The organism is Streptomyces sp. NPDC001056 (genome assembly GCF_053598955.1).
Window position 1 is genome coordinate 171,625 of sequence record NZ_JBSFLI010000005.1, and the last position, 57,671, is coordinate 229,295.

Consider the following 57,671-nt stretch of genomic DNA (forward strand, 5'->3'; position numbering starts at 1 on the left):
CACTCACCGTGTCCGAGCGGGAGTCCGTGCTGAACGAACTGGCCGCACGGCCCGCACTCCTTCCGCTCCTGGACGTACTCAAGGTGCCCGTCCTGCTGGCGGCCGGAACGGAGCTGATGCTTGAGGGCGGTCCCCCACGGCGCGGCCTCAGGCGCCCGGACCCGCCGCTCGACCTGACACCCGCGCACGCCTGGCCCGCTCGCTCCACCGCCGACGCCGTGGTCATCGGCTCCGGCGCGGGCGGGGCGATGGCCGCGAGGACCCTGGCCCGGGCCGGGCTCGACGTCGTCGTCCTCGAAGAAGGCCACCACCACCCCACCGAGTCGTTCGGCCGGCGCCCGCCCCTGGACCGGTTCACCGAGCTCTACCGGGACGGCGGAGCGACCGTCGCCGTCGGCGGTCCGCCCCTCCTGCTGCCGACGGGGCGAGCCGTGGGCGGCACCACGGTCGTCAACTCCGGCACCTGCTACCGCACTCCGGACCATGTCCTGTCCCGCTGGAGCACGGACTTCGGATTCACCCCCGCCGACGGCTTCGACCAGTACCTGGACGAGGCGGAGCGCACCCTGCGGGTGGCCACCCAACCCCTCGACGTCCTCGGCGACAACGGCCGTATCGCCCTCGAAGGCGCGCGTGAGCTCGGCTGGCGGGCCGCGCCCCTGCGCCGCAACGCGCCCGGCTGCCAGGGTTCTTGTCAGTGCGTGGTGGGCTGTCCGACGGGCGCCAAGCAGAGCGTGCAGCTCTCGGTGCTGCCCGACGCCTGTGCCGCGGGTGCCCGCATCGTCACCGGAGCGCGGGTCGAGCGGATCCTCGTGGACACGGACGAGCCCGGATGGCCGCGCGTGTCAGGGGTGCGTGTCGGCCGGGGGAGCGGCGGGTTCGAGATCCTCGCACCCCTGGTCGTCGTCGCGGCGGGTGCGTTGCAGTCCCCGCCGCTCCTGCGTCGCTCCGGCCTCGGCCGGCATCCTCGCCTCGGCCGCAATCTCAGCGTCCACCCGGCCACGAGCGTCGCCGGACGCTTCGCCGAGCCGGTCACCGCCTGGCAGGGCGTGCTGCAGAGCGTCGGGGTGGAGGAGCACCACGCGCACGGCATCCTGATCGAGGCGACCGCCACCCCGCCCGGCATGGGTTCCTTCATCCTCCCGGGTGTGGGCGGCGAGCTGCGCCGCGAGCTGGAGAGCGCGGGCCACCTCGCCACGCTCGGCGCGATGATCGCCGACCGGCCCTCGGGCCGCGTCCTCGGCCGCGACCGCACGCTGCTCCGCTACGACCTGGACCACCGCGACGCGGGCCGGCTGATACGGGCCGTGCGCGCCATGGGCGAGCTGCTGTTCGCCGCGGGAGCCGAGGAAGTACTCACCGGCATCCCCACCACGCCCCGCGTACGCTGCCTCGCGGAACTCGACACGGTCCTCGCCGGCACGAGCGCGCGCCGCCTTCACCTGTCGGCCTACCATCCCACCGGCACGGTGGCCGCGGGCGCCGACCCGCAGCGCTTCCCGGCCGACCCATGGGGCCGGCTCCGCGGAGTGCACGGCGTGCTGGTCGCAGATGCCTCGGTGCTGCCCAGCTGCCCTCAGGTGAATCCCCAGCTGAGCATCATGGCGGCGGCGCTGGCGCTCGCGGAGGAGGCTGTCCGCGTATGAGGACCGGCAGGGCCGGGGGGACCCGACGGGCCGTTGCCGGTCGTCCCGCAGGTCGACAAGGGCGGGCTGCTTCGGTGGGCAGGCGCCATTACCTGGGCGGTAATCGCGTGGCCGGGCGGGGCGCGGCATGGTGAGGACATCGGGTTCCGGGCCGGCGCACTCTGGCCCGGAGCCCGCTCCGACCGACCTGGATGCCAGGCCACTTCACGGAACGGGAGTCCGACCATGTCGAACCACGCTGCTGCCGTCGCCCGCTACTTCGAGGCGTGGAACGCCACCGGCGCCGAGGCGCTCGCCAAGGCGGTCGCCGCGGCGTGGTCCGAGGACGGTACGTACACCGACCCGCTGGCCGACGCGCGCGGCCACGAGCAGATCGCCGCGGTCATCCGGGCCGTGCACGAGCAGTTCCCGGGCTTCGAGTTCAGGCCGACCGGTGACGTGGACGGCAACCATCACATCGCCCGCTTCGGCTGGGAGCTGGCGTCCACCGCCGACGGCTCCGCGCCGGTCGCCGGCTCGGACGTGATCACGCTGGCCGAGGACGGCCGGATCGTCTCCGTCCTCGGTTTCCTCGACCGGCTCCCCCAGGCATGATTCCGGCCCTCGGACTCGTCTTCCCCGGACCAGGGCGCCACCGTGGTGCGGCGGCGATCCCGAGTGGTCGGAAGAGCCGGGGCAGCGGCTGCGAGCCGGACCTGCCTGCCGTCAGTCGATCAGGACGCCCGGGTTGAGGATGCCGTGGGGGTCGAGGGCGTTCTTGGCGGCGCGCAGTGCGAGGGCGAAGGGCTCCGGGCGTTGGAGGTCGTAGCCGGGGCGGTGGTCGCGGCCTACGGCGTGGTGGTGGGTGATGGTCGCCCGGTGGCGGTGGAGGACGTCGTTCGCGGCCGCTTTGATGTCGTCCCAGATCCCGAGCTCGTCGCCGGGCCGGCCGGCCACGGCCACGGTGAAGTAGGGGGCGGCCCCGTCGGGGTAGACGTGGGTGAGGCGGCAGTTGACGGTGGCCGGGTGTCCTGTGGCCTTCAGCGCGGCGGCGCCGACCTCGCTGCGGACGGCCTCGACCAGGGCGGGAATCCTGTCCCAGGTGGCGGCGGTCTCGAAGGTCTCGACGACCGCGCCCATGCGGGCCAGACCGTCCCGCAGGTAGGGCATGCGCAGGAACGCCGAGCGCCAGGCGCTCACGGCCGCGTCGGGCGGGGCGTCGCGGTCCGGCGCCGGCGCCTTGCCGCGGCCGCCGTGGGCGCGGGCCAGGTCCAGGGCGTCGGAGAGGCGGTCGTCGACGCGGATGGTGGCGGACTCGAAGCCCAGGACCAGGACGGTGGAGCCGTCGTGCGAGGCGCCGGACAGGAGTGCCTCGCCGGGGTCGAGCAGGCGGCAGTTGGCCGGGGCGAGGCCGGACTGCGCGATGGCGCGGACCGCGTCCAGCGCCTGCCGGAAGTCGGCGAAGGCCACGGACGTCGAGGCCTTGTACCGCGGACGCTCCTGCAGACGCATCCATGCCTCGGTGATGACGCCGAGCGCGCCTTCGGAGCCGAGGAACAGCCGGTCGGGGGAGGGGCCTGCGCCCGATGCGGGCAGGCGCCAGGACGTGCCGGCGCCGGCGGGCGTGACCACGTGCAGGGACTGCGCGAAGTCGTCGATGTGGGTGTGGCCGGTGGCGTAGTGGCCCCCGGCCCGGGTGGCCAGCCAGCCGCCGAGGGTGGAGAACTCGAAGCTCTGGGGGACGTGGCGCAGGGTGAGGCCGTGCGGCCGCAACTGGTCTTCCAGCACGGGACCGAGCGCGCCGGCCTGGATGCGGGCCGAGCGGCTGGCGGTGTCCACTTCCAGGACCCGGTTCATCGAGGTCAGGTCGAGCGACAGCACGGCGCGGTGGGTGTCGCCGCGGTACTCCACGCCGCCGACGACCGAGGAGCCGCCCCCGAAGGGAATGACGGCCACGCCGTGCTCGCCGGCCCAGTCCAGCAGGTCGGCCACCTGCTGGTTGTCGGTCGGCCGGGCGACGAGGTCGGGGATCCGGCCGGGCCGGCCGCGCAGGGCCCGGATGACGTCGCGATAGGCCTTGCCCATGGCGTGGGCGGCGCGCGCCGCGGGCTCGGTGGTGACCAGGTGCGCCAGTGCGGGCGGGGGCGTCACGACGGGACGGGCGATGGACAGGTCGGTGACCCGGGGTATCGGCAGCGGGCGGCTCAGGGTGCCCGGCAGCAGGGCGCCCATGGCGGCGCATTCGGCGTCGTCGGGGTGGGCGTCGGTATAGCCCCAGCCCCACCAGGAGCGGGTGCGGGAAGCGCCGGGGTGGGACGGGACGGCAGGCATGAGTGTGCTCCCAGCGAGGTCCGGGGAATGTACCCGATGGAAAATTACCCTAGGGTAATATCGGGTTCATGACAACGCTCCCCTCCAGGGCCGGGACAAAGGGCGTGCCCAGGGCCGCGCGCGAACGACAGGTCCTGGCCGCGGCCACCGAGGAGTTCGGCCGCCGCGGGTACGAGGCCACCACCGTGGCCGCCATCGCCGCCCGCGTGGGCGTCACCAAACCACTCCTGCACCATTACTTCGGCAGCAAGCAGGACCTCTACCTCGCCTGCCTGAACCCGATCGGCGACCGACTGCTGGACGCCATCCGCACGGCGATGGCCGCACCCGCCACCGGCGCGCCGCCCACCCCCCTGCGCGTGCTCAACGCCCTGTTCACCGCCCTGGACGGCCGGCGCGAGGCGTGGTTCGTCCTCTACGACGCCACGCTGCCGCCCGACAGTGACGCCGCCCGACGCGCGGCCTGCTATCGCCGCGCCGTCGATGACCTCGCCGCGATCGGCGCCGCCGACCTCCTGCAGACGGCCGGATCCGGCGACCCGTTCGACACCGACGTCCTCAAGTACGCCTGGCGCGGCCTGTGTACCGCCCTGGTCCGCTGGTGGGTCAACCACCCCGACCAGTCGCCCGAAGCCATGACGCAACGCTGCGCACGGATCTTCGAGGCCGGCCGTACCATCCTCTCCGCCGGCGACGCGAACACGTGAGCCGAACCGACGAGGCCGGTCGGGCGCCGTTCAAGGCGATTCCGGGATGCTTTCGGCAGGCAGCGTGAAGAGACTGCCCGCGGCATGCCGCTGCCGCAGAAGCAGCACTGCGGGCCCGTCCCACCGACCGTCTCGACCATCTCGCGCTTCCAGGTCGGGCTTGCGCCGTGATGGGGACGGGCAACTCCTTGCGCCATGACGAGGACGGGCGGCTCCTCTTCGGTCCTGGTGGGGCGCGGAAGGAACTCCCACGCCTCATCGGCCGGCGGATTCCCCGGCTCCTGGCGGTGCCGGGAACGGCTGTCGCGGCGCTGACCGGTGCGTTGAACTGGTCCCTGCACGGTCCGGCGCCGATGCTCCCGCCTCGGCGACGCGGTCCGATCGGCTACGAGAACGCCTTCCATACACCGTCGACCGCTCTTGTCCGAGCCGCCGCCATGGCTGACGCCGGATCATGGTTCAATTCCGTGCGTGACAGCACCGATACCCTCTGGGGGAATCCGGCAGCCCGCCGCCGAGCCGCTGCGTGTCGGCGATCCCCGGTCAGTCGGTCAGTACCGGATCGAGGGACGTCTGGGCGCGGGCGGGATGGGCCAGGTCTTTCTCGGTACGTCGGCGGCCGGGCGCAAGGTGGCGGTGAAGCTGATCCGCCCTGAGTTGGCTGCCGCCGACCAGTTCCGGGCGCGTTTCGCGCGGGAGGTGGCGGCCGCGCGGCGGGTCGGCGGCTTCCACACGGCGCAGGTGGTGGACGCCGACCCGGAGGCGGAATCGCCTTGGCTGGTCACCGCGTTCGTGCCGGGGCCGACGCTTCAGCAGGTGGTGGCCGAACGCGGGCCGTTCGATGTGGGGGCGGTGCTGCGGCTCGGTGCCGGGATCGCCGAGGGGCTCGCCGCGATCCACCGGTGCGGGCTCGTTCACCGGGATCTCAAGCCGGGCAACGTGATCGTGGCCGAGGACGGGCCACGCATCATCGACTTCGGGATCGCGCACGCGCCGGGTGCGGACGCGATGACGCGGACCGGGTCGGTCATCGGCACGTACGCCTACATGTCGCCCGAGCAGATACGGGCCGAGGAAGTCTCGTCGGCAAGTGACGTGTTCGCGTTCGGCTCGGTGCTCGCGTTCGCCGCGACCGGCCGCAGTCCGTTCGACGCGACGACCGTGCCGGCCATCGTGCACCGGGTCGCCAGCGAACCGCCCCGGCTCGACGGCCTGTTCGGCCCGCTGCACGACCTGGTCGTGGCGTGCCTGGCCAAGGATCCGGCCCAACGTCCTTCCATGGACGAGGTGTTGGCGCGGCTCTCCGTCACCGGGCCCGTTGGGGCGCCCGGCGTCGCGTTCAGCGCTCTGCCGACGGCTCCCGCATTACCACCTGCCCGGCCCGGCACCCTCGATGCCGCTGCCGTCGCGGCCGCCAGGCCGTTTCCCCGTCGCGCCCTGCTCTTCGCCGGTTTGGGCGCCGCGGCGGCCGCGGTCGCCGTACCCGCCTACCTGTTACAGGACTCCAAGTCGCAGGCGGAGCAGGGCCGTCCCCGGCCTGTCGCCCGCCTCGGCGGGTACAGCCGGTCGGTGGAGTGTGTCGCCTTCGCGCCGGACAGCCGAACCCTGGCCGGCGCGGGCTCCGCCGCCAACGAGCTGTGGCTGTGGGACATCGTCACCGGCCGTACGATCGCGAAGCTCGGGGAAGAGACCCCGCAGGTCCACGCGCTGGCCTTCACCCCGGACGGCGGGACCCTGGTGGGCAGTTGCGAGGACCGGACGCTGCGGTGCTGGGACGTGCGGTCCCGCGAGCCGCTGCCCCCGCTGAGCGGGTTCGACGGCCGCTCCTCGATCGCATACTCCATCGCGATCAGCCCTGACGGCGCGGTCCTCGGGGCGGCCGCCGGGGGCACGCTCCAGCTTCTCGGCATGGCCGGCGGGCGCCACCTGCGGACCTTCGAGGTGGGCGACGTCGCCGTGACCGACGTGGTGTTCAGCCCTGACGGCAAGGCGGTGGCCGTGGCCGCCGGGAAGCAGGTGCTGCTCTGGGAGGTCGACGGCGGCGGCCAGGCCAGGACATTCACCGACGACACGGTCGACGACCCCTTCTACAAGGCGCTGATCAGCCCCGACGGGAAGACCATCGGCGGCGCGGGGCCCGGAGTCCGACTGTGGGACAGGGAGACCGGGCGGCCCACCGCGACCCTCAAGTCGCCGCACAGGAGGATCGAGGAGGCCGCGTACCAGCCGGGCCACGCGGTGATCGCGGGCGGCGGCTTCGGGCTCGGTCCCGACGACAACAGTGAGGACAAGGCCAGAGCGGCCACGGGCGGAACGATCAGCCTGTGGGACCTGCGGACCGGGCGCATCACCACGACCCTGACCGCCGACCTTGAGAAGGGTTTCAGCGCGCCCCTTCTCTCGACCCTGGCGTTCAGCCCGGACGGCAGGAACCTCGCCGCGGCCTTCGGCCCGTCCGACACCTCGATCCAGCTCTGGAAGCTCGCCTGAGGGCACTCCCTACTCAACGGACGGTATTCATGGATGCGTTGCTGCCCCACGATCCGCAGTGGGTCGGCCCCTACCGCCTGGACGGACGTCTGGGCGAGGGCGGCATGGGCCAGGTGTACCTGGGTACGTCGCCCGGCGGCCGCAAGGTGGCGGTGAAGCTGATCCGGCCGGAACTGGCGGCGACCGCGCAGTTCCGGGAACGGTTCGCACGGGAGGTGGACGCCGCGCGGCAGGTCGGCGGGTTCCACACGGCGCAGGTGGTGGATGCCGATCCCGGAGCGGAATCCCCCTGGCTGGTCACCGCGTTCATCCCCGGTCCCACCCTCCACCAGGTGGTGGCCGAGCGGGGACCGCTCGATGCGGTGGCGGCACTGCGGCTGGGGGCGGGGCTCGCCGAAGGGCTCGCCGCGATCCACGGCTGCGGTCTCGTCCACCGAGACCTCAAGCCCGGCAACGTGATCCTCGCGGAGGACGGGCCGCGCATCATCGACTTCGGCATCGCACGGGCCGTGGACGCGAGTTCGCTGACCGCGACCGGATCGGTCATCGGAACGTACGCCTATATGTCGCCGGAGCAGATCCGCGCGGACCGGGCCGGGCCCGCCAGCGACGTGTTCGCCCTCGGCTCGGTGCTCGCCTTCGCGGCGACCGGTCGCAGCCCGTTCGACGCCCCCAGCCTGCTGACCGTCGTCCAGCGGATCCTGGACGAGGCGCCGGCCCTCGACGGTCTCGACGGCGAGCTCCTGAACATCCTCACCCACTGCCTGGCCAAGGACCCCGGCGACCGTCCCGCCGTCCGCGACCTGCCCGCCCGGTTCGCGGGCGCCGCCGCCGGGGCACCGGCCCGTCCGCCGCGCCACGAACCGACGGTGGTGGCGGCTCCGTCCGGGCAGACCCCGCACCTGGTCTCCCCGGAGCCGGGGGCGCCGGGTGCGTCAGGGGCGCCGGGTGCGCACGGGCAGCTCCATGCCCCGCCGGGACCGGGCGGGCACCCCGCCCCGGCCGCGCCTTCCGGCGCCGTTCCGAATGCCTCCCTGCAGAACGCGCCGACGCAGACCTACGCGCCGGCCATGCCCGTGACTCCGGGCCCGGCTGCTCCCGCCGCCCCGGGCCCGGCTGCCCCCGTCCCGGGCCCGGCCCGCCGAGGACCCTCGCGCCGTGCTCTGCTCATCGGCGGCATCTCGGCCGCCGCGGCCGCCGCGGTCGGGGTCCCCGCCTACCTGCTGCTGCGGGGAAGCGACGCTCTCGACGGCCCCAGCAGTACGTACGATGTCGCCTTCAGCGAGGACGGGAAGACCCTGGCGGCCACCGGAGGGGACGGCACGATCTGGCGCTGGACCATGCCCGGCAGGAAGAGCACCACCACGCGGATCGGCGTTCCCAAGTACATCCAGCCGTTCGTCTTCAGCCGGGATCTCGGGGTCCTCTACCGGGCGGAGGAGCACAAGATCCTGAAGTGGGACGTCACCTCGGGCCGTACGGTCAAGACGTTCACCGGCGAGACCACGGGCACGCTCCAGGACGGGTACGTGAACGGCATGGGGCTCAGCCCGGACGGCAGGACGCTGGCCGCCAGCAGCAACCGGGGCCTGTATCTGTGGGACACCGCTTCCGGCTCCCGGATCGCCCTGCACACGGAGGTGAAGAACGGTCCGGCCGTGTACAGCGCGGACGGGACCATGCTGGTCAGCGGATCACCCCTTCAGCTGAGGAAGGGGTCGGCCGACTCGGTCCTGGCCACCATCCATGACAGCGCGGCCGCGAACGTGGCGGTCTTCAGCCCCGACGGGCAGCTCCTGGCCTTCGTCGCCGGCCAGGGCGAGGAGGTGCAACTGTGGAACACCGGCTCCCGGCAGGACGTCGCCACCCTCGAAGGACACGGATCCCCGGTCCAGGCGCTCGCCTTCCATCCGGACGGGCGCCATCTGGCCAGCGGTGACCAGGACGGCAAGGTCTGCGTGTGGTCCACGTCCTCCGGCAAGTCCACCAAGACCTTCGACGCGGGTGCCTCCGTCGAGTCGCTGGCGTACAGCCCGGACGGGAAGACCCTGGCCGCGGGATGCAGCGACGGCAGCAGTTCCGGCAGCAACGACACGGTATGGCTGTGGGAGGTGGGGTGAGAGAGGGCATCGCCCGCCCCCGATTCCGACGGATGGCACGTCAGGACAGCCGACCATGGGGCCGGCGCGGCGCGCGACGGCGGCCTGGCCCGCGCCGACCCTGAGCTGCGCGGGCGACTGCCACACGGGTTCCGTCGGCAGCCGGGTCGCCTGATCCGGTGTCCGGGAGCGTGGCCCGGACCGGCAGAGGAGTACGTCATACCGAAGCACCGGTCCACCGCCGAGCAGAGCGCCCGCCGGGCCGGCCGGAGCGGGGCCACGTACACCGAGGCCCTGTGCCGCGCGACGACAGGCGATGCGGAGCACGCACCACAGGTCCTGCGGTTCCTGGCCGAACGCGCGCGGCTACCGCACCGGGTGACGCAGTCGGGCGATCAGAGGTCGTGCGGTACGCGCAGAGGGGCGCGCCCGGCGTCCCGGAAGGCGGCGGGCGCCGTCCGGGGGAGTCCGGGCCCGGCCGGCGAGGCGACCAACGCCGGAACGGCCGAACGCAAGGGTGTCTTTAGCCAACTCGTGGACGCTTTCCGCGCCAGTGGGGTTCGCGAGGGGGCGATCGGATGTCCGTGCGGGTGTGCGTCATCGGGGCCGGGGTCTGCGGGCTCGCGGCCGCGCAGGTCCTCAGCGAGCGGGGCATCTCGTTCGACGTGTACGAGAAGGGCTCCGACATCGGGGGCCAGTGGCGTTTCCGCAACGACAGCGGCACCTCCGCCGTCTACGACTCCATCGAGCTGAACAGCTCGCGGGACATGAGCGGGTTCCCGAAGTTCCCGATGCCCGAGAACTATCCGCTGTTCCCCGGACATCCGCAGATGCTCGACTACCTGAAGCGCTACACCCAGCACTTCGGCCTGCGACCGTACATCCGCTTCCGGACCGCGGTGACCGGTGTGGTCAAGGACGGGACCGGATACATGGTCACGCTGGGCGACGGGCAGATGCGCCGTTACACCCACGTCCTGGTCGCCAACGGCTTCCACTGGGACCCGAAGTGGCCGGAGCCCGCGTACCAGGGCGAGTTCACCGGCACCCAACTGCACAGCAAGGACTACAAGAGCGCCGATGAGCTGCGCGGCCGGCGGGTGCTGGTCGTCGGATCCGGCAACACCGCCTGCGACCTCGCCACCGAACTGTCCGCCGTGGCCGACCGGGTGGTCTCCAGTGCCCGGCGCGGCTTCTGGATCACCCCGAAGCGCCTCTTCGGCAAGCCCGCCGACAAGGTCAACCTTCCGCTCGCCACGTTCGTGCCGCCCTTGGCGCAGAGCCTGTTGCTGACCGCGATGCTCTGGGTGGCGCAGGGCAGGATCAGCCGGTACGGCCTGGCGGCCCCGGGTCACCTCGCACTGCGCACCCACCCCGCCACCTGCGAGGGGTACCTGCCTGCGGTCAAGGCCGGGCGGATCGCGGTGCGGCCGGGCATCGAGCGCTTCGACGGCGGCAATCGGGTGCGGTTCACCGACGGCTCGGTCGAGGAGTTCGACGCGATCGTCTGGTGCACCGGTTTCAAGTTCAGCTTCCCCTTCCTGCCCAAGGAGCTGACCCCGGTGATGGTCGGCCCGATGCGGCTCTTCCGCCGGATCGTGATGCCGGATCACGAGGGGCTGTTCTTCCTCGGCTTCGCCAAGACGCTGAGCGCCATCACCCCCGTCGCCGAGGCGCAGGCCGAATGGACCGCCGATCTGATCGAGGGACGTACACGGCTACCCGGCCGGGAGGCGATGCTGGCCGAGATCGCCGCCGACGAGCGGAGGGTGCGCCGGCGCTACTCCGCGACACCCCAGCTCACCGTCGAACTGGACGTCTACCGCTACCTGCGCCAACTGCTGCGCGACCGCCGTCACCACCTCGCCGCCGGCGGTCCGCTCCCTGTCCACCGCGCCGGTGACACCACCGGCCTCACCCCCGACCCCGCCCGCAGGCCGGGCCCGGTCGGATCCCGTTGAACACCCAGGAGTCCTCATGACGATTGGCCCCGCCCCGGCCGAGGCGCACCGCATATGGGAGAAATGGATCGCCCTGTGGAACGGCGACCTCTCCATCGGCAAGGAGCTGCTCGCCGAGCGGCTCACCGTCCACTCGCCGAAGCTGTCGGACAGCATCGACCCGAGCCTGATCGACGACCGCGGCGGCGCCCTCGCCCTGATCGGCGCCGTCCAGGGCATCGCAGACCTGACCTACACCACCGAGGTGGGCCCGGTCGCCGAAGGAGCCTACGTCACCGGCGGCTGGCGGTTCGCCGGAACCTACCGCGGGGGGCTGCCCGGGGCCGCCGCCGAGCCCGGCACGCCGGTCACCAACCGGGGCATCGACATCCTGCGGATCCACCAGGGCCGGGTCGCCGAATGGTGGAGCGCCGCCGAGAACCTCGGACTGCTCGCCGTTCTGGGACTGCTCCGTGCGGACTGAGCGGAGAGGCGGCGCGCTCGCCGCGCGCCTGGCGGGCCGTCTGATGCGGCTGCCGCCGGCCGTCACCCGGGACGTCCGGGTCACCAGGGGCATACGGGTACCGATGCGGGACGGCGTCGACCTGCTCGCCGACCACTACGCGCCGGCCGGTGGCGGCCGCCCGCCGACCCTGTTGGTGCGCAACCTGTACGGCTGGGACCTGCCGATAGGCCTGCTCTACGGCCGGCTGTACGCCGAGCGCGGATACCAGGTGCTGGTGCAGCGCTGCCGGGGGACCTTCGGCTCGGGCGGAACGCTCGACCCGTGGTTCCAGGAGGCCGCCGACGGCCGGGACACCGCCGCCTGGATGAGCGGACAGGACTGGTTCTCGGGCGAGTTCGCCACCATCGGGGCCAGCTACCTGGGCTATGTGCAGTGGGCCCTGCTGGACGACCCGCCACCCGGGCTGCGCGGCTCGGTCGTCCAGATGGGGCCGCACGAGTACGCGCGGGTCGCTTGGCCGGGCGGCGCGTTCGCCCTGGACACGATGGCCGGCTGGGCGTCGATGCTCAGCCACCCGAAGCGCGGACCGGTCCGGGACACCGTGCGCCAGCTGCGGGAGAAGCGGAGACTGCAGCGGATCGCCTACCGGGAGCTGCCGCTCGGCCCGGCCGTCGCGCGGGCGCTGGGCCGCGACTACCCGCACCTCGACGCCTGGCTGGCGCACGAGGCCGAAGACGATCCGTACTGGTCCGCCTCGGACCACAGCGCCGGGCTCGTACGGGGCCCCGGCGTTCCCGTGCTGCTGCAGGGCAACTGGTACGACGCCTTCCTGCCGCAGACGCTCCAGCAGTACGCGCTGCTGCGGGCCGGCGGCGCGGCACCCCGGCTGACCATCGGACCGTGGACGCACACGGCGGTCGGCCGCTGGTGGCCGGCCTTCATGGCGGACTCCCTGGACTGGCTCGCCGGAGTCTTCCCCGCGCACCAGGCTGTCCCCGGCCACGAGGTCCTCCCCGGCCACGAGGTCCTCCCCGGCCACGAGGTCCTCCCGGGCCGAGAGCCCGTGCCCGACCGGGTCCCCGTATCCGGAGCCGGCCGCGGGGCCGCCGTCGGCGCCGAGCCGGATCCGGTGCGCCTGTTCCTGCTCGGCGCCGAGGAGTGGCGCGGCTTCGGCGCCTGGCCGCCGCCGCAGGCGCTCTCCCGAAGCTGGTACCTGCATCCGGGCGGCCGGCTCGACCCCGCCCCGCCGCCGCCGAGCGGCCCCGACCGCTACCGCTACGAGCCGGCGGACCCCACCCCGGCCGTCGGCGGCGCGTGGACGGGCGCGGGTGCCGGGCCGCGGGACAACCGCGCGCTGGAGGCCCGTCCGGACGTACTGACCTTCACCACCGACCCGTTGGGGGCAGACCTGGACGTCGTCGGCGAGGTCTCGGCCGAGCTGTACGTGCGTTCCAGCCTCGCGCACACCGACTTCTTCGCCCGGCTCTGCGACGTGCACCCGGACGGCCGGTCGGTGGACATCACCGACGGGCTGATCCGTGTGCGGCCCGGCTCCTCGGCCGCCGACCGGATCGATGGGGACGGAGTGCTCGCGCTCGCCCTCGACCTCGCACCGACCGCCTGCCGGTTCCGGGCCGGCCACCGCATCCGGCTCCAGGTCTCCAGCGGGGCCCACCCACGGTTCGCCCGCAACCCCGGCAGCGGCGAGCCGACGGCGAGCGCGGTCCGTCTGCTGGCGGCGGACCAGGAGATCCACCACGACCCGCGGCGGCCCTCCGCGATCCGGCTCAGCGTGCTTCCGCCCGGCAGCTGATCCCTCGGGCCGGCCCCGGCGGGACCATGGCCCCGCCGCCCGCCGCCCGCCGCCCGCCGCCCGCCGCCCGCCGCCCGCCGCCCGCCGCCCGCCGCCCCGCTCGCCCGGGGCGCGATGCCGATGGGCGCACCACGATGGGCGGTGCGGTGTGGCGCGCGGCGGCGGTGCGTGCCCATGCGCGCAGTGCGCACCATCGCCGTAGGTGAGGAACTGCGCGGCGAAGTCGACGACCGCGCGGGCGATGCCCCCCCCGCCGTGTCCGGCCCGGCCGCCGAGGCGGTGGCCGCCCTGGCGGACGGTGCCGCTTGATGTGTGCCTCATCCGTGCCGGGGAGTCATGGTCGACGGGGCCGCGCCATCGCGTGTGCACGATGACGCGGCCCCGTCGGTCCCTGGCGCCGGCTCCGGCTCAGTGGCTGGCGGTGAGTTCGCCGCTGAGTCTGCCGTGGAGGTGGGCGCTGGGCTCGTTCAGGCCGATGATTTCGACGGCCTTGCCGCGCTGGGCGTACTTGGTCGACGGACACGTTCGGGCGGGGATCTGGAACTGGTGCAGCTTCTGGCCGCCGCTGAGGTGGCACCGCCCGGGGAGTCCGTGCGGGCGGGGCCGCGGCTGGAGCGGGGACAGCGCTGCCGGGCTGTGGCTCAGGCGTCGATGATGACGGGGATGATGAGGGGCTTGCGGCGGTAGGTGCGGAACGCCCAGTTCGCCACGGCGCGGGCGAGGAGCTGTTCGAGTTGGCGCGCGTCCCCGACGCCCTCCTCGGCCGCGGTGGCCAGGGTCTTCTCGATGACGGGGATGACCGGCTCGAAGGTGGCGTCGTCGTGGACGAAGCCACGGGCCAGGAAGTCGGGGGCCTCGGCGAGGGCGCCGGTGTCTGCGTCGACGATCGCCACCACCGTGACCACGCCTTCGGCGGCGAGGGTGAGGCGGTCCTTGAGGGACGCTTCGGTGGCGCCGCCGACTTCCATGCCGTCCACGTAGACGTTGCCGGCGGGGACCTTGCCGGTGATGGAGGCGCGCCCGTCGACGAGGTCGACGACGACGCCGTCCTCGGCGATGACGACCCGTTCGGGGTCGAGACCGGTACGGATGGCGAGGTCGCCGTTGGCCCGCAGGTGGCGCCATTCGCCGTGGACGGGCATGACGTTGCGGGGTTTGACGATGTTGTAGCAGTAGACGAGTTCGCCGGCGCTGGCGTGCCCGGATACGTGCACCTTGGCGTTGCCCTTGTGGACCACGTGGGCGCCCCACCGGGTGAGTCCGTTGATCACCCGGTAGATGGCGTTCTCGTTGCCGGGGATGAGCGAGCTGGCGAGCAGGACGGTGTCGTCCTTGCCGATGCGGATCATGTGGTCGCGGTTGGCCATCCGTGACAGCGCGGCCATCGGTTCGCCCTGGGAGCCGGTGCACACCAGCGTGATCTTGTGGTCCGGGAGCTTTTCCAGCTCCTTCGTGCTCACGATCAGACCGGAGGGGACCTTCAGATAGCCCAGGTCACGGGCGATGCCCATGTTGCGGACCATCGACCGGCCGACGAAGGCGACCTTGCGGCCGTGCTGGTGGGCGGCGTCCAGGACCTGCTGGATGCGGTGCACGTGGCTGGCGAAGCTGGAGACGATGACCCGGCGCGGCGCGGTGCGCAGCACCTGCTCGATCGCCGGGTTCAGCTCTCGCTCGGAGGTGGTGAAGCCGGGTACTTCGGCGTTGGTGGAGTCGGTGAGGAACAGGTCCACGCCCTCCTCGCCGAGGCGGGCGAAGGCACGCAGATCGGTGATGCGGTCGTCGAGAGGGAACTGGTCCATCTTGAAGTCGCCGGTGTGCAGCACCATCCCGGCCCGGGTGCGGATCGCGACCGCGAGGCTGTCGGGGATGGAGTGGTTGACCGCCACGAACTCGCAGTCGAAGGGGCCGAAATGGCGCCGGTCGCCCTCCCGCACCCGCACCGTGCGCGGCCGGATCCCGTGTTCCTTCAGCTTGGCCTCAAGGAAAGCCAGCGTCAGTTTGGAGCCGACGACGGGAATGTCGGACCGCTCGCGCAGCAGGTATGGCACGCCGCCGATGTGGTCCTCGTGGCCATGGGTGAGGACCACGGCGACGATGTCGTCCAGCCGGTCCCGGATCGAGGTGAAGTCCGGCAGGATCACGTCCACACCGGGCTGGGTCTCCTCGGGGAACAGCACGCCGCAGTCGACGATGAGCAGCTTGCCGGCGTGCTCGAAGACGGTCATGTTGCGGCCGATCTCACCCAGGCCGCCCAGGGCGATGACCCGCAGCCCTCCTTCAGGCAGGGGAGGGGCGGCTTTCAGTTCAGGGTGCGGATGACTCATAGCCTGACGGTACCCGGAGATCGGGGCAGGGTGATCCATCGCCTGTGTGATCTCTTCTTCCCGACCGAGCGGGGCATCCGCAGTCGGTGCCCCGGGACGATCGTCAAGACGGTGGTCCACCCGCCCAGGGTCCTGATCCAGCGATTCCCGGACTGCAGGCAAGTGTGTGGGGCGGTCACCCCGGTGACGCATCGGCGGATCTCGGTGAGCTGGGGGCCCGGACCAGGTATGCCGGAAGGGCTGGCGGGCTGCGTCGGGTCGTCGACGCGGGAGGGGCGATCGATATCAGGACGCGATGTTATGCCCTGTGTTAGTCTCACGCGTTTGCGTGGTCGTCGCGGTGGGCGATTCTGCCTGTTGGTCCGCCCGTGTGCGGGCTGTTCAATCCTGCCGGGCCTTCCTCGGTACATTCCTCTGCGGAAGGCTGTTCATGAAGCATCCCGAAGACTCCGGCAGCGCTCACGGCGGTTCCGCCCAGCCTGGAGCCACCACCCCGGCGCTGCCCCCGGCCGTCTCCTTCGCCGGTCTGGAACTGCCGGCGGAGGTGCTGCGGACACTGAGCGGACTCGGGGTGCGCGAACTCTTTCCCATCCAGGCCGCCGCACTGCCCGATGCCCTTCAGGGGCGCGACGTCCTGGGACGAGGGCGCACGGGATCGGGCAAGACGCTCGCCTTCGGCCTGCCGCTGCTGACACGTACGGCCGGGCGGCGCGCCGAACCGAAGCAGCCTCTCGCTCTGATCCTTGTGCCCACCCGGGAGCTGGCCCAACAGGTCACCCAGGCGCTGGCGCCGTACGCCGAGGCACTGCGGCTCCGGATGGCCGCGGTCGTCGGCGGCATGTCGATCGGCCGGCAGGTCGCCGCGCTGCGCCAGGGAGCCGAGGTGGTCGTCGCCACCCCCGGACGGCTGCACGACCTTGTCGAGCGCAACGCCTGCCGCCTGGGACGGGTAAGGATCACCGTGCTGGACGAGGCCGACCAGATGTGCGACTTGGGATTCCAGCCGCAGGTGGTCGAACTGCTCGACCAGGTGCAGCCCGACGGTCAGCGGATGCTGTTCTCGGCCACTCTGGATCGCGACGTCGATCAGCTGGTCCGCCGATACCTCCACGACCCCGTCGTCCACTCGGTCGACGCGTCCGCAGGCACGGTCTCCACGATGGAGCACCACGTTCTGGTCGTCCACGGCCCCGACCGCTACGCCGTCACCACGGAGATCGCCGCCCGTGACGGCCGCGTCCTGCTGTTCCTCGACACCAAGCACGCCGTCGATCAGCTCACCCGGCATCTGCGGGCCAGCGGGGTGCACGCCGGGGCCCTGCACAGCGGCAAGTCCCAGCCACAGCGCACACGGACCCTGGCGCAGTTCAAGAACGGCCAGATCACCGCTCTGGTGGCGACCAATGTCGCGGCCCGTGGCCTGCATGTCGAGCACCTCGATCTCGTGGTCAACGTCGACTCGCCCACCGACCCCAAGGACTATGTGCACCGGGCGGGCCGCACTGCCCGCGCCGGCGAGTCCGGCAGTGTGGTCACGCTCGTGCTGGAGGGCCAGCGCCGCGAGACGAGCCGCATGATGGCCGAGGCCGGAATCGAGGCAACCGTCACGAAGGTGCGCTCGGGCGAGGCGGAGCTGAGCCGGATCACCGGCGCCAAGTCTCCCTCCGGAACCCCGCTCGACGGCGGGCCCGCCGTCGAGCGGCCCAAGAACACCAACGCTCCCTTCCGCGGCCTCGGTACCAGCAAGGACCCCTCCCGTGGCGCCGGCGGCAAGTCCCGAAAGGCCGGCGAGGCCCGCAAGCTCGCCGAGGCCCGCAAGGCCGCTCTCGTGCGGCGCAACGGTTGAGAGCCGTTGCCTCGGCGGCGAATCTCCTGGCCACGGGATCGGCAGCCCTCGGCCGGCCCGAAGCCGTATTGCGCCCGCCCGCGAAGCGAACACGCTCGACCGCGAGAGGGATTCCCTGCGAAACGGTGCAGGGTGACGTCGCCGGCGCCTCTCACCGCGCCCGGCATGACAAGCTGAGCCTGTCCACCCCCGAACCCAGGAGGTCACCATGACCGCAGAGCCCGTATCTACGGAAGGTTCGGAGCCCGCTTCCTCCGAGGCGTCCCCGCTGGGGCCGGACAGCGACGGCAACTACGACCTCAAGCGAAAATTCCGCGAAGCCCTGGCGCGCAAGCGCGGTGCGCAGGCGGACGCCGCCGATGCCGCCGTCAACTCGGATGTGTCAAAGGTGCGTGCGGCGCACAGCCCGGCTGCGAGCCAGCGGTCGTTCAGGCGCAAGAGCGGCGGGTGAGTCGATCACTCCGGCGACCTGGCCGCTCAACCAGCACTCTGAGCGCCACCCACTCGCGCGCCCCGTGCAGTGGCCGACTACGTGCGCGTACTCACCGGGAGCCGGCACCGGTAGCGCTTTTCAGACCGCGAGAGCACTCGCGGGCGTGGCGTGCCGGCGGCGGCGCCGGTCCGCGGCACCGAGAAGGTCACGGAAGGCCGCCGCACGGATCGTGGCCCCGCCGGAGACGGACTTCCGTAGATGCTCCTGCTGACGGCTTCGCGGCAGCTTGGTCTGCGCAGATCGCGCAGGTGAGAAGCCTGCTCGCCACGGCGCACGATGTTCTGGAAAGTCTTCGAGTGGAAGGCATGCCGATGTACAGTGAACGACGCCCCTGACCTGCAGAAAGCTGGCGGGGAGCCGTCTTCCAGGAGTCCAAAGTGCTGCGAACCATGTTCAAGTCCAAGATCCACCGTGCCACCGTCACCCAGGCCGACCTGCACTACGTGGGATCGGTGACGATCGACGCCGACCTGCTCGACGCGGCCGATCTGCTGCCGGGGGAGCTCGTGCACATCGTGGACATCACGAACGGCGCCCGGCTGGAGACGTACGTCATCGAGGGGGAGCGGGGCTCGGGGGTCATCGGGATCAACGGAGCGGCCGCTCATCTCGTGCACCCCGGTGACCTGGTGATCCTCATCAGCTATGCGCAGGTCAGCGATGCCGAGGCGCGTGAGCTGAAGCCGCGGGTCGTGCATGTCGACGCCGACAACCGGATCGTGGCGCTCGGCGCCGACGCGTCGGAGCCGGTGCCCGGTTCCGACCAGCTGCGCAGCCCGCAGTCCGTGTCGGCCTGAGCCGGTCGGCCCCTTCGCTGCCGCCCTCGGGTGAGTGGCCGGGCGGTGGTCGGGTAGGCGGGGGAGTAGTCCAGAGGCGACGTCCAGCGACATCGGCGACCGCGCGGAGGACACGATGACCGACCCGACCCCCGACCCCGCCCCACCGACCCCTACTCCCACCCCCACCCCCCCTGAGCCGACCCCGGCCCCGGGCCCTTACCCCAGCCCGGTACCACCCCCGGACCCCTACCCCAGCCCGGTACCACCCCCGGAGCCCGCGCCCGGCCCCCAGCCGACCCCGCCCCCACCCGGCCCTGGCCCCATCCCGCCCCCGCCCTCACCGGGCCCCCCGGAGCCACCGCCTTCCCCGATCCCCCCGGGCCCCGAACCCGTACCGAACCCCGAACCCGGCCCACCCCTGACCCGCTGACCGGCCGACCCGCTGACCCGAAACCAAGGCCGGCGAGAACGCGCCCCGAGGGGACGCGGGGAACCGCGCGACCAGCCACGGCGAGCCCGCAGCCGCCCGCCGACAGTTCCCCGCACCCCCCGAGGCGCGCACCACATCCCTACGCCTGGGCGTACCACATCCCTACGCCGAGACCTCCTCCCGACCTCCACCCCACAGCGTGTGGAACGCCCCCTCCCGATCCACCCTCCGGTACGTGTGCGCCCCGAAGAAGTCCCGCTGCCCCTGCGTCAGCGCCGCGGGCAACCGCGGGGCGCGCAAGCCGTCGTAGTACGACAGCGCCGCCGCGAACCCCGGCGTCGGCACCCCCTGCCGTACCGCCGTGGCCAGCACCTCGCGCCAGTCGTCCTGCGCCGCCGCGATCTCCCGCGCGAACGTCTCGTCGGACAGCAGGCTCGGCAGATCGGGCCGGGCGTCGTACGCGGCGCGGATCCGGTCGAGGAACGCCGCCCGGATGATGCACCCGGCGCGCCAGATGGCGGAGACGGCGCCGTGGTCGATGTCCCAGCCGTACTCCTCGCTGCCCGCCGAGATCTCGTGGAAGCCCTGGGTGTACGAGACGATCTTGGAGGCGTACAGCGCCTGCTCCACCCGGTCGGCGAAGGCCGCCGCCTCCGCCCCGCCCAGCGGCGCCGGCCGCGGCCCGGCGAGATGGCGGGAGGCCTTGCGCAGGTCGGCGTGCCCGGACAGCGAGCGGGCGAAGACCGCCTCCGCGATGCCCGAGACCGGGACGCCGAGGTCGAGCGCGATCTGGACGGTCCAGCGGCCGGTTCCCTTCTGCTCGGCCTGGTCCACCACCACGTCCACGAACGGCTGGCCGGTCGCCGCGTCCACATGGGACAGCACCTCGGCGGTGATCTCGATCAGGTAGGAGTCGAGACGGCCGGTGTTCCAGGTGCGGAAGACGTCGGCGATCTGCGCCGGCGAATAGCCCGCCACGTCCCGCAGCAGCTGGTACGCCTCGCCGATGAGCTGCATGTCGGCGTACTCGATGCCGTTGTGCACCATTTTCACGAAGTGCCCGGCGCCGTCCGGACCCACATGGGTCACACACGGCGAGCCGTCCTTCGCCTTCGCGGAGATCTTCTCCAGCATCGGGCCCAGGGAGGCGTACGACTCCTTCGACCCGCCCGGCATGATGCTCGGCCCGTGCAGCGCGCCCTCCTCGCCGCCGGAGATGCCGGTGCCGACGAAGTGGATGCCCCGCTCGCGCAGCTCCCGCTCCCGGCGCCGGGTGTCCGCGAAGTGCGCGTTGCCCCCGTCGATGATCATGTCGCCGGGCTCCAGGAGCGGCGCGAACTCCTTGATCACCGCGTCCGTGGGATCACCGGCCTTGACCATGATCATCAGGCGGCGCGGGCGCTCCAGGGCGGCCACGAACTCCTCCGCGGTCTCGGTCGCGACGAAGTCCCCCTCCTGCCCGAACTCCTTCACCAGATCCCGCGTCCGCGACACGGTGCGGTTGTGCACCGCGACCGTGTAGCCGTTGCGCGCGAAGTTCCGGGCGAGATTGCGGCCCATGACCGCGAGGCCGGTGACGCCGATCTGCGCTGAAGTGCTCATAACGCCTGCTCCCTGTTCGCCTCGTGACTGCGGCTCCGTCGGTACGGGGCCTCGCCCATCCTGACGTGCCCCCAGGACGAGCGCACATCAGACTCGCCACCCCCGCGACCGCGACGCCTGCCCGGTTCGGGCGGGCCCGGGGTGATTTCGGTCAACGACCGCCTGATACCGGCCGGTTGGCGCCCGGGGACGGCCGAATCACCGTCTTGTCATGGCATGTTCGCGGCGCATAGCTTTGCCCCTCCTGACGCATGAGGGGACATCGACATGGCCCTACGCGGCCGGCACCGCCGGTACCAGCCGAACAGGATCAACCGCGCCTCGCTCACGGTCACGGCGGGCGGCGCGGGCCTCGCCCTCCCGCTGATCGCCACGGGAGCGGCCGCCGGGGCGGCCACCGGAGCGGCGGCAGCGGCGGCCGGCGGGACCGGGGGCCACGTCGCCCCCGCGGACGCGCCCCGCGCCGACCCGGCGTCCGGCGACACGCGGACCGTCGTACCGGGAAAGGCCCTCGACGCCTCCGCCCACGACGTCCGGCCGCAGACCACCCCCCAGTCCCGTGCCGGTCGCACCGCGATGTACACGGTGGTCCGCGGCGACACCCTCTCCGGCATCGCCGAGGAGCACCACGTCCAGGGCGGCTGGCGAAGGCTCTACGCCGGCAACCGGGCCACCGTCGGCGCCGACCCCGACCTGATCCTGCCGGGCGAACGGCTCGGCCTGCACCCCTCGAACGCGCCCACCGGACCCGCCAAGTCTGCGAAGGACAAGGCGACTTCGCAGCCGGCCCGGCCGAAGGTCCACCACCGGACCAAGGGCCACCCGGCCAAGAGCCGTCAGTCCCGGGCCGGGGCCGACACCAAGGCCGACGCCGAGACCGGGACGAGCGGTCACGCGCTCGTCGCCCCGGTCCACGCGTCCATCGGTACCGGGTACCACGTGCCCGGGCCGCACTGGTCGAAGGGTTACCACACGGGCGTCGACTTCCTCGTGCCGACCGGCACCGCCGTACACGCCGCCGCGGCCGGGCGGGTGGTGGCCGCGGGCTGGGGCGGCTCCTACGGTTACCAGGTGGTCATCCGGCACGCGGACGGGCACTACACCCAGTACGGCCACCTCTCGGCCATCTCCGTGCGGATCGGCCGGCAGGTCGCCGCAGGCGCGCGCATCGCCCGCTCCGGGGCCACCGGCAACGTCACCGGCCCGCACCTGCACTTCGAGGTGCGCACGGGCCCCGGCTTCGGCGCGGACATCGACCCGCTCGCCTACCTCAGGGCCCACGGCGTCAGGATCTGACCCTCGGCCGCCGCCCGTGCGGCACCGTCCGCCGGGCGTACGACGCCGGAAGCGGGGGCTCCCCGGGCGGCACGGCCTCGCCCGCGTCCCCCGCGGCGGGGTCGGCCGCCAGCAACTTCCGCAGGCCCGACTCCGTGAGCGGTCCGTCGCCCTGGACGATGTCCCGTACGTCCTCCCCGTCGAACCGCGGCCGCGGCACCGAGGGAATCACCTCGACGGGCACCACCACGCCGGTGACTCCCTTCCCGGCAACGGCCGCCGGCTCCGGTTCCGGCTCCGCCGTCTCCTCCATCCGCTCCGTCGTCAGCATGATCAGCCCGCCCGCCGCCAGCACCCCGCAGCCCAGGGCGAGCAGAGTGCCCGTGGCGCCGTGGCGGAAGGTCTCCCCGAACATGAGGATGCCGACCGCGGCGGCCAGCACCGGGTTGACGACGGTCAGGGTGGCGAGCGGCGCGGCCAGGCCGCCGCCCCCGTAGGAAGCCTGGGACAGCAGGACGCCCGCGACGGAGAACGCGGCGATCAGCGCCAGTGAGAACAGGGTGCCGGAGGAGCCGAGGTGGCCGTCCCAGCCGACGGTGGCGGACTTGGTGAACACCGAGGACATGCCGAACGCTATGCCGGCCGCCGTCGCGAGCAGCACGCTGCGCACCGCCGGGTGCCGGTGGGCGGCCCGGCCCGCGCACATCAGCGCCACCACCGCGCCACCGGTGACCACCGCGGCGGCGAGCCGCTGGGCGGCGTCGAGCGCGTGGTCGTCGGACGAGCCGACCAGGGAGAGGAGGCCCGCGAGCCCGGCGGTGGCCATCACGGCGCCGCGCCAGGCGGTCGCCCCGGCCCGCCGGCCCACGCACAGCGTGGCAAGCGGCAGGGCGAAGACGATGGTCAGCGCGCCGAGCGGCTGGACGATGCTCAGCGGACCATAGGCCAGCGCCACGACGTGCAGCACCCCGCCGAGGCCGTTGAGCGCCAGCGCGCCCCACCAACCGGGGCGGCGCAGCGGCAGATAGGCGCTGTCGGGGGAGGACACGGCGACCCGCTCCTGCACGATCGCGCCGCCCGCGTAGCCGAGGGCGGAGACGAGTGACAGCAGCACGGACAGCGCGAGGGCGCTCATCGGCCCCTCCCGCTCATCGGCGTCTCCTGTGCGTGCGGCGAGGGGCCTGAGCCCGGCGCGGCCTACGGTCGGCTTCCATGGTCGACACTCTGCCCGCCCGCGCACTTCCCGTCGTCGTCCCTGAGCACGCAATGCGTCCTACTCCCGATGGAGTACACCGGTACGGTGATCATCCCTCAGGTGGGTTACCCCAGGGCGAGCCCCCGGCTCAGGGAGCCCCCGTCGTCCGGGTCGCGGACGGGCCTGGTACGAGTGTCCCGTGGACCTCGACCCCGAACTCGCCGCACTCCGCCCGCTGGGCCCCTTCTTCGCCCTGCGTACGACCCCCGGCACGGCAACCACCCTGCCGGCCCTCGCGGCGGCCTACGCGCCAAAGGACCCCGGCGGCCTCCTGGCCTCACGCGTCCGCACCGTCGCCCACCGCCTGCGCACCCCCGAGCCCCGCGTCGCCGCCTCCATCACCCAGCAGGGCCTGGCCGCCCGACTGTGGTCGGCCGCGCTCGGCTGCGCCGTCCGGTACGGCCGCCTGCCCGATCTCCACCCGAGTCTGCTGCGCTGGGACATCACCGCCTCGGCCCCCGACGACCTGTGGCTCACCGAGGTCCACCCCCGACCCGGCGACGTGGCCGCCCTCGCCGACGCCGTGCTGCACGGCCACCTGGAGCCCCTGGGGGAAGCCCTGAGAGTCCGTTACGGGATCGCGGCCGGGCTGCTGTGGGGCAACGCGGGCTCCGCGCTCGCCGGGGCCGCCCGGGAGCTGGAGCGCTGGGCCCGCGCCCAGGGGCGCACCGACCTCGCGGCCCGCACCCGCGCGCTCACGGGTGACCTCCTCGGCCACCCCCTGCTGCGGGCCACCGGCGCCCGCGCCGGCACGGCCTTCCGCCGCCGCAGTTGCTGCCTGTACTACCGGGTCCCCGGCGGCGGAGTCTGCGGCGACTGCTGCTTCCCCCGGCCCCCGGCGATCCCCCGCGCCCCAACCGCCGTACGCGACAAGGGAGATCGACCGATCCGCTGAGACCCGGCCGTCGGCCGCGACCGAGCCGCTCACGGGCCGTCAAGTCACCCTCGTCCGCGACGCGTTTACCCTCTCCCGCCGCGCAATGCCCGGTTTCGCGTCGTTCGCCCGCCACGATGCAGGCAACGATGTCGAACCTCCGGAGGTCATCCGACATGAGAGGGACCCGGCGCACACGGCTGTGCCTGGCCTGGGTGATGGCGGCGTCCGCGCTGATCGCCACCCCCGCCGCGGGAGCCGCCGAGCGGACCGACGGCCACCTCACCGACCTGGTGAACCCCTTCATCGGGAGCCAGGACGAGGGCAACACCTTCCCCGGCGCCGCCGTGCCCTTCGGCATGGTGCAGCTCTCGCCCGACACTGGACACAACACCGGCTACGACTACACCCAGAGCCGTATCCGCGGCTTCTCGCTGGTCCATCTGTCGGGCGTGGGCTGCCGCATCGGCGGCGACCTGCCCGTGCTGCCCACCACCGGCGACATCGGGCAGACGGACGACGCCAAGTACGCGGCCGCGTTCTCGCACGGCGACGAGCAGGCGAGCCCCGGCTACTACCGCGTGGGCCTCGCCTCCGGCATCCGCGCCGAGTTGACCGCCTCCGCCCGCACCGGGGTGCAGCGCTACACCTTCCCCGCCACCGCCAAGGCCAACGTCCTGCTGAACGCGGCACAGTCGCTGCACAGGACGAGCGGCAGCAAGGTGGAGATCCTGGACGACCGCACCGTGCGCACCCAGATCACCGGCCACGGCTTCTGCCGGGACACCGGCCCGTACACGGTCTACACGATCACCCGGTTCAGCCGGCCCTTCACCGCGTACGGCACCTGGGACGGCGCCACCGTGACCGCGGGCTCCCGCAGCGGACGCGGCGGCGCCTATGTCCGCTTCGACACCACCCGGAACCGTACCGTCGAGGCGACCACCGCGCTGTCGTACGTCGGCCCGTCCGGAGCGGCGGGCAATCTGCGCGCCGAGGGCGGCCGGCCGTTCGACGCCGTGCGCCGGTCGGCCCGCGCGCAGTGGGAGGCGCGGCTGGCGGCGGTGCGGGTCAAGGGCGGCGCCGGCACCCTGCGCCGCACGTTCTACTCCTCGCTCTACCGGTCGTACCTCGCGCCCAACATCGGCGGCGACGCCGACGGCCGCTACTTCGGCTGGGACCGGCGTATCCACCGCGCGAAAGGGTTCACGTACTACCAGAACTGGTCGCTGTGGGACACCTACCGCACCCAGGCGCAGCTGCTCGCCCTGCTCGCGCCGCGTGAGGCGCGGGACATGGCCCGCTCGGTGGTGGCGGTCGACGAGGACGGCGGCTGGCTGCCCAAGTGGGGCTACGGCCCCGTCGAGACGAACGTGATGAGCGGCGACCCGGTCACCCCGTTCCTGACCACCGCCTACCAGATGGGCCTGCTCAGGGGATTCGAGGAGCGGGCCTACCGGGCGCTGCGCAAGAACGCGGACGGGGTGCCGCCCGCCGCGAACCCGGGCATCGGACGGGAGGCCAACGCGGAGTACATCAAGGACGGCTTCGCCCCGTTCGACAAGGACCGGCCGCTGGCCAAGATGGGCGACTCCGACTACCACCACGGCGCGTCCGTCACCCTGGAGTACGCCCTCGCCGACGCCATGCTCGCCCAGATGGCCCGGGGTCTCGGGCACGATGCCGACGCCGCCCGGTACGCGGCCCGCTCGCGCAACTACCGCACCATCTTCGACCCCTCGACCGGCTTCTTCCGCGCCCGCGACGCCTCCGGCGCCTTCACCGGCTCCCCCGACCCGGCGCTCGGCACCGGGTTCCACGAGGGCACGGCCTGGCAGTACCAGTGGCTGGTCCCGCAGGACCTGGCCGGCATGGTCGGCCTGATCGGCGGCAAGCACGCGGCGAACGACCGCCTGGACAGCTTCTTCGCCTACGACCGGCTGCTCGCCGACCCCGCGCGGACGGCCCGCGAGGTGTGGGTGCACGGCGACGCGTACGCCTACTACAACGCGGCCGTCTACAACCCGATGAACGAGCCCGACCTCATCGCGCCCTACACCTACCTGGCCACCGGACAGCCCTGGAAGACCACCGACGTCGTCCACGCGGCCCTGACCCTCTTCACCGACGGGCCGACCGGGATGACCGGCAACGACGACCTCGGCACGATGTCCGCCTGGAACGTCCTGTCGTCCATCGGGCTCTTCCCGATCCAGCCCGGCTACGACACCTGGGGCCTGTCCACCCCGGTCTTCGACCGCGTCGACCTCACCCTGGACCGCCGCTACTGGCCGAGCGGCGGACTCACCGTCAGCGCGCCCGGTACCTCGGCCGCCGACCGCTATGTGCAGGGCGTGCGCGTGGACGGCTCGGCGCACGGGCGGACGTATCTGACGACGCGTGCGCTGCGCTCCCTGCGCTCGCTGGCGTTCACGGTCGGCCCGCGCCCGTCGGAGTGGGGTACGTCGGCCCAGGCGGCGCCTCCGGTACTGAAGTGACCTCGGGCGTCTCCTGAGTCCCGCCCCGTTCGGCGGGGCGGGACTTTATCCGCTGTTAACTGAGCGTATATCGATCGCACTTGACCGTAATCAGCGGTCGGGGATTGACTGAAGTTCCCTTTCTTCGACGCGCGAGGCAAGCCCGTGACCCCCGATTTGCTCGCTCCCCTCGACCTGGCCTTCTGGAACATCGAGTCCGACCGGCACCCGATGCACCTGGGAGCGCTCGGTGTCTTCGGCGCGCACTCGCCCACGGCCGGCGCCCACGCCGCCGACCTGCTCGCCGCCCGCGCCGCCGCCGTCCCCGGGCTCCGCCTGCGCATCCGCGACGTCTGGGGGCCGCTCGCCTTCGGCGGCGCCACCCGCGAGACCGACCCGGACTTCGACCCGCTGAACCACGTACGGCTGCACGCGCCGACCGGCGACTTCCACGCGGCCGCCGGACGGCTGATGGAACGCCCGCTGGAGCGCGGCCGGCCGCCCTGGGAGGCGCACGTCCTGCCCGGCGAGGACGGGGTCTCCTTCGCCGTGCTCTTCAAGTTCCACCACGCCCTCGCCGACGGCCTGCGCGCGCTCAAACTCGCCGCGGGCGTCCTCGACCCGATGGACATGCCCGACCGGCCGCCGCGCGCCGTCGAGCCGCCGCGCCGGACGCTGCCGGACGTGCGCGAACTGCCCGGTATGCTCCCCGGCCTGGTCAGGGGCGCCCTCTCGGACATGGGCCGGGCCCTGGACATCGGCGCCTCGCTCGCCCTGTCCACCCTGCGCATGCGCCCCAGCACCGCGCTCGCCTCCCCGCCCAGCGGCACCCGCCGCACCGCCGGCGTCGTCCTCGACATCGACGATGTGCACCGGGTGCGCAAGACGGCCGGCGGCACCGTCAACGACGTCCTCATCGCGGTCGTCGCCGGCGCGTTGCGCCGCTGGCTCGACGAACGCGGCGACGGCAGTACCGGGGTCGCGCCGCGCGCCCTGATCCCCGTCTCCCGGCGCCGCCCGCGCACCGCCCAGCCACCCGGCAACCGGCTCTCCGGCTATCTGATACGGCTCCCCGTGGACGAACCCGACCCGCTCGGCCGCCTCGCCGCCGTGCGCACCGCGATGGTCCGCAACAAGGACGCGGGCCCCGACCGGGGCGCCGGCGCGGTCGCGCTGCTCGCCGACCATGTGCCCGCCCTCGGCCACCGGCTCGGCGGACCGCTCGTCGGGCAGGCCGCGCGGCTGTGGTTCGACATCCTGGTCACGAGCGTGCCGCTGCCCGGAGTAGGGCTGCGGCTCGGCGGACACGAGCTGGCCGAGGTCTATCCGCTGGCCCCGCTCGCGCCCGGCCAGTCGCTGGCGGTCGCGATCTCCACGTACCGCGGGCGGGTGCACTACGGGCTGGTCGCGGACGCGGCGGCGGTGCCGGACCTGGACCGGTTCGCGCACGCGGTGTCGGTCGAGGTGGAGGCGCTGCTCGCGGCCTGCGTGTGCTGACGCCCGGCGTCCGAGGGTGTGTTACGAGGGGCTGGTGGTGCCCGTGGGGCGCCCGGGATCACAGGGAGGCGGCACGTGATCCACTCGGGTTTGGCTCACGGGCCCGCCGCTCCGTAAAATTCCCCGTTCGAAAGCGGGCGCGAGTCGGAGCGCTGCGCGGATCAGGGAAACGGCAGCGCGATGACGGTGACAGAAGACGGCTCCATGGCCACGGACCCCATGGCCGCGGAAGAGGTCGTCCACGGCCCCGGTATCGATCCGGAGCGCCTGGCCGTCTGCCTCAGCGTGCTGGAGGAGCTCGACACGATCGACGTCGACCACCCCGACGCGATCCTGGTGCGACGGGCCACCTCGCACATCTACCGGACGGTCAAGCAGCGCCGCCGCCAGGAGCGCCGGGCCGCCAAGACCGCCCACGACCGCGCGGTCACCGAGGCCACGGCCACCGGCTCCGCCGAGCGCATCGACGACGAGACCGAGGGCATCCTGCCCTCCTCCAGGGTCGAGCCCGGCCGGATCGCGGGCATACTCCAGCGCCCGCGCTCCTGCTACACCTGCAAGACCCGCTACGTCGAGGTCGACTACTTCTACCACCAGCTCTGTCCCCAGTGCGCCGGCCTGAACCGCGCCAAGCGGGACGCCCGCGCCGACCTCACCGGCAAGCGCGCCCTGCTCACCGGCGGCCGCGCCAAGATCGGCATGTACATCGCGCTGCGGTTGCTGCGTGACGGCGCCCACACGACGGTCACCACCCGGTTCCCCAAGGACGCCATCCGCCGCTTCAAGGCGATGGAGGACTCGGCGGAGTGGCTGCACCGCCTGGAGGTCGTCGGTATCGACCTGCGCGACCCGGCGCAGGCCGTGGCCCTGGCCGAGCGGGTCGCCGAGGCGGGCCCGCTCGACATCCTGATCAACAACGCGACGCAGACCGTACGACGGCTGCCCTCCGCGTACGCGGCCCTGGTCGAGGGCGAGAGCGCCCCGCTGCCCGCCGGTGAACTGCCCGCCCACGAGGTGATCGGCGCCTTCAACTCCGGAGCCGTGGACGGCATCACCGCGCTGCCGGCCGGCGCCGGTGCCCTGGAGGCGCGGGGCGGCGGCCTGGACGCGCAGAAGGTCGCCGACCTCGCGCTGGTCGCGGGCAACGCCAGCGTCGCCCGGCACCTGGACGGGACCGCGATCGACGCGGGCGGCCTCGTGCCGGACGTCGTGGACAGCAACACCTGGGTGCAGAGCATCGAGCAGATCTCCCCGGTGGAGCTGCTGGAGACCCAGCTGTGCAACTACACGGCCCCGTTCATCCTGATCAGCAAGCTCCGCCAGGCGATGGCCGACGCGGCCCGCAAGGCGGCGCGCGGACGGTCGTACGTCGTCAACGTCTCGGCGATGGAAGGGGTGTTCGGCCGGGGCTACAAGGGCGCCGGGCACCCGAACACCAACGCCGCCAAGGCGGCCATGAACATGGTGACGCGGACCAGCGCCCAGGAGATGTTCGACACCGACGGCATCCTCATGACCTCCGTCGACACCGGCTGGATCACCGACGAGCGCCCGCACTACGACAAGCTGCGCCTCGCCGAGGCCGGCTTCCACGCCCCCCTCGACCTGGTCGACGGCGCGGCCCGGGTCTACGACCCGATCGTGCGCGGCGAGAACGGTGAGGACGTGTACGGCGTCTTCCTCAAGGACTACGCGCCGGGCAAGTGGTAGCGAGCGCCACGCGCTGATCTCCGGGGTCCGCCCCGGGGGTCAGTCGACCGCGCCGAGCCGGGAGTGGCGCGCGGCGACCAGCTCCAGGACCGTGCGCCAGTCCTCCAGCACCCCGGCGTCGAAGCCCGCGCCGTGGCCCTCCTCGCCGGCCAGGCGCAGCCGCAGGACGTCCTCGTCGGCGGGGCCCGCGTCCCCGCGCACCAGCCGGGACACCCGCTCCCCGAGCAGCGGCCGTACCGCCGCGGCGGCGCGGCGTGCCGCGTTCGCCTCGTCACCGGGGGCGAGCAGCGGCCCGATCCCCTGGACCAGCCCCGCGACCTGGAGCTCCTTGTCGGCGGGGCGGCTGCGGCGCAGCAGCGCGGCGGTCCGCAGCGCGTGCTGGGGCCGGCCGGCGTACAGCAGGTCCATCAGCTCCTCGACGCTGCGCAGCTCCATGCGTCAGTCCTTCCGCGAGAGGGCCGTGTCGGGCGCCAGCAGACCATGGTGAGCTTGCGGCCCGGCCAACGGCACCTGAACTGCGTCGCATGGGCCGAACGGGTGATACGGAGCGTCGTACCGGCGATGCGATTTGTCATGAATAGCTGCATATTGGACGGTATTGGGTTGCTGATCGAAGCGCGATAGTTACCCCTTGTTTGCACTATCTATCGAGCAGAGGTCCGCTCATTTGGTTAACCTGGAGTGGACGGACAGCGAAAAGGGGTCCCAACCCGCACCCATGTCGTCCGTCCGGGGCGTACCGGAGATCATCGGCCCGTCCCACCCGAAGTACCGGCGCCACCGCGCCCGAACTGGCCTTTCATCCAGACCCGAACGGGCGGTGAGCGCCGGAGCACACACGGTCCGGTACGCCCCGAGGGTGATCCGACACATAAGGAGTGCGCGGTGACACCGGAAAAGACGAATCGCGAGCAACGCCCCGAAGAGCACCCGGAGCGTCCGGGCCGCCGGCCCGGAGAACTCGGCAGCCTCGATGTGTGGGCCCGGTCCGCCCCCATCCGCCTCGCGGGCTACGAGGAGGACCTGGCCGAACCCCACATCCTGCCCAGCGTGGACTGAACCCGTTCGCGATCTCCGCGGCGCATGGGCGTGACCTGCGAGAATCACGCCCATGCTGATCAGGGAAGCCGTTACCGACGACTGGCCGCGGATCTGGCCCTTCTGGCATCGGATCGTCGCCGCGGCCGAGACGTACGCCTGGGACCCCGACACCGACGAGCAGGCCGCCCGTGCCCTGTGGATGAGCCCGGCCAAGCGCGTGTACGTCGCGGAGGACCCGGCGGGCACCGTGGCCGGCTCCGCCTACCTCACGGCCAACTACGGCGGCCCCGCCGCCCACGTCGCCAACGCCGGCTTCATGGTCGACCCCGCCCGGACCGGCCGGGGCGTCGGCCGCGCCCTGGCCGAGCACGTCCTCGCCGAGGCCGTCCGCCACGGCTACCGCGCCATGGTCTTCAACGCCGTGGTCGAGACCAACCCCGCGGTCCGTCTGTGGACCTCCCTGGGCTTCACCGTCCTGGCCACGGTCCCGGAAGCCTTCGACCATCCCCGCCACGGCCCGGTCGGCCTGCACGTGATGCACAAGTCGCTCCTGTAACCCCCGAAAATGCCCGGCTCCCGCGGCGGGGACGGGGCGTTCTCCTCGTGGTCGTCCAGGAAGCGGACGCGCGCACCTCGCCACGGCGGAGCGGGAGGCGGTGTACCGGTACCTCGATGAGGCCGAGGCGGTCGCCGAGAGTTGTGGTGCCCATGCCGTGTCGAGGTGGGTCGACGAGGCCCGGGGGCTCATCGGGGGCAGGCAGGGCCGAGCGGCGCACGGCCGCGGGCGCCGGCCGCGGTGTCGTCCGGGTGCCGGCCCGCCACCGGTGCCGTCCGCCGCCGTGCCCCCTCAGTCGGCCAGCGGCGCCGTCCGTTCCCACGGCAGCGACCGCTCCAGCTCCGCCGCCAGGTCCAGCAGGACGGGCTCCGTGCCGGGGCGGCCCACCAGTTGGACGGCGCAGGGGGCCCCGGAGGGGAGGGTCCCCAGGGGGAGGGACATGGCCGGCCAGCCGGTCAGGTTCCAGGGCGGGGTGAAGGGGGAGTAGGCGGAGTTGACGAGCACGTTGCGCAGCCAGCCGCGTTCGTGCCAGGGACCCGCGGCGGGGGAGCGGCGGGCCAGGGCCGGGGTGAGCAGGACGTCGTGCTCGGTGAGGAAGGGGGCCAGCCGGGCGCGCAGACGGTCGCGTTCGGTGCCGGTGCGGACCGAGGCCACGAAGCGCCGGCCCAGCGCCGCGTGCACCCGGGTGCGCCGGGCCAGCCGCGCCGGGTCCAGTCCCTCGGCGTCCACCGCCGTCCCCGCCGTCCAGTACCGCAGCGCGGTCACGCCCATCGTCACGGGGTACGGCGGTTCCGCCCGGCGCACCCGGTGACCCGCCCGCGCCAGCACCCCGGCCGCCCGCCGGACCGCGCTCGCGTACGGCCGGCTCACGCCCGCCCCGGGCAGCGGATTGCGCAGGGCCACCGCGATCGTCCGCCGCGGCGGCTCCTCGGCGGCGGGGAAGTCCGCGTCCGCGAGCACGCCCAGCATCAGCCGCAGGTCCTCGACCGTCGTGGCCAGCGGGCCGTTCTCCGACATGCCGAACCAGTCCCCGTTGCCGATCCCCGCCGGCACCACCCCGGGCCCCGGCTTCAGGGTGACCAGACCGCAGTTCGCCGCCGGGATGCGCAGCGACCCCATGCCGTCGTTGCCCAGCGCGATCGGCACGAACCCCGCGGCCACCGCGGCCGCGCTGCCCCCGGAGGAGCCGCCCGCCGTGCGCGTGGTGTCCCAGGGGTTGCGTGTGGTGCCGTACACGCCCTCGGTCGTACCGAAGACACACAGCTCGGGCACGTTCGTCAGGCCCACGACCACCGCGCCCGCCGCCCGCAGCCGGGCCACCGTGACATGGTCCTCGGCCGCCGGGGTGTCCGGGGTCGCGGCGGAACCGTCGCGGTGGGACTCGCCGCGCACCGCGAGGTTGTCCTTCACCGCCACCGGCACCCCCGCGAGCGGCAGTTCGGCCAGATCGGCGCGCGAGGCCACCTCGTCCGCCTCGGCGAGCGCCGCCTGCCCGCGCACCGTGCGGAACGCCTCGATCCGCCCGTCGTGCCGCTCGATCCGCGCCAGGTGCTCCGCCACCACCTCCCGCGGCGTCACCCGCTTCTCCCGCACGGCGGCGGCGATCTCGGCGGCGCTCCGCCCGGCCCAGCTCCCCACGGCACTCCTCGTTCACTCGTCGGCTACTCGCCGGTACACATCAGGACGCACGGAGAACTGTGCCCCGTCGAGCGCGGTACGTCGAGGGTCCGGCGGCCCCCGGAGGGGAATGCGTTCCTCAGCGTGTCCGATTCGTGAACGCCCGGAACCCCGCAGGGAGCATCCCGCATGCATGACGACCGCACTCTGGTGGAAGACCGCCTGCGCCGCGTCCTCGCCGAACGCATCCGCCCCGCCGTGTACCCGGAGTCCGTGCCGCTTGAGGTCGCGGTGTGGCATGCGCCCGGCGAACCCGTGCCGGTGGCCGAGGGCCTCGCCGCCGAGCCCCGGCCGATCGAGGTGGGCACCCGGTGGGGCGCCCCCTGGGGCACCAGCTGGTTCCGGGTGACCGGGACCGTGCCCGCGGCCTGGGCGGGGCGGACCGTCGAGGCCCTGCTCGACCTGGGCTTCGACCAGGATCTGCCCGGCTTCCAGTGCGAGGGTCTGGTCTACCGGCCCGACGGCACCCCGGTGAAGGGCCTCAACCCACGCAACCAGTGGGTGCGCGTCGGGGCTCCCGTCGCGGGCGGCGAGCGGGTGCGCCTGCACGTCGAGGCCGCCGCCAACCCGCTCGTCCTCGGTCCCGGGCCCACCCCGTTCGGCGACAAGGAGACCGCCGGGGACGCGCCGCAGTACACGCTCACCCGCATGGACCTCGCCGTCTTCGACGAGACGGTGTGGCAGCTGGTCCTCGACCTGGAAGTACTCGGCGAGCTGATGGCCGAGCTGCCGGTCGACTCCGCGCGCCGCTACGACATCCTGCGCGCCGTCGAACGGGCCCTGGACGCCGTCGACCTCCAGGACGTCAACGGCACGGCGGCCCGCGCCCGCGAACGGCTCAGTGCCGTCCTGGCCGCGCCCGCCGTCGCCTCGGCCCACCGCGTCAGCGCCGTCGGGCACGCCCACATCGACTCGGCGTGGCTGTGGCCGCTGCGCGAGACCGTGCGCAAGGTGGCCCGTACCGCGGCCAACATGACCGCCCTGATCGAGGACGAACCGGAGTTCGTGTTCGCCATGTCCCAGGCGCAGCAGTGGGCCTGGGTGAAGGAGCACCGGCCCGAGGTGTGGGCGCGGGTGCGGAAGGCGGTCTCGCGGGGTCGGTTCGTGCCGGCCGGCGGGATGTGGGTGGAGTCGGACACCAACATGCCGGGATCGGAGGCGATGGCACGGCAGTTCGTGCACGGAAAGCGGTTCTTCCTGGACGAGTTCGGCATCGAGAACGAGGAGGTCTGGCTGCCGGACACCTTCGGCTTCGCCGCCGGGCTCCCGCAGATCATCCGGGCGGCGGGCGCCAAGTGGCTGCTGACCCAGAAGATCTCCTGGTCGCGGACGAACGCCTTCCCGCACCACACCTTCCACTGGGAGGGCATCGACGGGACCCGGATTCTCACCCACTTCCCGCCCGTCGACACCTACAACTGCGCCATGCACGGCTCCGAACTCGCCCACGCCGCACGCAACTTCCGCGAGAAGGGCCGTGCCCGGCACTCGCTGGCGCCCACCGGATTCGGTGACGGGGGCGGCGGCACCACCCGCGAGATGGTCGCCAGGGCCGCCCGGCTGCGCGATCTGGAGGGCTCGCCCGCCGTCGTCTGGGAGACCCCGGCCGCCTTCTTCGAGAAGGCCGCGGCGGAGTACCCCGACGCGCCCGTCTGGGTCGGGGAACTGTACCTGGAGCTGCACCGCGCCACCCTCACCAGCCAGGCGAAGACCAAGCGGGGCAACCGACGCAGTGAACACCTTCTCAGGGAAGCCGAGCTGTGGGCGGCGACCGCGGCCGTGCGCACCGGATTCCCTTACCCCTACGAGCAGTTGGACCGCGTCTGGAAGACGGTCCTGCTGCACCAGTTCCACGACATCCTGCCCGGCTCCTCCATCGCCTGGGTGCACCGCGAGGCACGGGCGACCTACGCGCGCGTCGCCGGGGAACTGGAGGCGGTCATCGCCGGGGCCCAGCGGGCGCTGGCGGGGGAGGGCTCCCGCGAGCTGGTGTTCAACGCGGCGCCGCACGAGCGCGACGGCGTCCCGGCGGCGGGCGCGGGCGTACGGGACGCCCCGGGCGCGGGGACGGCACTGTCGCCCCGTGCCGCGGGCGGGTACGTGCTCGACAACGGGCTGCTGCACGTCGAGATCGACGCCCGCGGCCTCGTCGTCTCCGTGCGCGACCTCGCCGCCGACCGCGAGACCCTCGCTCCCGGCGAGGCCGCGGGTCTGCTCCAACTCCACCCGGACTTCCCGAACATGTGGGACGCCTGGGACGTCGACGCCTTCTACCGCAACACCGTCACCGACCTCACGCACGCCGACGAGACCGGCGTCGGCGAGGACGGGGCATCGGTACGGATCGTCCGTGTCTTCGGCGACTCCCGTGCCACACAGGTGTTCTCGCTGCCGCCGGGGGAACGGCGGCTGGTCGTCGACACGGAAGTCGACTGGCACGAGACGGAGAAGATCCTGAAGCTGGCCTTCCCGCTCGACCTGCATGCCGAACGGTACGCGTCGGAAACCCAGTTCGGGCACGTCTTCCGCCCCACCCACACCAACACCTCGTGGGAGGCGGCCAAGTTCGAGGCCTGCAACCACCGCTTCGTCCACCTGGAGGAACCCGGCTGGGGCGTGGCCGTCGTCAACGACTCGACGTACGGACACGACGTGATGCGCACCGTACGGACCGACGGCGACCGGGGCACGACGACCACCGTCCGTGCCTCCCTGCTGCGCGCCCCGCGCTTCCCCGACCCCGAGACCGACCAGGGTGTCCACCGCTTCCGGCACGCCCTCGTCCCCGGCGCCGCGATCGCCGACGCGGTCCGCGAGGGCTGGCGCGCCAACCTGCCCGAACGCCGTACGACCGGGGCCCACGACGTCGCCCCGCTGGTCACCGTCGACGACGACGCGGTCGTGATCACGGCGGTCAAGCTCGCCGACGACGGCAGCGGCGACGTGGTGATCCGCTTCCACGAGGCCCACGGCGGCCGGGCCCGGCCCACCCTCGCACCCGGCTTCGTGTTCACCGGCATCACCGTGACCGACCTCCTGGAACGCCCGCTCGCGGGTGCGCCGGAACCGGTCCGCGAGGGCGAGCGGATCACCGTACGGCTGCGTCCGTTCGAGCTGATGACCCTGCGGCTGCGCAGGCCCTGAATCACCCGTTCAGCGGCACCAGTGCGGCCAGCCGGTCGAGGACGCGGCGGGTACCGGGACGGCCGCCCGTCCCCGCCCGGTACACCGCGTGCACACTGCGGTGCACCGGGTCCCGCAGCGGATGCACCCGCAGGCCGCCGCTCGCCCCGGGCGCGCTCGGTGCCGTCCTGCACGGCCCCGCCAGCGCCCTGCTCGCCGCGGCCTACCTCGGCGCGCTCCCGTCGGCCGCCGGATTCGTCGTCCGGGGCCACGCGGTCGCCCGCCGCACGGTCACCGCCGCGACCGCCGCCCTCTACCTGGTACCGGCCGCCACTCTCGCCGTCGCCTACCCGTGGCTGGGCGAACGCCCGCATCCCGTCGAGCTGTCGGGCGGACTGCTCACCGTCGCGGGGGTGGCCCTGGTCTCCCGCCGTACGACCACCGCCGCTGCCCGCCGGGGAACCGAGTGCCGCGTGCGGGGGTGAGCGCTACGACCGCTCGGCCGCTCGGGCCAGCCGGGTCGGCGGCAGATACTCGCGTACGTACGTCCGGTCCCAGCACGCCCCCGTCTCGCGCAACTCCCGCCAGGTGGTGTAGCGGTAGCGGAAGAGGCGGGCGCGGACGTAGCGGGGCGGGGTGTCCGGCGGGAAGGGGGAGCGGCGCAGGAGCCGTAGCGTGGCGCGGTCGTTCTCCAGGAGGCGTTCCACCAGGCCGCCGAACCACTCCCCGGCGTACGCGGGCGACAGCGCGGCGAACCACATCAGCCAGTCCAGCCGCAGGTGGTACGGCGCGAACTGGCGCGGCCAGTGCCGGAGCCGGCCCGGCTTGCCCCTGAACTCGTACTCCCGCCAGTCCGCGTCCTGCCGGGCGGCCTCGTCCAGTGTGCCCTCCACGACCACCTCGTAGCGCACCCGGCTGACGCTGCCGAAGGCGCCGTAGGTGTTGACCAGATGGAGCGGGTCGAAGGAGCGGTTCATGACCTGGCGGCGGGAGACCATGTTCACCACGGGGCGGTAGCTGAGGAACAGCAGCAGCGCGGTGAGCGCGAGGACCACGACCTCGTAACCGAGGGGTGCGGACGGCAGGGCGGGTGCCGTCGCCGGGAGCCGCAGCGCGGACACCGCCAGCACGATGGTGATCCAGTTCAGCCAGGAGAAGTTGCCGGAGAGCACCAGCCACAGCTGGGTGACGATCATCAGCGCGGCGGCGGCCGAGGCGATCGGCTGGGGCGTGAACAGCAGGAAGGGCACCACGAGTTGGGTGAAGTGGTTGGCGGCCACCTCCACCTTGTGCAGCGGCTTGGGCAGATGGTGGAAGAACCAGCTCAGCGGGCCCGGCATCGGCTGGGTCTCGTGGTGGTAGTAGAGGCAGGTCAGCCGGCGCCAGCACGCGTCGCCGCGCAGCTTGATCAGCCCCGCGCCGAACTCCACCCGGAACAGGATCCAGCGCAGCAGGAACAGCACCGGCACCGGTGGCGCCACCTCGTCGTTGCCGAGGAAGGCGGCCAGGAAGCCGGTCTCCAGCAGCAGCGACTCCCAGCCGAAGGCGTACCAGGTCTGGCCCACGTTCACGATCGACAGGTACAGCGCCCACGGCACCAGCCACAGTACGATCCCCGCCCACAGCGGCAGCAGCGCGTCCGCCCCGGCGAGCAGCGACGCCGACACCGCGCAGCCCGCCCACGCCGTGGCCGCGAAGAACCGGTCGGAGTAGTGCAGGTGGAACAGGCTCGGCGTCCGCCGGAAGGGGACCCGGGCCACGTAACGGGGGATCGGCAGCATGCCGCGCTCGCCGAGCAGCGCCCGGAACTGGCGGGCGGCCGCCAGGAACGCGACGAGATAGAGGGCGGCCAGCGCCCGCTGGAGGACCAGCCGGCTCAGCCAGTAGTCGGGTGCGTCGAACCAGTCCACGACCGCCTCGTCTCCCTCGTGCCGATCCCCCCGAGTTGCCAGTGAAACGGGGGTAACGCAAATAATAGGGATAATTCACCCACAGTGATGCGGAGTGCACGGTGCGCATACCCACCGGATCCATGGTCATGGCCTGCGTGCTGCTCTCGGTGGCGCTGCTCCTCACCGGGTGTGCGGGCGCCGCCGTCAAGGAGGCCCAACTGGGCGAGGAGGTCTTCCTCCAGCCCGCCGCGGAGCAGGGGCCCGATCCCTTCACCGCCTCCACGGCGACCGGCCCCGCCGGTCCCGGCACCCCCCGGCCGACCGGCACCGGCCGCACCGCCGACGCCAGCGCCCCGCCCGCGGGCCTCGCCGTCGCCCCCCTGGCGGCGGCGCGCGCCCTGTCCGGCGGCACCCCAGGGCTCTACAGCGGCAGCGCCCGCGTCGCCGGCTGCGACGTCGAACGGCAGATCGTCGGCCTGACGGCCGATCCCGCCCGGGGCGACGCGTTCGCCCGAACGGCCGGTGTCTCCCGTGCGGACCTGCCCGGCTACCTGCGCGAGCTGACCCCGGTCCGGCTGCGCGCGGACACCCGCGTCACCAACCACGGCTACCGCGACGGGCAGGTGGCCGGCTACCAGGCCGTGCTCCAGGCCGGCACCGCCGTCCTCGTCGACAACCGGGGCGTGCCCCGGGTGCGCTGCGCCTGCGGCAACCCCCTCCGTCCGCCCGAGGAGGCCCGCGGCGGCGTCGGCGCGCGTGGCACCGCATGGTCGGGCTACCGGCCGAACCAGGTGATCGTGGTGACCCCGGCGCCCCAGGCGGTGGGCAGCCTGACATTGCTCGACGCCGGCACGAACACCTGGATCGAACGCCGGGTCGGCCCCGACGTCCGCCACGACCGCCTCGTGGCCCCACCGGCCGTCTCCGACACCGCGCCCCCCGATCCCGGGCTCACCGGCTTCCCCCATCCGTCCCGTCCGACCACCACGCAGCCCAGCCCCCGGGAAACCCGGTCGAACACGGCGACGGGCGAGATGCGGGGAGCGGTGGTCGGCGCCGGGCGGGTGACGTCGGGGCGGGGGCACGGGGCGGTGCGCGGCGAGGAGGCGGACGACCGTCGTACCCGGGCGGACGGGAACGGCGCGGGGCAGGAGGGGCGGAGCACGCGGGCGGTGAAACGGGGGGCGGCCGGCACCGGGCGTGACGGGGGCAGGCCGGACGGCGGGGACCGCGACGCCTCCCGCGCCGGCGGACACGGCACGCACGCGGCGGGCGGGCAGGGGACCGCGCCGCCCGGCACCGACAGCGCCCCGGCCACGGCGGATCCCGGGACTTCGGTCACGACGGGTCACGGGACTTCGGTCACGGTGGATCGCGGGGCTTCGGGTACGGCGGATCCCGGTACTTCGGCCACGACGGTTCACGGTACTTCGGCCACGACGGATGACGGCACCCCGACCGCCGACGCTCACGGCACTCCCGCGGCGGACGATCGGGCCACCCCCACCCCCACGGCCCCCGGTACCCCCTCGCCCACCTCCACCACGTCCTCCGAGGCGCGCGCCGCGCTCCCCACCACGGCCCTCGGGGCCGACTCGGCCTCGCCCGCCCCGGCGGCCTCCTCCTCCCCCTCGGACTCTCCGGCCTCGTCGGCCCCGTCGGTGTCATCCGCCCCTTCCACCCCTTCCACCTCTTCCACCCCCTCCACCCCCTCCACCACCCCCACCCTCCGCGATCCCCTCGCCTATCCCCCCGACACCTCCCTCTACAACCCGGCCCCCTTCGGCGTACCCCCCAGCCCCCAGGCCCCCGACGAGATCGGTCCGCCCAACGTCACCGAGACGCCCGCCCTGCCCGACCCCAGCGGCGCCGACGCGCCCGCCGTGCCCGACGACGAGCCCGAACCCGGCGGTACCCCCGGCGGGGCCGGCCCCACCCCCGCCGACGCGCTCGGCGGCTGACCGCGGGCCCGCTCGTGGCCCCGGGACCGGTCGAAGAATCCGGCGAATCCTGGCAAGGTGGCTCCATGGCTGATCGGGGAGCGAGTGCCCTGTCACTCCCGGAGGACTGGCCCGTCCACCCGGACCCGATCCTGGCGCTCAACCACATGGGTGCCTTCGACTGGGACCTGGACAAGGGCCTGTTCCACATGGACGCCCAGGCGCACGAGGTGTTCGACCTGCTGCCCGAGGAATTCGACGGACGCGCCGAATCACTGGTCGTACGGGTGCCCCTGTCCGAGGCGGCCCGCCTCGACGCGCTGGTGTCCCAGAGCATCAAGGAGGGCCGCGAGAACTACGGCGCCTACTTCCGCATCCGCTGCCGCGACGGCACCCCGCGCTGGACCCACACCCAGGGCTACATCCGGCGGGACAAGAACGGCCGCCCCCGCCGGGTCGTCGGCATCGTCCGCGACGCCACCCAGGAACTCGCCGAAAGCGCGGTCCGCAGCGCGCGCGCCGCCCAGGACGAGGCCTTCCGCCAGCAGACCAACATCGTCCAGGTCGTCTCCGCGGCCCTCGCCCACGCCCGCACCGTGCAGGACGTCACCGACATCCTCAAGGACACCCACGGCATCCGGCGGCTGGGCGCGGCGAGCTTCGTGATGGGCCTGGTGGAGGCCGGCCGGATCCGGCTCGTCGCGGAGGCGCCGGCCGGCAGCTTCGTGCCCGCCAGCCAGGTGAACCGGATCGACGAGCCGTACCCCATGAGCGAGGTCGTGCGCACGCTGACCCCGCGGTTCGTCGAGTCCCCGGAGGAGTTCGCCGAGGAGTACCCCCTCCTGTGGCCGCAGATCACCCATCTGCATGTCGCCTCCGCCGCCTATCTGCCGCTGATCGCCCAGGCCCGGCCGATCGGGGTGATGGGCCTGCTCTACAGCGACCGGCGCGGCTTCTCCGAGGAGGAGCGCGGCGTCCTCGTCGCGCTCGGCGGCAGCATCGCGCAGAGCCTCCAGCGGGCCATGTTCTACGAGCAGCAGAAGGACCTCGCCCAGGGGCTCCAGCAGGCCATGCTGCCGCGCACCATCCCCAGCGTGCCGGGCGCCGACATCGCGGTGCGCTACCGCTCGGCCGCCCTCGGCCGGGACATCGGCGGCGACTGGTACGACGTGATCCCGCTGCCCGGCGGGCGGGTCGGCGCGGTCATCGGCGACGTCCAGGGCCATGACACGCACGCGGCGGCCGTGATGGGCCAGCTGCGGATCGTGCTGCGGGCCTACGCCGCCGAGGGGCACACCCCGGCCGCGGTGATGGCCCGCGCCTCGGTCTCCCTGCACGAACTCGACACCGACCGCTTCGCCACCTGTCTGTACGCCGAGGCCGACCTGTCCACCGGGGTGGTCCAGATGGTGCGCGCCGGGCACATCGACCCGCTGGTGCGCGGGCCCGGAGGCTGCCGGCGCGTGCCGGTGGCGGGCGGGCTGCCGCTCGGGCTCTCGGCCGAGTTCGGCGGGGTGGAGTATCCCGTCACGACCTTCGAACTCGACCCCGGTGACACCCTGTTGCTGTGTACCGACGGGCTGGTCGAGCAGCCGGGCGCCGATCTGGACGACGGCATGCGCGCCCTCGCGGACCAGGTCTGCGCGGGGCCCGACGACGTGGACGAACTCGCCGACCGGCTGATCCAGCCGGCCGAGGAACGGGGCGGCGACGACGACGTGGCCCTGCTCGTGCTGCGCCGCCGGATGCCGGAGACCGGACGGTCCTGCGGCCGGCTCCAGCAGCATGTGGCGCCCGGCGATCCGGAATCCCTCACCCAGGCCCGGCACATGATCCGGGCCGCGGTCCGCGCCTGGGGAGCGGTCGAGCGCGCCGACGAGGTCGAGCTGGCCGCGGACGAGCTGATGACCAATGTCCTGGTGCACACGGAGGGCGCGGCGATCGTCACCCTGCGGTCCCTCGTCGGCACCGGGAGCAGGCTGCGGATCGAGGTGGAGGACTCCTCCAGCGCCCTGCCCCGGCGCCGGGACGCGGGGTGGGACGGGGTCTCCGGACGGGGGCTGCTGCTGGTGGAGATGCTCGCCGACGCCTGGGGCGTGGAGGCGCGCGGCAGCGGCAAGGTGGTGTGGTGCGAGTTCCGGCTGGACGGGGGCTGATCCGAGGGCCCACCGGGTGAGCCGGGGGGCGTTGTCAGTGGCGGGTGGCACTCTGGACGTATGCCGGAACTGCCCGAGGTGGAAGCGCTGACGGACTTCCTCACCGAGCACCTGGTCGGCCTGCGGGTGGCCCGGGTGCTGCCGGTCGCCGTCAGCGTGCTGAAGACGTACGACCCTCCCGTCACCGCCTTCGAGGGCGCCCGGGTCACCGCGGTGCGCCGGTACGGCAAGTTCCTGGACCTCGCGGCGGACAGCGGGCTGCACCTGGTGACCCATCTGGCCCGCGCGGGCTGGCTCCAGTGGAAGGACCGGCTGCCGGACGGCCCGCCCAAGCCGGGCAAGGGCCCGCTCGCGCTGCGCGTGGCGCTGGAGACCGGCGAGGGCTTCGACCTCACCGAGGCCGGCACCCAGAAGCGGCTCGCGGTGTACGTCGTCCGCGATCCGGCTCAGGTGCCGGGCATCGCCCGCCTGGGCCCCGACCCGCTCGCCGCCGACTTCGACGAGGCCCGCCTCGCCGCCCTCCTCAAGGACGAGCGGCGGCAGCTCAAGGGCGCCCTGCGGGACCAGTCCCTGATCGCGGGGGTCGGCAACGCCTACAGCGACGAGATCCTGCACGCGGCGAAGATGTCCCCCTTCAAGCTGGCCGCCTCCCTCACGCCCGAGGAGACCCACCACCTGTACGAGGCGCTGCGCGGCACCCTCGCCGACGCGGTCGAACGCTCCAGGGGCGTGGCCGCGGGACGCCTGAAGGCGGAGAAGAGGAGCGGCCTGCGCGTCCACGGCCGCACCGGCGAGCCCTGCCCGGTGTGCGGCGACACCATCCGTGAGGTCTCCTTCAGCGACTCCTCCCTCCAGTACTGCCCCGCCTGCCAGACGGGCGGCAAACCCCTGGCCGACCGAAGACTCTCCCGCCTGCTGAAGTGACGGGGGCTGGTGCCGTCCGGCCCCGGCGGTCGACTGCCCACCGCTCCCTCCCCGGCCTCGCTCCTGTTCCCCTGCGCGCGGCGGTCACCGGGTCCTCCCCGGCCACGTGGCCGCCGCGCCCGGCGAGGACCTCCCCCAGGACCGCTCGCGGGTGACGGCGGGCGCGTCACCGGATCAGAAGAGATGGATCGCCAAGTGCCCGAGCGGCAGACCCAGTTGCCACGCCGGTGTCCAGACCTTCGGCCCGTCCTCCTCGCCGGACAGCGTGCCGCCCGGCACCGCGTCCAGGTCGGTGGCCAGCAGCTCCGTCTCCTCCAGCCAGCGCCAGGCGTCCTCGGCGAGCGCCAGATCGGGAGCGGGCGAGCCGGCGGCGCGCGCGGTCAGGTCGGCCATGCGGGTGCGCACCCACTCCTGCCAGGGATGGTCGCAGGCGGTCAGCGACAGCCAGTTCTCCAGCTGGGAGATGACCCGGATGCCGGACAGCTCTCCCTCGGTGTCGGACAGGAAGACGGTCAGCGCCAGCGCGTCCCGGCCGGCCCGGAACTCGAAGGACGTCGGCGGCATCAGATCGCCGGTGCGCAGCAGCTCGTCGGCGATGTACTCGGCGTACAACCACGCCATGGGTACGACCAGTTCACCGCCGCCGGCGCCGTCCGCGCCGCCGGTGCTCTCGTGACCTGTGTACGGCATTTCCTTCCTGCCCTTCCTCCGGTGCGCGCGTGCCGCCCGATCCCCGGGGACCCGCCCTCGCCCGGAACGCGGATGAGGACAGCCCATTGCCCCGACGGGGCCCACAGCAAGGCGCTTTACCGAGGTTTGACCAAGCTTCCGGTTTCAGCGCAGGTCCGCCGCGTAACCGGGAAGCTCCCGACGCAGGGCGCGGAGCGCGTAGTACGCCCGGGACCTCACGGTACCGGGCGGAATGCCGAGGGTGCGCGCCGCTTCCGCCACACTGGCCCCGCGGACGTACACGAGGACAAGGACGTCACGGTGCTGCGGCGTGAGAGTCTTCACAGCGGCCCGCACGTCCAGCGCCGCGGCGGCCCGTTCCGCCGGGTCGGCGGTGATCCGCGCGTCCTCCGGCACTCCGTCGGCCACCTCGGCGGGGCGCGCCCGGCGGGCGCCCGGGTGGCGTCGATCGCGAGCCGCCGGGCGACGGTCGACAGCCAGGGCCGTACCGAGGCGAAACCGTCGGCGTGCAGCGCCTCGGGGTGCTGCCGGGCGCGCAGCAGGGTCTCCTGGAGCAGCTCCTCGGCGTGCTGCCGGTCCCCGTCGCACAGCCGCAGCAGGAGGGCGAAGAGGGGGCCGCCGTGTTCCCGCTGGAGCGCCGCCAGTTCGTGCTCGGCGGTCGTCGTCCCCCGGGGCCGCGAGGTCCTCGCGTGGACGGGGATGAGTGAGGTTCCGGCCGTCATGGCCGTATCGCAGCGCAGCGCGCGCTCGGCGCACAGAGGGTGGGTGCGGCCGTGCGACGGACGGTCGGATCGCGTCGGCGAACGGTCGGCGGGCCCCCGGGAGGGGCACCGGATGGGTCAATGAGAGGACCCGGACCGTTTGGACGGAGAGTCGGCTTCATACCCATATGCCCGTCACGGCAAAGTCGGTAAATACGACAGCCGTACTGACGTACTGACGCAGATCCCGAGGGGTGAGCCGATGATCGGACGCAGACACCAGGTGGCCCTGGCCCTGACCGCCGTCCTCGCGGCGGCGGCCGCCTGCACCCAGCAGGTCCGCCAGGACTCCGGCCGGGGCGGCGCCGCCGGGCCGCCCGCCGGCCGCGGCTTCACCCTCGTCGCCTCCGGTGACATCCTGACCCACCCCGCCGTCCTCGACCGCGCCTCCTCCGACGCCGCCGGCGCCGGTTACGACTTCCGGCCCATGCTCTCCGGCGTCGAACCCCTCGTGCACGGCGCCGACCTGGCGCTGTGTCACCTGGAGGACGGCGCCGGCGACGCGGCCCCGCTGGCCCCGCCGCAGCTCGCCCAGGACCTCGCCCTGACCGGCTACGACGGCTGCGCCACCGCCTCCGAACACGCCCTGGACGACGGCGCCGACGGCATCCGGCGGACCCTCGACACCCTGGACGCGGCGGGTCTCCGGCACGCCGGCACCGCCCGCAGCGCACAGGAGTCCCGCCGCCCGGCCCTGTACCGGGCCGGTTCCGCCGAGGTCGCGCAGCTGTCGTACACCTTCGACACCGAACAGCCGCTGCCGTCCGGGCAGCCCTGGGCGCTCGGTCCGATCGACGCCGACCGGATCGAGGCCGACGCCCGCGCCGCCCGGAAGGCCGGCGCCGACGTGGTCGTGCTCTGCCTGCACTGGGGCACCGGCAGCGACGACGCCCCCACCGACGACCAGATCGCCCTGGCCCGCCGGCTGACCGCCTCCGCCGACGGCCGGCGTCCGGACATCGACCTGATCCTCGGCGCCCACACCCATGTGCCGCAGCCGTACGAGAAGGTCAACGGCACCTGGGTGGTCTACGGCCTCGGCGACCAGATCGCCGACGAACTGGACGACGGCGACGGCTCCCGCGACCCGCGCGGCAACGAGTCCACCCTGGCCCGCTTCACGTTCGCCCCGCCCGAGCGGGCGGGCGGGCGCTGGCGGGTGACGCGGGCCGAGTTCGTGCCGCAGATGTACGACCTCGACGCCGGGCGCGTGGTCGACGTGGGCCGGGCCGTCGCGGGCGGGGCCGACCTCGCCGGGGTCCGCGACCGGATCCGGGACGTGGTGCTCAGCCGGGGCGCCGCCAAGGACGGCCTCGCCATGGGGGAGTAGTCAGCCGGTGCGCCGCTCGGCCAGCGCCGAGCGCTTGTAGGAGTAGGTGAAGTAGACCAGGCAGCCGATCAGGAACCACACCGCGAACCGCACCCAGGTCTGCCACTGCAGGAACGTGATCAGCCAGATCGAGAAGACGACACCCAGCGCGGGCACGAACGGCACCCATGGCGTACGGAAGGCGCGCGGCAGGTCCGGGCGCCGCCGGCGCAGCACGATCACCGCCGCGCACACCACCACGAACGCCAGCAGGATGCCGATGTTGGTCAGCTCGGCCGCCTCTCCGATCGGCAGGAACCCGGCGATGAGCGCGGAGGCCGCCCCGACGATCCAGGTCACCCGCGTCGGCACGTGCCGCGTCGGGTGCGTCTTGGCGAACCAGCCGGGCAGCAGTCCGTCCCGGGACATGGAGAACCACACCCGGGTGACGCCCAGCATGAACGTGAACATGACGGTGAGGATGCCGATGATGGCGCCCACCGCGATCACGTCCGCGAGCGCGTTCAGGCCCACCGACTTGAACGCCGTGCTGAACCCGCTTTCCTTGTCGATGAACCTGTAGTTCTGCATGCCGGTGAGCACCAGACAGGCCGCGACGTACAGCACCATGGCGATCACCAGCGAGTAGATGATCGCCCTCGGCATGTGCCGCTGCGCGTCCTTCGACTCCTCGGCCGCCGTCGACATCGCGTCGTAGCCGAACACCGCGAAGAACACCGTGGCCGCACCCGTGAAGGCGCCGCCGATCCCGTAGGGGAAGAACGGGTGGTAGTTCGCCGTGTCGATGTGGAACATGCCGACCCCGATCACCAGCAGCACCACCAGCACCTTCACCGCGACCACGATCGTCTCGAAGCGGGCCGCGCTGCGGATGCCGAGGGTGAGCAGCCAGGCGATCAGCAGGCAGAGCACCACGGCGAACAGGTCCACCCGGTGCCCGGAGCCGGTGCCGGGCGCACCCAGCATCCAGGGGGGAAGCTTCGCCCCCAGCTGTTCGACCAGGAAGCCGAAGTAGCCGGAGATGCCGATCGCGACCACCGCCACGATCGCCGTGTACTCCAGCAGCAGGTCCCAGCCGATGAACCAGCCCGCGAACTCGCCGAGCACCGCGTAGCCGTAGGTGTACGCCGACCCCGCCTTCGGGATGAGCCCCGCGAACTCGGCGTACGACAGCGCCGCGCACGCGCTCGCGGCGCCGGCGATCAGGAAGGACACCAGCACCGCGGGTCCGGCCGTGCCGTTGGCCACCGTACCGGCGAGCGTGAAGATGCCGGCGCCGATGATGCCGCCGACGCCGATCGCGGTGAGCTGCCACAGCCCGAGCGACCTCTCCAGGCGGGGCCCCTCGCCGACCTCCGTCTCCTCGATGTGCTCGATGGGTTTGCGGCGGAGAATGCCCTCACCCGCGCGGAGCCTTGCCATGCGCCTCACCTCTTCGCCGACGGCAAACGGCTGACGCCGGGTCATGATGGCTCAGGCGTGCCTCGCTGGGAAGGCGCCACGCACGGCCCAGGCGGGGGTCCACGCGCGCGCGGGCGGATGGGCGGTCGGCCGCTCGGCGAGATGGGCGCGCAGCGCGGCGAGCGCCGGATGCGTGTTCGTCGCGTCCCACACCAGGGAGTGCGGGTAGACCGGTGTCGGGTCGGTGAGCGGGATCCGCCGCAGATCGTGCCCCTGCGGCCAGACCAGCCGGATGCCCTCGGCGACCAGGGTGGCGAGCGAGGCGGAGGCGGCGACGGTGTCGAGCAGCGCCTCCGAGCCGAAGTCGGGGCCCACCGAGTCGATGGTGAGGCCGAACTCGGCGGCGAGCGCCGCGTAGTAGGCGGCCCACTCGGTACCGGCCACGAGGCCCGGCATCCAGATCCGGTGCCCGGCCAGCTGCGCCGGGGTCACCGAACGGGCTCCGGCGAGCGGATGCCGCGGGCCGGTCAGCAGTTGCACCGGCTCGTCGAAGACCCGGGCCGCCCGCAGACCGCCGGGCAGCCGGGTGCCGACGGCGCGGAAGGTGGCGTCGACGGTGCCCGAGCGGACGGCGGCGACGGCCGTGTCCGCGTCGAACAGGGTCACCACGTCCAGGGCCGTCTCCGGGTGCGCCCGGTGGAAGTCGCGCAGCAGGCCCGCGGGTCCGAGCCGGGCCCCGACCACGTCGACGCGCAGCGCCCGCCGACCCGGCCGCACCGAGGCCGCGGCGCGCTCCTCGGCCAGCAGCAGCTCGCGGGCGTGCGGCAGGAACGCCCGCCCGTCGATGGTCGGCACCGCCCCGCGCGCGGTCCGGACGAACAGCCGTACCCCCAGCTCCTTCTCCAGCGCCGCGATCCGCTTGGAGACGGCCTGCTGGGTGATGCCGAGGACGGCCGACGCCTCCTGGAACTGCCCGGTGTCCGCGACGGAGACGAAGGTGCGCACGGCCTTGAGATCCACCCCGTCATCGTAGCCACCGGTCCACCTCGTACAACCAATGGTTGTGGCGGCCGTCGTCGTGGTTGTTTGATACGCACCCCACCTGCTGGTTTTTATGTCCCCGGTCAACGGGAGGTTGTGGATGAAGCTGGGGCGGCGGTTCGGGTGGCTGTGGGCCGCGTACACGGTGAGTACCTTCGGAACCTGGCTCGCGTTCGACGCCTTCGCGTTGATCGCGGTCCTCGTGCTGCACGCGGGCGCCGCCCAGGTGTCGCTGCTCGCCTCCGCCGGGGTCGCCGTCGGCGCGGTGGCCGCCGTACCGCTCGGCCCCTGGATCGAGTTCCGCCGCAAGCGGCCGGTGATGATCACCGCCGACCTCGTGCGTGGGGCCGCGCTGCTCACGCTGCCCGTCGCCTACGCGCTCGGCGCCCTCGGATTCGGGCAGCTCCTCGTGGTCTCCGTGGTCGTCGCGACCGCCGACATCGCCTTCACCGCCGCCTCCGGGGCGCACCTCAAGGCGTTCGTGCCGCCCGACGGTCTGCTCACCGCGGCCAGCCGGTTCGAGTCCACGAACTGGACCGCCAGCGTGCTCGGCCCGCCGCTCGGCGGCGCCGTCGTCGGCCTGCTCGGACCGGTGACCACGGTGGCCGCGGACGCCCTCAGCTATGTGCTCTCCGCGTTCGGCATCCGCGCCATCGGCCGCGACGAGACCGTCCCCGAGCGCACCGCCGCGCCGCGCGCCGGGGAACTGCTCGACGGCTGGCGGCACCTGCTCACCAGCCGCGCCCTGCGCCCGCTCTTCCTCAACGTGCTGCTGAACAACGCCCTGATCATGGCCGGCTCGCCGGTCCTCGCGGTCCTCATGCTCGGCCGGCTCGGCTTCGCCCCCTGGCAGTACGGCCTCGCCTTCGCCGTGCCCTGCCTCGGCGGGCTGCTCGGCTCCCGGCTGGCCCGCCCGCTGGCCACCCGGTACGGCAGGCGCCGGGTGCTGCTCGCCTCGGGCGTGCTGCGCGCCTGCTGGCCGATCGGCCTCGCCTTCGTCGGGCCCGGCGTGACCGGGCTGCTGACGGTGATGGTCGTCGAGGCGGGTCTGATCACCTGCTGCGGCATCTTCAACCCGCTCGTCGTCACCGAGCGCCTGGAACTGACCCCGAACGACCGGGTGGCCCGGATGCTGGCCGCCTGGTCGGTCACCGGCAAGGCCGTCACGGCCGCGCTCACCGCCCTGTGGGGGCTGCTCGCCGCCCTCGCCGGCCCGCGTACCGCGCTCGGCGTCGCCGGGGTGCTGATGCTCGCCACGCCGCTGCTGCTGTGGCCGCGCCCCGCCGCTACGGAACGACCGTCACGGGCCAGCGTCCCGCCTTCACCAGTCGCACCGCCACCGACCCGATGATCCGGTGCCCGGCCTGCTCCGAGGCGCCCACCACCACCGCGTCCGCCTTCAGCTCCTCGGCGGCCGTCACCAGTCCGGCGTAGGGGTCGCCACGGAAGGTGTGGAACTCCCAGCGCACCTCGAATATCCCGCGGAGCCGCTCGGCCGCCTCCCGGATCTGCGCCACCAGGTCCTCGGCGATCTCGTCGGTCGTCTCCATCACCGGGGCACCCAGGGCCGCACCGGCCGCCAGCACGGGCTGCACGTACACCACCGCCAGCAGCGCGTGCTGCCGACGGGCCAGACCGCTCGCGTAGGCAGCGGCCCGCATCGAGGAGTCGGAACCGTCCACGCCGACGAGGATCACCTTCGGTCCGTCCGTGCCCCGCTCGAACAGGTGCGCATGTTCTTCGTGCTGCTCCGTCACGTCCCGAGGCTATCGGAACGGTTGCTTCCCATGAACCGACGGGCGCGTGGAGACCACGCCTCGACGCGCGCACCCCCCGCCCCCGTACCTACAGTCGGAACCATGACCGCCACCGCGGAGCCCGCCGCGCGTAGGGACGGCACGGGGGCGGGGCCCTCGGACGGCGGTGGGCGGCTTGGATGGGTGCCCGAGGCCTTCGGTGCGCTGTTCGCCGGGCTCGGGCTGCTGTGCGCGGCGATCGCGCTGGTGGAGCCGCTGCGGAGGGTGCTGCGTCCGCTCGTCCGGGGCATCGACCTGCTGCTGGTCCCCATCAGCGCCAACCTCGCCTACGCCGTCTTCCTGTTCCTGCTGGCCGGCGCCACCGCCGCCCGCAAGAAGGTCGCCTGGTGGCTGGTCGTCGTCTATCTGGGCCTGCTCGTCCTCACCGACGCGTTCGGCCTCGCCCTCGGCCTGTACGCCCAGTCGCTGCCCTCCCTCGTCCTGTGCGGCCTGCTGCTGGTCCTGCTGCTCGTGGCCCGCCGGGAGTTCTACGCCGCCTCCCGCCGCGGCGCGGTGTGGCGGGCCCTCGCCGTCCTGCTCGCCGGGCTCGCCGTCGCGATCCTGCTCGGCTGGGGCCTGGTCCTGCTCTTCCCCGGCACCCTCCCGGCCGACCAGCACCTGGCCTGGGCGGCCGACCGGGTGTGCGGCGGCCTCGTCTCCAGCAGCTCCTTCGCCGGGCACCCGCCCCGCGAGGTCACCTTCGTGCTCGGCCTGCTCGGCGCGCTCGCCCTGCTCAACGCCGCCGCCGCGCTGTTCCGTTCCCAGCGCCTGGAGGCCGCCCTGCACGGCGACGAGGAGGCCCGCATCCGCGCCCTGCTCAAGGCGTACGGCGAGCGCGACTCCCTCGGCTACTTCGCCACCCGCCGCGACAAGGCAGTCGTCTTCTCGCCCAGCGGCAAGGCCGCCGTCACCTACCGCGTCGAGGCCGGGGTGTGCCTCGCCAGCGGCGACCCCGTCGGCGACCCGGAGGCATGGCCGCACGCCATCGCCGCCTGGCTGGACCTGGCCCGCCGCTACGCCTGGGCGCCCGCCGTGATGGGCGCCTCCGAGGACGGCGCGCGCGCCTACGCCCGCGCGGGGCTCGGCGCCCTCCAGCTCGGCGACGAGGCGATCGTGCACGTCGCCGGGTTCGATCTGGGCGGCCGGGACATGCGTGTCACCCGGCAGGCCGTGCACCGCGTCCGCCGCACCGGCGCCACCTGCCGCATCCGCCGCCACGCCACCCTCGGCGAACGGGAGATGGAGGAGATCGTCGACAAGGCCGACGCCTGGCGCGACACGGAGACCGAGCGCGGCTTCTCCATGGCCCTGGACCGGCTCGGCGACCCCGCCGACGGCGACTGCCTGCTCGTGGAGGCCTGCGGCGAGGACCGCCGGCTCCTCGCGCTGCTCTCCTTCGTGCCCTGGGGCACCGACGGCGTCTCGCTGGACCTGATGCGCCGCGACCGCGCCGCGCCCAACGGCGTGATGGAGTTCATGGTCACCGAACTGTGCGCCGCCGCGCCCAGGTTGGGCATCCGCAGGATCTCGCTGAACTTCGCCGTCTTCCGCTCGGTCTTCGAGGAGGGCGCCCGCATCGGCGCCGGACCCGTCCTGCGGCTCTGGCGCCGGCTGCTGCTGTTCCTCTCCCGCTGGTGGCAACTGGAGGCGCTCTACCGCTCCAACGCCAAGTACCGCCCCCAGTGGTACCCGCGGTTCATCTGCTACGGCGAGACCGCCTCCCTCGCCCGCATCGGCCTGGCCTCCGGCATCGCCGAGGGCTTCGTCTCCGTGCCGTCGCTGCGCACCCTGTGGGGAAAGGGGCGCCGGGCGACCGGAGCGCGGCCCGCGCCCCCGCTCCCGCCGCTCGTGACCGCGGCCGCCCCCGGCACCGGGCCCGCCGCCCCGGACACCGGCCTGCCCGACCAGATCCGCGTCCGCCGCCACAAACTCGACCGCCTGCGGGCCGCCGGCACCGACCCCTACCCCGTCGGCGTCCGGCCCCCCACCCACGCCCTCGCCGACGTCCCGCCCGGCGCCGACGTCACCGTCGCCGGGCGGATCATGCTCGTCCGCGACCTCGGCGGCATCGTCTTCGCCGTGCTGCGCGACTGGTCCGGCGACCACCAGATCGCCCTCACCCGGGACCGCTGCGGCGCCGCCCTCGACCGCTTCACCGCCGACGCCGACATCGGCGACCACATCACCGTCAGCGGAGCGAGCGGCCTCAGCGACCGGGGCGAGCCCACCGTCTTCGCCACCTCCTGGCAGCTCACCGGCAAGTGCCTGCGCCCGCTGCCCGACAAGCGCCGTGGTCTGACCGACCCTGAGGCCAGGGTCCGCCTGCGCCACCTCGACCTGGTCACCCGGCCCGCCGCCCGCGCCGTGCTCCGCGCCCGCTCCGCCACCGTGGGCGCCCTGCGCCAAGGACTGCTGGGCCGCGGCTTCGTCGAGGTCGAGACCCCGGTGCTCCAGCAGATCCACGGCGGCGCCAACGCCCGCCCCTTCACCACCCACAGCAACGCCTACGACCTCGACCTGTACCTGCGCATCGCCCCCGAGCTGTACCTCAAACGCCTGTGCGTAGGCGGCCTGGAGAAGGTCTTCGAACTCGGCCGCACGTTCCGCAACGAGGGCGTATCGCCCAAGCACAACCCCGAGTTCACCATGCTGGAGGCCTACCAGGCGTACGCCGACTACGACGTCATGCTCGACCTCGCCCGCGAACTGGTCCAGGGCGCCGCCGTCGCCGCCCACGGGGCCCCGGTGGCCCACCGGCACGGCGAGGAGTACGACATCTCCGGGCCCTGGCCGGTGAAGACCGTGTACGGCGCCCTGTCCGAGGCCCTGGGCGAGGAGATCGGCCCCGGCACCGAACTGCTGCGCCTGCACCGGCTGTGCGACCGCGCGTCCGTGCCGTACACCGCGGACGACGGACCCGCCGACATCGCCCTGGAGATGTACGAGCGGCTGGTCGAGGAGCGCACCCGACTGCCCACCTTCTACAAGGACTTCCCGACCGCCGTCTCCCCGCTGACCCGGCAGCACCGCGCGGACCCGCGGCTCGCCGAACGCTGGGACCTCGTCGCCTTCGGCATGGAACTCGGAACCGCCTACTCCGAGTTGACCGACCCCGTCGAGCAACGCCGCAGGCTCATCGAGCAGTCGCTGCGGGCGGCCGGCGGGGACCCGGAGGCCATGGAACTCGACGAGGACTTCCTCCAGGCCCTCGACTACGCGATGCCCCCGACCGGCGGCATCGGTATCGGCGTCGACCGGCTCGTCATGTTCCTCACCGGCCTCACGATCCGGGAGACCCTGCCGTTCCCGCTGGTGCGCCGCCGCTGAGCCCCGGCTCGGGTTCGGGCTCCGGAGCCGGCGTGATCCGGGTCAGGGTCAGCAGCGCGACCGCCATCGCGGCCAGGGACAGCGCCATACCCAGCTGGAAACAGTCGTGCGCGCCGTGCGCCAGGAGCGACCGGTACGCCTTGATGCCGGTCACCCGGGGGGACGACTCCTGCTGCACGGCGGCGACGATGCCGGGGAACAGCGACACCCCCAGCCCCGCGCCCAACTGCCGGGAGGAGTTCAGTCCCTGCGGCAGGGCACCGCTGCCCGACCGGGCGAAGCCCACCGGCAGCGCGAGCACCCCGCAGCCGAACGCGACCAGCAGCAGCGGCGGCACCACATCGCCGAAACCGGCGGCGCCGCGCAGGCTCAGCACCAGGAACCCGAGGGCCGTCACGGCGCAGGCACCGGCCACCGTGACCCCGATCCCGAGCCGGGCCGCGAGCACGGGCAGCACCAGCCATCCCAGGGCGATCCCGGCGACGGCCGGCAGCATGGCCCAGCCGACCTGCACCGGGGACATGTCGCCGAGCAGCTGAAGAGCGAGTGAGAGGATGTACAAGAGCCCGGTCAGACACGTCGCCACCAGCGCCACCACCGTGTACGCGCCGACCGCGGCCCGCTCCCGGTACAGCCGCGCGAACAGCTCCGGCATCCGCTCGCCCCGGCCCAGCCAGGCCAGCGCCGAGGGCAGCAGCGCGCCCGCCACCGCGATCAGGACGACCGTCTCCAGGGACACGCTGTGGTCGCCGAGCCAGTCGGCGAACCACGCCAGGAATCCCAGGGGCACCACCCACTGGGCCGCCCTGCCCACCCGGCGCGCCCCGCCGGGCACCGGCGTGGTCTCGGTGAGCACCAGCGGGGTCAGCAGCAGAAGCACCGCCGAGGCCGCGGCCTGCACCCAGAAGGCCGTTTCCATGTCGTCCGTCAGGTCCAGCAGCACAACGGCCGGCAGCAGCACCGCGGGCAGCGCGGCGGCGACGACCGCGAAATGCACGTTCAGCGCCCGGTCCCGAACCGGCCCCTGCGGGTGCGCGGCGTCGATCAGCGCGAGCGCGCCCGCCGTGATCACCGCCGCCGCGACGCCCTGCACCGCCCGCGCGCCCAGCAGCAGCGAGACGTCGGAGGTCACCCCGGGCACCACGGCGGCCAGCGTCGACAGGGCGAGCCCGGCCGTCAGCACCCGCCGCTGCCCGAACGCCTCACCGAGCGCCGCCGCGAGCGCGGGCAGCGCGGCGAAACACACGCTGTACACGGTCAGCAGCCAGGCCAGGCCCGAGATGCTCAGACTCGCCCGCGCCATGAGCCACGGCAGGCCCATGACGAACATCGTGGTGTCGAAGACCACCAGCACCTGGGCCACGGCCAGCAGCACCACCGCCGGCCCGTTGCGCCGCACCCGGCCCGCTCCCCCTGATGACGCCAACTCGGCTCGCACCTCTGTCCGTTGTCGTGACGATGTCCGTGCCGAATGAAGGACTACCAGAGACCTCTTCGGGGTTCCACCACGTTCCAGCGCTGGTCCGACCGGGTGGAAAACCGCCCGCGCACCCGTGCCGTTACGGTGCGGCGACCCCTTGTGGGGCGACTGATGAGTCATGCAGCAAGATCAGTTGTTCACACGCCGTCGCATGCTCCTCGCCGGGGCCGCCGCTCTGGGAGCCGCGGGCACGGCGGGACTCGTCGTGGCGGGCGACGGCGAGGAGGCCGCCCGGCCCCCCGCCCCCGTGCCCGTCCCCGGCCCCCAGGCCCGCCAGGCGCCCCTGAAATCCTCCGCCTTCCGCCTCCAGCCGTGGACCGGGGGCGGCCCGCCGCGCTCCGTGCCGCGCAGGCTGAAGGTGCGCACTGAACCGATTTTCCGGATCTCCGAACGCGGCCGGCAGATGATGCTGACCTTCGACGACGGCCCCAACCCCGACTACACCCCGCACATTCTGGACACCCTCGCCAAGCACGACGTACGGGCGATGTTCTTCGTGTGCGGCGAGTGCGTCGAGGCCAACAGGCACCTGGTGGCCCGGATGGCCGAGGAGGGCCATGTCGTCGGCAACCACACCTGGACGCACCCCCTGCTGACCACCCTCGATCGCACCGAGATCAAGTCCGAGATGGAGCGCACCAGCGACATCATCGAGGCCAGCTACGGCGAGCGCCCGCAGTGGTTCCGCGCCCCCTACGGAGCCTGGAACCGGGCCGCGTTCCAACTGGGCGCCGAGATGGGCATGGAGCCGATGGCCTGGACCGTCGACACCACCGACTGGGACCCGCCCGGCACCGACGTCATCATCGACCGGGTGGAGACCGGCGCCGCGCCGGGCGTGGTCATCCTCTCGCACGACGCCGGGGGCGACCGTTCGCAGACCGTGGAGGCCATTCAGGAGTGGCTGCCGTACCTGCTCGACAGCGGGTACCGCCTCACGGTGCCGAGCCGACGCGTCTGACGCCTTCCCCAGGGCGGTTTCGGGGCGCTTCGCAGGAGACTTGTCAGCCCGCCGGGCCGCGGTGGTTCAGGTGACCGCGACCAGGCGGGCGAAGACGACGACATTGCCGTCGTAGCCGTTCTGCTTGGAGAAACCGCCACCGCAGGTGATGACGCGCAGCTCCGGCGCGCCCTTCGAGCCGTACACCCGGTCGCCGGGGAAGCCGGCCTTGGAGAAGACCTCGACGCCGTAGATCTCGAACACCGCCGTCCTGCCGTCCTTGCGCAGGACCTCGACGCGGTTGCCCTTCTTCAGGGCCCCGAGACCGTAGAACACGGCAGGGCCCTGCTGGTTGTCGACGTGGCCGACGATGACCGAGGTGCCCTTCTCGCCGGGGGAGACCGCGCCGGTGAACCAGCCCGCCAGGTCGGGTTCTTCGGGCGGCGGCGCGCTCACCGCACCGGTCGCGTCCAGACCGACGGGCGTGACCGGCGCGTCCACATGGATCGCCGGGATCCGCACCCGGTCCGCGGCGGAGAACGGCAGCGCGACGGGCGCGGTGGGCAGCGGTGTCTGCGGGGCCCGGGTGTCGGGGGCGGCGGCCGAGGCGGGCTGCGGCGGGCCGACGTCGAACTCGCCCGAGCCGTTGCGGATGAGCGCCAGACCGGAGAGCAGCAGCAGCGCCATCACGCCCCACGGGGCGCGCCGCCGGCGCCGTTCGGCGTCGTCCTCCTCCTCGTCGGCGAACCGGGCCGGCGGGTACGGCCGTGGCGCGGACACGCGCCACCCCGTCTCGAAGCGTCGGTCGTCCCCTGCGTTGCGCATGGGGAAAAACTAAGTCCCGCGCGCACGCCCGGCGACGGGCCGAGTGGCGAACGGGTGGCCCCGCACTCTCCTGGTGCGCCATCCGAGTTGCCGTTCCCAGGAATTTTCTGACGGTCCGTGACCTGCGGCTATATCGGATTGTCAGGTTGTCGTGCGGGGTGTCGGATCACCGGTACGGACCATTCTCGACATGCGGGCGTGTTCCGCGCGCCCGAGGGTCTTTGCTGGGAGGTGCTTTCTCGCCGATCGACCGGGGACGGGCCCCGGGGTGCCTTCCGCGGAGGATCACATGCGAAACCAACGCGCCCTGGCGGCCGCGTGCACCGCGGTGGCCGTGCTCGGGCTCGCCGCCCCCGTGGCCGTCGCGGACGGCATGGGCAACGGGGGCGGCACCACGGGAGGCACGGGCACGGGGACCATCGCCGGCCCGGGCACCGGGACCATCGTCGGCCCCGGTACCGGCGTCGGCAACTTCGGAATCGGTGGCGGGGGCGGGAACATCGGAAACGGAAACGGGAACCTCGGAATCGGGGGCGGGGGCGGCGGGGGCGGGAACATCGGCAACGGGAACGGCAACTTCGGGAACGGGAATCTCGGCGGGAACGGGGGCTTCAGCGGGAACGGCCGTTTCGAGGGCCATTTCAACGGCACGATCAGCGGCAACGGCCGGATCAGCAGCAACGGCCGGGGCGACGACAACGGCAGAGGCGGGAACCTCCGGGGCGACGAGTTCGG

The 57,671-nt window shown here is 73.2% G+C and carries 43 protein-coding genes and 1 pseudogene (2 of these 44 only partly in view); 29 read left to right on the plus strand and 15 right to left on the minus strand.

What is annotated here, in order from left to right; genetic code table 11:
- Together ACWDD7_RS08575 and ACWDD7_RS08580 are read left to right on the plus strand one after the other, a co-directional pair.
- On the plus strand, window positions 1–1,646 hold the 3' portion of the coding sequence (locus ACWDD7_RS08575; protein WP_450456832.1) for a GMC family oxidoreductase N-terminal domain-containing protein. It extends 187 nt beyond the left edge of the window; only the last 1,646 of its 1,833 coding nucleotides appear in the window; its start codon lies beyond the left edge, outside the window; the stop codon is at window positions 1,644–1,646.
- Between the two features lie 225 nt (window positions 1,647–1,871).
- Window positions 1,872–2,240, plus strand: a complete 369-nt coding sequence (locus tag ACWDD7_RS08580; protein ID WP_450456833.1) for a nuclear transport factor 2 family protein — start codon at window positions 1,872–1,874, stop codon at window positions 2,238–2,240.
- A 111-nt stretch (window positions 2,241–2,351) separates the two neighbouring features.
- On the opposite strand, the gene ACWDD7_RS08585 is transcribed toward ACWDD7_RS08580, so the two are convergent.
- A complete protein-coding gene (locus ACWDD7_RS08585) occupies window positions 2,352–3,956 on the minus strand; it encodes an FAD-binding oxidoreductase (RefSeq protein ID WP_450456834.1) in 1,605 nt (534 codons plus the stop codon).
- Between the two features lie 68 nt (window positions 3,957–4,024).
- On the opposite strand from ACWDD7_RS08585, the gene ACWDD7_RS08590 reads away from it, so the two are divergent.
- From ACWDD7_RS08590 to ACWDD7_RS08620, 7 genes are all read left to right on the plus strand, one after another.
- A complete protein-coding gene (locus ACWDD7_RS08590) occupies window positions 4,025–4,663 on the plus strand; it encodes a TetR/AcrR family transcriptional regulator (protein ID WP_450456835.1) in 639 nt (212 codons plus the stop codon).
- Between the two features lie 420 nt (window positions 4,664–5,083).
- Window positions 5,084–7,153, plus strand: coding sequence for a WD40 repeat domain-containing serine/threonine protein kinase (locus ACWDD7_RS08595; protein ID WP_450456836.1), 2,070 nt, complete (start codon window positions 5,084–5,086; stop codon window positions 7,151–7,153).
- A 29-nt stretch (window positions 7,154–7,182) separates the two neighbouring features.
- Entirely contained in the window at window positions 7,183–9,273 is a 2,091-nt protein-coding gene (locus ACWDD7_RS08600; protein ID WP_450456837.1) for a WD40 repeat domain-containing serine/threonine protein kinase, read from the plus strand.
- Between the two features lie 557 nt (window positions 9,274–9,830).
- The gene (locus ACWDD7_RS08605) at window positions 9,831–11,213 is read left to right on the plus strand and encodes a flavin-containing monooxygenase (RefSeq protein WP_450456838.1); all 1,383 of its coding nucleotides are present in this window, start codon (window positions 9,831–9,833) and stop codon (window positions 11,211–11,213) included.
- A gap of 16 nt (window positions 11,214–11,229) precedes the next feature.
- Window positions 11,230–11,676 carry an ester cyclase gene (locus tag ACWDD7_RS08610; RefSeq protein WP_450456839.1) on the plus strand — a complete coding sequence of 149 codons (447 nt, stop codon included), beginning with the start codon at window positions 11,230–11,232 and terminating at the stop codon, window positions 11,674–11,676.
- Window positions 11,666–13,471, plus strand: coding sequence for a CocE/NonD family hydrolase (locus ACWDD7_RS08615; RefSeq protein WP_450456840.1), 1,806 nt, complete (start codon window positions 11,666–11,668; stop codon window positions 13,469–13,471). Before ACWDD7_RS08610 ends, ACWDD7_RS08615 begins: the two co-directional genes overlap by 11 nt.
- 174 nt (window positions 13,472–13,645) lie before the next feature.
- Complete coding sequence (locus tag ACWDD7_RS08620) at window positions 13,646–13,780, plus strand: hypothetical protein (RefSeq protein ID WP_450456841.1); 135 nt, start codon at window positions 13,646–13,648, stop codon at window positions 13,778–13,780.
- A gap of 332 nt (window positions 13,781–14,112) precedes the next feature.
- Here the strand turns inward: ACWDD7_RS08620 and ACWDD7_RS08625 are convergent, their stop codons facing one another.
- Window positions 14,113–15,798 (minus strand): ribonuclease J, encoded by a 1,686-nt coding sequence (locus tag ACWDD7_RS08625; protein ID WP_351864912.1) that lies wholly within the window; start codon window positions 15,796–15,798, stop codon window positions 14,113–14,115.
- A 430-nt stretch (window positions 15,799–16,228) separates the two neighbouring features.
- On the opposite strand from ACWDD7_RS08625, the gene ACWDD7_RS08630 reads away from it, so the two are divergent.
- From ACWDD7_RS08630 to panD, 3 genes are all read left to right on the plus strand, one after another.
- Window positions 16,229–17,644 carry a DEAD/DEAH box helicase gene (locus ACWDD7_RS08630; RefSeq protein WP_450456842.1) on the plus strand — a complete coding sequence of 472 codons (1,416 nt, stop codon included), beginning with the start codon at window positions 16,229–16,231 and terminating at the stop codon, window positions 17,642–17,644.
- Between the two features lie 208 nt (window positions 17,645–17,852).
- Complete coding sequence (locus ACWDD7_RS08635) at window positions 17,853–18,095, plus strand: DUF5302 domain-containing protein (protein ID WP_392217466.1); 243 nt, start codon at window positions 17,853–17,855, stop codon at window positions 18,093–18,095.
- A gap of 419 nt (window positions 18,096–18,514) precedes the next feature.
- Window positions 18,515–18,934, plus strand: coding sequence for an aspartate 1-decarboxylase (gene panD, locus ACWDD7_RS08640; protein WP_351877397.1), 420 nt, complete (start codon window positions 18,515–18,517; stop codon window positions 18,932–18,934).
- Window positions 18,935–19,508: 574 nt separating this feature from the next.
- Here the strand turns inward: panD and gndA are convergent.
- Entirely contained in the window at window positions 19,509–20,948 is a 1,440-nt protein-coding gene (gene gndA / locus ACWDD7_RS08645; protein ID WP_450456843.1) for an NADP-dependent phosphogluconate dehydrogenase, read from the minus strand.
- Between the two features lie 267 nt (window positions 20,949–21,215).
- Here gndA and ACWDD7_RS08650 point away from each other — a divergent pair, with 267 nt between their 5' ends.
- Window positions 21,216–22,244, plus strand: coding sequence for a M23 family metallopeptidase (locus ACWDD7_RS08650; protein WP_450456844.1), 1,029 nt, complete (start codon window positions 21,216–21,218; stop codon window positions 22,242–22,244).
- On the opposite strand, the gene ACWDD7_RS08655 is transcribed toward ACWDD7_RS08650, so the two are convergent.
- A complete protein-coding gene (locus tag ACWDD7_RS08655; RefSeq protein ID WP_351877391.1) occupies window positions 22,234–23,358 on the minus strand; it encodes a DMT family transporter in 1,125 nt (374 codons plus the stop codon). The genes ACWDD7_RS08650 and ACWDD7_RS08655 overlap by 11 nt on opposite strands.
- 259 nt (window positions 23,359–23,617) lie before the next feature.
- Between ACWDD7_RS08655 and ACWDD7_RS08660 the strand changes: the two genes are divergently transcribed.
- The 4 genes from ACWDD7_RS08660 to ACWDD7_RS08675 all read left to right on the plus strand — a co-directional run bounded on the left by ACWDD7_RS08660 (window position 23,618) and on the right by ACWDD7_RS08675 (window position 30,036).
- Window positions 23,618–24,373 carry an IucA/IucC family C-terminal-domain containing protein gene (locus tag ACWDD7_RS08660; protein ID WP_450456845.1) on the plus strand — a complete coding sequence of 252 codons (756 nt, stop codon included), beginning with the start codon at window positions 23,618–23,620 and terminating at the stop codon, window positions 24,371–24,373.
- Window positions 24,374–24,528: 155 nt separating this feature from the next.
- Window positions 24,529–26,850 (plus strand): GH92 family glycosyl hydrolase, encoded by a 2,322-nt coding sequence (locus ACWDD7_RS08665; RefSeq protein WP_450456846.1) that lies wholly within the window; start codon window positions 24,529–24,531, stop codon window positions 26,848–26,850.
- A 144-nt stretch (window positions 26,851–26,994) separates the two neighbouring features.
- A complete protein-coding gene (locus tag ACWDD7_RS08670; protein ID WP_351877385.1) occupies window positions 26,995–28,326 on the plus strand; it encodes a wax ester/triacylglycerol synthase family O-acyltransferase in 1,332 nt (443 codons plus the stop codon).
- A 180-nt stretch (window positions 28,327–28,506) separates the two neighbouring features.
- Window positions 28,507–30,036 (plus strand): SDR family NAD(P)-dependent oxidoreductase, encoded by a 1,530-nt coding sequence (locus tag ACWDD7_RS08675; RefSeq protein WP_450456847.1) that lies wholly within the window; start codon window positions 28,507–28,509, stop codon window positions 30,034–30,036.
- Window positions 30,037–30,075: 39 nt separating this feature from the next.
- Here the strand turns inward: ACWDD7_RS08675 and ACWDD7_RS08680 are convergent, their stop codons facing one another.
- Window positions 30,076–30,471 carry a hypothetical protein gene (locus tag ACWDD7_RS08680; RefSeq protein WP_450456848.1) on the minus strand — a complete coding sequence of 132 codons (396 nt, stop codon included), beginning with the start codon at window positions 30,469–30,471 and terminating at the stop codon, window positions 30,076–30,078.
- A 450-nt stretch (window positions 30,472–30,921) separates the two neighbouring features.
- On the opposite strand from ACWDD7_RS08680, the gene ACWDD7_RS08685 reads away from it, so the two are divergent.
- Window positions 30,922–31,095, plus strand: coding sequence for a hypothetical protein (locus ACWDD7_RS08685; RefSeq protein WP_351877379.1), 174 nt, complete (start codon window positions 30,922–30,924; stop codon window positions 31,093–31,095).
- Between the two features lie 52 nt (window positions 31,096–31,147).
- Window positions 31,148–31,633: a GNAT family N-acetyltransferase gene (locus ACWDD7_RS08690; protein ID WP_351877377.1), complete on the plus strand. Its 486-nt coding sequence runs from the start codon at window positions 31,148–31,150 to the stop codon at window positions 31,631–31,633.
- 291 nt (window positions 31,634–31,924) lie between these two features.
- On the opposite strand, the gene ACWDD7_RS08695 is transcribed toward ACWDD7_RS08690, so the two are convergent.
- Window positions 31,925–33,271, minus strand: a complete 1,347-nt coding sequence (locus tag ACWDD7_RS08695; protein WP_392217552.1) for an amidase — start codon at window positions 33,269–33,271, stop codon at window positions 31,925–31,927.
- Between the two features lie 168 nt (window positions 33,272–33,439).
- On the opposite strand from ACWDD7_RS08695, the gene ACWDD7_RS08700 reads away from it, so the two are divergent.
- Window positions 33,440–36,454, plus strand: coding sequence for an alpha-mannosidase (locus ACWDD7_RS08700; protein WP_450456849.1), 3,015 nt, complete (start codon window positions 33,440–33,442; stop codon window positions 36,452–36,454).
- A gap of 1 nt (window position 36,455) precedes the next feature.
- On the opposite strand, the gene ACWDD7_RS08705 is transcribed toward ACWDD7_RS08700, so the two are convergent.
- On the minus strand, window positions 36,456–36,581 hold the full coding sequence (locus tag ACWDD7_RS08705) for a hypothetical protein (protein WP_450456850.1): 126 nt from the start codon (window positions 36,579–36,581) through the stop codon (window positions 36,456–36,458).
- 61 nt (window positions 36,582–36,642) lie between these two features.
- Here ACWDD7_RS08705 and ACWDD7_RS08710 point away from each other — a divergent pair, with 61 nt between their 5' ends.
- Entirely contained in the window at window positions 36,643–36,918 is a 276-nt protein-coding gene (locus ACWDD7_RS08710) for an EamA family transporter (protein ID WP_450456910.1), read from the plus strand.
- Window positions 36,919–36,921: 3 nt separating this feature from the next.
- Here the strand turns inward: ACWDD7_RS08710 and ACWDD7_RS08715 are convergent, their stop codons facing one another.
- Complete coding sequence (locus tag ACWDD7_RS08715; protein ID WP_351866395.1) at window positions 36,922–38,343, minus strand: lipase maturation factor family protein; 1,422 nt, start codon at window positions 38,341–38,343, stop codon at window positions 36,922–36,924.
- A gap of 101 nt (window positions 38,344–38,444) precedes the next feature.
- Between ACWDD7_RS08715 and ACWDD7_RS08720 the strand changes: the two genes are divergently transcribed.
- From ACWDD7_RS08720 to ACWDD7_RS08730, 3 genes are all read left to right on the plus strand, one after another.
- Window positions 38,445–40,286, plus strand: a complete 1,842-nt coding sequence (locus tag ACWDD7_RS08720) for a DUF6777 domain-containing protein (protein ID WP_450456851.1) — start codon at window positions 38,445–38,447, stop codon at window positions 40,284–40,286.
- A 65-nt stretch (window positions 40,287–40,351) separates the two neighbouring features.
- Window positions 40,352–42,421 carry a SpoIIE family protein phosphatase gene (locus tag ACWDD7_RS08725; protein ID WP_450456852.1) on the plus strand — a complete coding sequence of 690 codons (2,070 nt, stop codon included), beginning with the start codon at window positions 40,352–40,354 and terminating at the stop codon, window positions 42,419–42,421.
- 60 nt (window positions 42,422–42,481) lie between these two features.
- Window positions 42,482–43,345: an Fpg/Nei family DNA glycosylase gene (locus tag ACWDD7_RS08730; RefSeq protein ID WP_450456853.1), complete on the plus strand. Its 864-nt coding sequence runs from the start codon at window positions 42,482–42,484 to the stop codon at window positions 43,343–43,345.
- A 174-nt stretch (window positions 43,346–43,519) separates the two neighbouring features.
- Here the strand turns inward: ACWDD7_RS08730 and ACWDD7_RS08735 are convergent, their stop codons facing one another.
- Window positions 43,520–44,035, minus strand: coding sequence for a hypothetical protein (locus ACWDD7_RS08735; RefSeq protein WP_351866386.1), 516 nt, complete (start codon window positions 44,033–44,035; stop codon window positions 43,520–43,522).
- Between the two features lie 144 nt (window positions 44,036–44,179).
- Window positions 44,180–44,757, minus strand: a pseudogene (locus ACWDD7_RS08740) (sigma-70 family RNA polymerase sigma factor).
- A 241-nt stretch (window positions 44,758–44,998) separates the two neighbouring features.
- Here ACWDD7_RS08740 and ACWDD7_RS08745 point away from each other — a divergent pair.
- Window positions 44,999–46,126 (plus strand): CapA family protein, encoded by a 1,128-nt coding sequence (locus ACWDD7_RS08745; RefSeq protein WP_450456854.1) that lies wholly within the window; start codon window positions 44,999–45,001, stop codon window positions 46,124–46,126.
- On the opposite strand, the gene ACWDD7_RS08750 is transcribed toward ACWDD7_RS08745, so the two are convergent.
- Window positions 46,127–47,548, minus strand: coding sequence for an amino acid permease (locus ACWDD7_RS08750; RefSeq protein ID WP_351866377.1), 1,422 nt, complete (start codon window positions 47,546–47,548; stop codon window positions 46,127–46,129).
- A gap of 51 nt (window positions 47,549–47,599) precedes the next feature.
- Window positions 47,600–48,547 carry a LysR family transcriptional regulator gene (locus ACWDD7_RS08755; RefSeq protein ID WP_450456855.1) on the minus strand — a complete coding sequence of 316 codons (948 nt, stop codon included), beginning with the start codon at window positions 48,545–48,547 and terminating at the stop codon, window positions 47,600–47,602.
- 121 nt (window positions 48,548–48,668) lie between these two features.
- Between ACWDD7_RS08755 and ACWDD7_RS08760 the strand changes: the two genes are divergently transcribed.
- The gene (locus ACWDD7_RS08760; RefSeq protein WP_450456856.1) at window positions 48,669–49,919 is read left to right on the plus strand and encodes an MFS transporter; all 1,251 of its coding nucleotides are present in this window, start codon (window positions 48,669–48,671) and stop codon (window positions 49,917–49,919) included.
- Here the strand turns inward: ACWDD7_RS08760 and ACWDD7_RS08765 are convergent.
- The gene (locus ACWDD7_RS08765; RefSeq protein WP_351866369.1) at window positions 49,855–50,325 is read right to left on the minus strand and encodes a universal stress protein; all 471 of its coding nucleotides are present in this window, start codon (window positions 50,323–50,325) and stop codon (window positions 49,855–49,857) included. The two genes, ACWDD7_RS08760 and ACWDD7_RS08765, sit on opposite strands and share 65 nt — an antisense overlap.
- A gap of 102 nt (window positions 50,326–50,427) precedes the next feature.
- Between ACWDD7_RS08765 and lysX the strand changes: the two genes are divergently transcribed.
- Window positions 50,428–53,691 carry a bifunctional lysylphosphatidylglycerol synthetase/lysine--tRNA ligase LysX gene (gene lysX, locus ACWDD7_RS08770; RefSeq protein ID WP_450456857.1) on the plus strand — a complete coding sequence of 1,088 codons (3,264 nt, stop codon included), beginning with the start codon at window positions 50,428–50,430 and terminating at the stop codon, window positions 53,689–53,691.
- On the opposite strand, the gene ACWDD7_RS08775 is transcribed toward lysX, so the two are convergent.
- Window positions 53,645–55,090, minus strand: a complete 1,446-nt coding sequence (locus ACWDD7_RS08775) for an MFS transporter (protein ID WP_450456858.1) — start codon at window positions 55,088–55,090, stop codon at window positions 53,645–53,647. The two genes, lysX and ACWDD7_RS08775, sit on opposite strands and share 47 nt — an antisense overlap.
- A 199-nt stretch (window positions 55,091–55,289) precedes the next feature.
- On the opposite strand from ACWDD7_RS08775, the gene ACWDD7_RS08780 reads away from it, so the two are divergent.
- Window positions 55,290–56,132, plus strand: coding sequence for a polysaccharide deacetylase family protein (locus ACWDD7_RS08780; RefSeq protein WP_450456859.1), 843 nt, complete (start codon window positions 55,290–55,292; stop codon window positions 56,130–56,132).
- Between the two features lie 66 nt (window positions 56,133–56,198).
- Here the strand turns inward: ACWDD7_RS08780 and ACWDD7_RS08785 are convergent, their stop codons facing one another.
- Window positions 56,199–56,798 (minus strand): class F sortase, encoded by a 600-nt coding sequence (locus tag ACWDD7_RS08785; protein WP_351866401.1) that lies wholly within the window; start codon window positions 56,796–56,798, stop codon window positions 56,199–56,201.
- A gap of 427 nt (window positions 56,799–57,225) precedes the next feature.
- Between ACWDD7_RS08785 and ACWDD7_RS08790 the strand changes: the two genes are divergently transcribed.
- A protein-coding gene (locus ACWDD7_RS08790; protein ID WP_450456860.1) for a hypothetical protein crosses the window boundary here: on the plus strand, window positions 57,226–57,671 show its start. 475 nt of this gene lie beyond the right edge of the window; only the first 446 of its 921 coding nucleotides appear in the window; its start codon is at window positions 57,226–57,228; its stop codon lies off the right edge, out of view.

Excerpts from the sequence above, each read along its gene's own strand:
- ACWDD7_RS08735 (WP_351866386.1), bottom strand. The coding sequence starts at position 44,035 with ATGCCGTACACAGGTCACGAGAGCACCGGCGGCGCGGACGGCGCCGGC.
- ACWDD7_RS08580 (WP_450456833.1), top strand. The coding sequence starts at position 1,872 with ATGTCGAACCACGCTGCTGCCGTCGCCCGCTACTTCGAGGCGTGGAAC.
- ACWDD7_RS08625 (WP_351864912.1), bottom strand. The coding sequence starts at position 15,798 with ATGAGTCATCCGCACCCTGAACTGAAAGCCGCCCCTCCCCTGCCTGAA.
- ACWDD7_RS08655 (WP_351877391.1), bottom strand. The coding sequence starts at position 23,358 with ATGAGCGCCCTCGCGCTGTCCGTGCTGCTGTCACTCGTCTCCGCCCTC.
- ACWDD7_RS08725 (WP_450456852.1), top strand. The coding sequence starts at position 40,352 with ATGGCTGATCGGGGAGCGAGTGCCCTGTCACTCCCGGAGGACTGGCCC.
- ACWDD7_RS08600 (WP_450456837.1), top strand. The coding sequence starts at position 7,183 with ATGGATGCGTTGCTGCCCCACGATCCGCAGTGGGTCGGCCCCTACCGC.
- ACWDD7_RS08620 (WP_450456841.1), top strand. The coding sequence starts at position 13,646 with ATGCGCGCAGTGCGCACCATCGCCGTAGGTGAGGAACTGCGCGGCGAA.
- ACWDD7_RS08780 (WP_450456859.1), top strand. The coding sequence starts at position 55,290 with ATGCAGCAAGATCAGTTGTTCACACGCCGTCGCATGCTCCTCGCCGGG.
- ACWDD7_RS08750 (WP_351866377.1), bottom strand. The coding sequence starts at position 47,548 with ATGGCAAGGCTCCGCGCGGGTGAGGGCATTCTCCGCCGCAAACCCATC.
- ACWDD7_RS08680 (WP_450456848.1), bottom strand. The coding sequence starts at position 30,471 with ATGGAGCTGCGCAGCGTCGAGGAGCTGATGGACCTGCTGTACGCCGGC.
- ACWDD7_RS08635 (WP_392217466.1), top strand. The coding sequence starts at position 17,853 with ATGACCGCAGAGCCCGTATCTACGGAAGGTTCGGAGCCCGCTTCCTCC.
- ACWDD7_RS08605 (WP_450456838.1), top strand. The coding sequence starts at position 9,831 with ATGTCCGTGCGGGTGTGCGTCATCGGGGCCGGGGTCTGCGGGCTCGCG.
- ACWDD7_RS08650 (WP_450456844.1), top strand. The coding sequence starts at position 21,216 with ATGGCCCTACGCGGCCGGCACCGCCGGTACCAGCCGAACAGGATCAAC.
- ACWDD7_RS08760 (WP_450456856.1), top strand. The coding sequence starts at position 48,669 with ATGAAGCTGGGGCGGCGGTTCGGGTGGCTGTGGGCCGCGTACACGGTG.
- ACWDD7_RS08630 (WP_450456842.1), top strand. The coding sequence starts at position 16,229 with ATGAAGCATCCCGAAGACTCCGGCAGCGCTCACGGCGGTTCCGCCCAG.
- ACWDD7_RS08700 (WP_450456849.1), top strand. The coding sequence starts at position 33,440 with ATGCATGACGACCGCACTCTGGTGGAAGACCGCCTGCGCCGCGTCCTC.
- gndA (WP_450456843.1), bottom strand. The coding sequence starts at position 20,948 with ATGAGCACTTCAGCGCAGATCGGCGTCACCGGCCTCGCGGTCATGGGC.
- ACWDD7_RS08675 (WP_450456847.1), top strand. The coding sequence starts at position 28,507 with ATGACGGTGACAGAAGACGGCTCCATGGCCACGGACCCCATGGCCGCG.
- ACWDD7_RS08785 (WP_351866401.1), bottom strand. The coding sequence starts at position 56,798 with ATGGCGCTGCTGCTGCTCTCCGGTCTGGCGCTCATCCGCAACGGCTCG.
- ACWDD7_RS08690 (WP_351877377.1), top strand. The coding sequence starts at position 31,148 with ATGCTGATCAGGGAAGCCGTTACCGACGACTGGCCGCGGATCTGGCCC.
- ACWDD7_RS08665 (WP_450456846.1), top strand. The coding sequence starts at position 24,529 with ATGAGAGGGACCCGGCGCACACGGCTGTGCCTGGCCTGGGTGATGGCG.
- lysX (WP_450456857.1), top strand. The coding sequence starts at position 50,428 with ATGACCGCCACCGCGGAGCCCGCCGCGCGTAGGGACGGCACGGGGGCG.
- ACWDD7_RS08745 (WP_450456854.1), top strand. The coding sequence starts at position 44,999 with ATGATCGGACGCAGACACCAGGTGGCCCTGGCCCTGACCGCCGTCCTC.
- ACWDD7_RS08590 (WP_450456835.1), top strand. The coding sequence starts at position 4,025 with ATGACAACGCTCCCCTCCAGGGCCGGGACAAAGGGCGTGCCCAGGGCC.
- ACWDD7_RS08730 (WP_450456853.1), top strand. The coding sequence starts at position 42,482 with ATGCCGGAACTGCCCGAGGTGGAAGCGCTGACGGACTTCCTCACCGAG.
- ACWDD7_RS08610 (WP_450456839.1), top strand. The coding sequence starts at position 11,230 with ATGACGATTGGCCCCGCCCCGGCCGAGGCGCACCGCATATGGGAGAAA.
- ACWDD7_RS08585 (WP_450456834.1), bottom strand. The coding sequence starts at position 3,956 with ATGCCTGCCGTCCCGTCCCACCCCGGCGCTTCCCGCACCCGCTCCTGG.